A 51,300-nucleotide genomic window follows, 5' to 3' on the forward strand; every position below is an offset into this window, starting at 1 on the left:
CCGTCGCCAGCGCGACGAAACAGCCGTAGCAAATCCCGTTGAGGACCGGCGCGACGACCCTCGGGGCCTTGTCCGCGATCCGGTGATAGCGCTCCCGAACGCCAGGCGCGAGGCGCCCTTCCAACTCCTCGACCTTCTCATCGAGCGACCGGATGGCGTCCTCGATCTTGATGTCGAAGACATCGGCCTCGAGGTCCGTCATCGTGCCGTCCGACAGACCTCGGCGCTGCATCCTCAGATCCTGGATTTCGAGAAGTAGCTCGAGTTGCGGGTGCATGGTCATCTCAGACCTTCCGCCGCAGGCTCCCGGGCGCTCCCGGGCCGGCCTCAGACATCCTTCGCTTCGAGCAGCTCGATGAATGCCTCGGGCGTCGCGAGTTCGGCGAGCGCGTCCGGCACGTCGGGTTCCTTCCCGAACTGCGCGATCTTCCCCAGGACGGGCAGATACTGATTGGAGACCTCGAGCGGAGGGGCCACGATGAGGAAAACGTACCGTACCGGCTTCTCGTCGATGGCCTTGAAGTCCAGCCCCGACAGCTTTCTCCCGAACGCGACCCGCAACCGCGTGACAACGAGCGAGCGGCAATGCGGAATGGCGATGCCGCGTCCGATGCCGGTGGACCCGAGGTTTTCCCGGCGCTTCAGCATCTTGAACAGGATTCCTTCGGACTTTTCATCGAGACCCAGACACGACACCAACTCCTTCAGGGCCTCGTCCTTGGTCTCGGCCGCCAGTTCAAGCTTGATGGCGGACGGCGCGAACAACTCTCGAAGCTGCACTGGGATCTATGGTCTCCTCCCCGCGGGCGCGTGGGGCGCGCATCGGGATGATGATCAACGGATTACGCCGGACCCGGCGAGCTTCGAGTATACCGGCGCCGGTTTCCGGCTGTCAAAGAAAACCCGGGCCGGCTCCCCCGGAACTTGCGCGCCGTGGCAAAAGAAACGACCGTATATCCATAGCAGGGGGCGACACGGCTTCGACGCGTGAACTGGAAGCCGCGGAAGCGTGCCGAGGTGCCCGGGGCCTCGTTAAACACCGGGAAACCTTTAGGTGCCAACGATGGTTTGGCTCTGGCTGCGTAAGTCTACGTAGTCCGTCCCCGGGAGGGCTGGGCCCGAGGAACTCCCGACGGACGTCGATAAATCGGGCTGGTTACCCAGACGTGCCGCGCGGCGGGGTGACGAGAATGCGGCGAGAGCCGTAAGCGTGGCTGGTCCCGGGAGGGGTGGTTCGTGAACCCGACCGGGACGAGATCCGATCGCGAACTACGCACGTAGATGCCGTGGCGGATGGGCTCGCGGACGCGGGTTCGATTCCCGCCGCCTCCACTTCGGCCCGGGGCGTCTCCTCTCGTGGGAGCGCCTCGGCTTTTTTTTGGCGGTTGGCCCGGCGACGGGTCGAGGAGGGTCGGATGATCGAAGAACTGCAGCAGAAGATCGGGGAAGAGGCGGAGACGCTGCTCCACGAACTGAACGTGATCCTTCCGAGGGAAATCGAGACGGCCGTAGCCCAGGGCGACCTGAGAGAGAACTCGGAATACACAGCGGCTCTCGAGCGTCAGGGATTCATCCGTGCCCGGCTCGACCATCTGGCCCGCCGCATGTCGCAACTGGGCGAGATCGACATCGAGCACGTCCCGACGGATCGCGTCGGCTTCGGATCGAAGATCGAGGTGAGGGATGTGGCGGACGGCGAGATCGAGTGTTTCACTCTCACGCTCGGCGACGACATCGATTTCGATAACAACCAGATTTCGATGGAGTCTCCCATCGGCAAGGCGCTGCTCGGAAAGAGAAAAGGCGAGTCCGTGAACGTGATTCTGCCGGCCGGTGCGCGTGAGTTGGAGGTCCTGGGCTTCGAGACGCTGCACGACCTCTAGAAGACTTTCACCGCCGGGATGTACTTGCCGGGGTTCGCCCGGACTTCCGCGAGAAACGCGCGCAGGTCCACGATGACCCTGAGCGTTTCTTCGTACAACCTCTCGTCCGCTACCAGACGCCCGAGCGCTCCCTCGCCGCTTTCGATCAGGGCGAGCATGGAATCGGCTCGCGCCGCGGAGGAGGCCACGGCCAGATAGAGAGAGTCCGAGGCGAGGAGACGGCCGAAGGTCCCCTCTCCCGCGGCCATCGCGGCGGTCATCGTGTCGAAGCGCGTCGCGGCCGAGGCCAGTCGGTCGTACATCTCCCCGTCGTCCAGCAGGCGGCCGAGGGTGCCCTCGCCGGCCGCGATCGGACCGAGCACCGCCCCCATGTGCTCGTTGAACTCCACCAATCCCTCGTACAACGATTCGTCGACGAGCAGACGACCGAGGGAACCCTCGCCGGCCGACACGCGGGCCAGCGTCGCCGAGAGGTCGTTCGACAGATCCGTGAGGCTCCGGACGGCGTCGGCAGCCTCCCCCAGAAGCTCCTCATAGCTGAGGGCGGGTGCGGTGCCCACCGTATCTCCCGGGGCGCTCCTCATAGCTGAGGGCGGGTGCGGTGCCCACCGTATCTCCCGGGGCGAGCATGGCCGAGTCGGGAGAGCCCGGCTCGATGTCGATGAGACGGTCACCGAGCAGCCCCTCCGTACGCACCTGGGCCCTCGAGCCGCGCCGGATCTGTTCCCGCACGGACACGTTGACTCCGAACCAGACCGCGACCGCCGCATCCGAGGCCCCGCGTTCGTCCGGCGGAACGAACTCGACCCGTTGAACCTGGCCGACGGGTCGTCCGGCCACCCGGACGGACGCGCCCGGCTGCAGCCCGGAGGCCGACTCCATCAGCGCGACCAGTCGGTACCGCTCCCCGAACACGTCCCCGACCTGGCCGATCAGGAATACCGCGAGTGCGAGTACGATGAGCCCGAACATCAGGACGATTCCCACCCTGACCTGGTCCCATGTGATCGGTTTGGATCGTCGCATCGTCTGGCTCCGTTCCTTCCCGCTAGTCCCGAAACGACCGCACGTACCGGTCCTCGGAGGCGTGCATCTCCTCAGGCGTTCCGCTGAAGATAATCTCTCCGTCCCTGAGTAGCGCGGTCTCGGTGGCGATGCGCGCCGCGGATCGCACATCGTGCGTCACGACGACCGCGCACACATCGAGTTCCCGGCGCAACTTCAGGATCAACTCGTCGATGGTCCGCGTCGTGATCGGGTCGAGGCCGCTCGTGGGTTCGTCGAACAGCAGGATCGGAGGCTTGTGTACGATGGCTCGGGCGACCGCGACGCGTTTGCGCATTCCCCCCGACAGCTCCGAGGGAAGGAGAGAGAGGACCTCCCTCGGCTCGAGATCCACGAAGGAAAGCACCTCTTCCACGCGCTCCCGGATCTCCTCATCTCCCAGTTCGGTGTGCTCGTACATGGGGAAGGCCACGTTGTCGAACACACTGAGCGAATCGAACAACGCGGAACCCTGAAAGACCATCCCCATCCGCTCCCGCAGTTCGAGGGCTTCTTCGCGGGACACCGCACTGATGTCGCGTCCCTCGATCAGGACCTCGCCGCGCTGCGGAAGCAGCAGCCGGAGCATGAGCCGCAGGATGGTCGACTTCCCGACCCCGGATCCGCCCAGGATGCAGAGCGTCCCGCCGCGGGCGACGCCGAGCGATACTCCGCGGAGGACCTGGTGATGGCCGAACGAGAGCCACACGTCCTGCAGACGGACAATTTCCGGCTCGCCGTGGTCGGGCGGGTGCGTCCGCAGCTCGCGGCGGATCTCGTCGCGCAGTTCGGCGTCGAAGGCCTCGGTTCCCGGTCTCGCCCCGCGGGCGCCCCCGTGCTCGGTCATTGCGGAAAGATGACGATGATGATCTGAGTGATGAAGTAGTCCACCGCCAGGATCAGCAGCGACGTAGCCACGACCGCCTGGGTTGTGGCCCGGCCGACGCCCTCCGTACCGCCTCGCGTCCGCAGGCCGTGGAAGCAGCTCGTGAGAGCCATCAACCCTCCGAACGCGAAGGGCTTCACGAGGCCCTGGATCAGGTCGATGGGGACCACCGTCAGCACGAAGCCGGTCTGGGCCAGCGTGTCGAAGACCGATGACAGGTAGAGTTGCACCGTCATGTCCAGCTTGAGGACGGCGATGAGAAGTCCCCCGAACACCGCGACGCAGTCGGCGATGATCGTGAGCACCGGGAGCATCACGAGCGCCGCAATGAACCGTGGCACGACGAGTTTCCGAACCGGGTCGATCCCCATCGTGCGCAGCGCGTCCACCTGCTCGGTCACGCGCATCGCCCCGAGGGCCGCCGCCATCCCGGCTCCCGCCCGCCCCGTCACGATGAGTGCCGTGAGGACCGGGCCAAGTTCCCGGATCGTGCTCGCGCCGACGAGTCGCCCGATATAGAGCGACCCGCCGAAGCGCTCCAGCTCCACGGCGGACTGAAGCGCAAGCACCATCCCCGTGAAGAGTCCCGTAAGCATCACGATCAGGATCGATCCGACCCCGATCGTGTCCATCTGCTGGATCAGGTCGGCTCGGTAGAATGGCCGGCTCGCGCAGGCCCGCAGCACCCTCACGAGGAGACTGAAGTAGGCCTGTACCGCGAGGGCCATGCGGAACACGGCGTCGCGGCCGAGTCTTGCGGCAACGCGGGCGGCGGAAGCCTCGGGCACGTTCTTTGGCGCTCTCCCGGGGATCGACGTATCTTCGCCCGACCGCCAGGACGCGCTCGAACGCAGGATCTCGCCTCGGGCAACGAGGCGCATGGGCGAGGTTACCGGCTCCCACCGATGCGATGCAAGCGGATTCCCGCCCTCCTTCCGGTGGAACAAGCCATGTGCCAGCCGCGGAAAGGAGCCATCGATGCAAACCGGACCGGTCCATACGGACCATGCCCCCGCCGCCCTGGGCCCGTACTCGCAGGGGTACTGGGCCGGCGATCTGTTCTTTTCCGCCGGACAGGTCGGGCTGGATCCCTCCACCGGCGCAATGGTAGGAGCTGATGTCGTCTCGCAAGCCGAACGGGCGATGGCGAATCTGCGGGCGGTTCTCGACGAGGCCGGCCTCGCGTTCGCCGATGTGGTGAAGACCACGATCTTCCTGGCGGACATGGGGGATTTCGCCGCAGTGAACGAGATCTACGCGAAACACGTCGATCCGCCGTACCCGGCCCGGTCAACGGTGGCCGTGGGCAAGCTTCCGCTGGGGGCCCGGGTCGAAATCGAGATGATCGCGCGCTCGAGCGGCGGGGCCTGAAGCCGGATGAACGGGAGCGGATGGTGACTGGTGTCGCCTGCGGTCTTCAAAACCGTTACGGGGCGTTCGCGCGTCCCGGGTGGGTTCGATTCCCACACGTTCCCGCCATCATGGCCCTCCTGTCCGCGAGCGCAGTCGGCCCGTCGTCGCTGAGGGCGCAGGATCCTCCCGCCCCCGCGGCGGTGACCGAACCCACGGTCATCGCCGACACCGCGGCCGCGGTCCGCCGTCCGCCGGTCTCCCCCCTCGGCGCCTTCGGACGTTCCCTGATCCTCCCCGGCTGGGGCCAGCTCGAGGTCGGGCAGCCCACGCGGGGCGCCTTCTACTTCGCCGCCGAGTCGGTGTTTCTGTTCATGGTCCTCAAATCCGACGCGCGGCTCTCGGCGGCCAGGGAGGAGATGCCCCCGAACGAGGAGCGCCTCGAGGCCCGCACCGGACAGCGCGAGAACTGGATGGTGCTCGCCGGTTTCATCGCGTTCCTCAGCGGTCTCGACGCCTGGGTCTCCGCCCAGTTCTGGGACTTCGAGCCCACGATCGGCCCTCCGGCCGACGGGTCGGTGGGGATCGCCCTCGGCCTGAAGCTCAATTTCCCCTGATCAGCTTCCGCCCCGCCTCCCGTAGGACTCTAGGCGGATCTCTTCGGGCGTGACCACCGCGAAGCTGTTGTGGTGGAGCCAGTCCCCCGAATTGAGGTAGAATCGCCCGGGCGCGAGCTCCGACACTTCCGGCCGATGGGCGTGGCCGAACACAACGAGTTCGACATCGACGTTCTCGGCCAGCACCTCTCTCGCGTAGGAGGCGAGCCGGGCGGCCCGGGGCGATTCGCCTTCGGCATCGCGCGCCTGGGCCCGACGCGTGCCGCTCGCGAGGCGCGCCAGAGGCACGCCCAGGTCGGGGTGGATCCAGCGGAAGAGGCTGCGTCCCGCTCGGCTGCGCGCCGCGCAGCGGAGCGCCCGGTAGCCCCAGTCGGCACCTCCGAGCCCATCCCCGTGGGCGATGTACGCGCGCCGTCCCCCGACGGGACGCCGCGCCGGCTCCTCCAGCACCTCGATCCCGACCTCGTCCCGGAGAAAGCTCCCGCCCCACGCGTCGTGATTGCCGCCCATGAAGCTGACCCGGATGCCGCCTTCGACCAACGCGCGAAGTCGGGCGAGTGCATCGAGCTGTCCGCGCGGAATCACCTCTCGGTACTCGAACCAGAAGTCGAACAGATCGCCGTTGATGAGCAGTTCATCGCCCCACCGGGGCACCTCGGTGAGGAACGCGAGAAAGGCGCGCTCATTCTCCGCCGCCACGGCGCCGAGATGAACGTCGGACACGACCACGGTGCGCTCGGACATGCGCCGAAGCTCGGCCGGTGGGGTTCGGCGCGTCAAACCACGCGTGTGCGGAGTTCGACACCCGCCGCCGAAAGGGGGCATATTGTCCCGATGCGACCGGACAACGAGGCAGGGGTCACGGAGGTGCGGGTACGGTACGCGGAGACCGACCAGATGGGCTGCGTGCACCACCGCCACTACCTCGTGTGGTGCGAACTCGGCCGCACCTCGCTGATGCGGCGGCACGGCGTCTCGTACGCGGAGCTGGAACGGGGTGGGCTGATGCTCCCCGTCTCCCGCGCCGAGGTCGAATACCGCGTCCCCGCCGGCTATGACGACAGAATCCGGATTCACACCTGGCTGGAGCGCGTACGAAGCCGCCAGCTCGTGTTCTCCTACCGGATCGCGAGCGGGGACGACGACACGACACACGCCTATGCCCGCACTGCCCTTGTGTGCACGGACTCTCACGGGCGCCCGCGGCGACTCCCGGAAGCAGTGAGGCGGGAACTGGCCGCCCTCGTCAGGGCCACGCCGAGCGGCGCCGCGCCGTGAGACCCGGTCCGCCGGCCCGTCCCGTGCTTTGGCCGCTGATCCTCGCCCTCGGCGCGGCGGCCTGCGGCGGAGGGTCCCGGCTCGATACCCCGATCCCTGATGCGGAAGATGTCGCCCGACGGGTCCGGGAGGCATCTGCCGTCGAGCACCCGACCCACGTCATCTTCGAGTGGGAATACGCCGACGAAAGCGGGAGTTTCCGCGGCGACGGCGTGGCGCGCGTGAACCCGCCCGACCGGTTCCGGCTCGATCTCTTCTCGACGGGGGAGGGCAGCCTGCAGGCGACCCTCGTCGACGGCGTGCTCACCACGTCCGGAGATCTCGAGGGGGTCGACCTGCCACCGATCGTTTTCCTGTACGCCATGGCCGGCGTGTTCAGACCGGGAGAGGACGCTCCGCGGGCCGGGTTCGCGGCGCCCGGCCGGCAGGCTCCCGCGGCCGGATCCGAGATCCCGGGCCTGCAACTCGAGTTCGAAGCCGAGGGTGGAACGAGACGCTACTTTGATTTTGTGGACGGGCGCCTGACGCGCGTCGAAGAGCGGAGCGGCCGGCGCCGGGAGCGCTGGATCGAACTCGCCTGGGGGAGCGACTCCGTGTGGCCCCGGGAGGCCCGCTACACGGACGAGGTGACGGAGAGCGGGGTCCGCTGGGAATTGTTGAGCACAAGGGTCGAGCCACAGCTTTTTGATGAGGGGTTCTATGTCTTGCCGAATCAGCCCCGGCGATAAAGCCAGGACCGCAGCCGGGACCGTAGTCGGGATCGCACTCCTCGCCGTGCCGGCGGGGTGCTACAGCTTCTCCGGCGGCGGAGGGCTGCCCAGCCACATGCGCACCGTGTACGTGGCCCCGATCGAGAACGAGAGCACTCAATTCGGGATCGCGGAGTCCCTGATGGAAGAACTCCTCGGCGCGTCTCGGCAGCGGCTGGGGTTGAGGCTGGCATCGGAGGAGGAGGCCGACGCGGTCATCACCGCGCAGATCCGCCGGTACTCCGATGAGGCGGTGAACTTCAACGCCGTGGGCGGGGTGGGCGCGGACGTCTTCCAGCGCCGGGTCACGGTCAGCGTGTCGGTGGAGATCCTGGATGTAGCGGAGAACCTCATCATCTGGGGCAACCAGAGTTTGACCGGCACCGGGGAGTACGAACCCGGCAACGAAACGGAGGAACAGGCTCTGATCGTCGCTCTCGAGAACCTTGTGCAGCAGATCGTCGACGGGGCGCAATCGCAGTGGTAGACTGACCGGCTGGCGGCGACCCCTCGCGCCTACGCGAGGGGTTCGCCATTCTGTCGGGCGACCGACGCCGGGCAGTCCGAACGTTCACCCAACTAACGACCGCCAATGCCGCGAGCCGCTCGACCTGCCGGGCCGACCGCCCGCTTCCACGAACCGCCGCAGATGGCCGGCCTGTGAGGAACCTCGTCGGGCTCGTCGTCGTCATGGCTGCCGTCTGGCTCCTCTGGTCCGGGCACTTCAGGGACCCGCTTCTCCTGGGGTTCGGCGCCGTCTCGCTCGCTCTGGTCGTCGTCATCTCCGTCCGGATGCGGATCGTCGACGATGAGGGCGCGCCGGTCCACCTTCCGCCCCGCCTGATCTTCTACCTCCCGTGGCTCGTGTTCGAGATCGTGAAGGCGAACGTCGATGTCGCCCTGCGGATCCTCAGGCCCCGCATGCCGATCAGTCCGCGCGTGATTCGGGTGCGGGCCGGGCAGCGCACCGACCTGGGGCGGGTCATCTACGCCAACTCCATCACGCTCACGCCCGGCACCGTGACAATCGACACGGAAGGCGACGAGATCACGGTCCACGCTCTCACGCGCAAAGCCGCGGAGGGCGTCCTCACCGGCGAGATGGACCGGCGCGTGGCGCGGGCCGAGGGACGCGGATGATTCTCGCCGCCGCCGTTGGGGCGATCATCGTCACCATGGGCCTCGCTCTGGTTCGCGCGGGGCGGGGCCCGACGGTCTTCGACCGCATCCTGGCCCTCAATATGTTCGGGACGAAGACGGTCCTCCTCATCGCGGTGATCGGCTTCCTGAGCGGTCGCCCCGACTTTCTCGATCTCGGACTCGTGTACGCCCTCATCAACTTCATCGGCGTGATCGCCGTCCTCCGGTTCTCCAAGTACGGGCATTTCGCCGACCCGGACCGCGAGGAGGCCGGCTGATGCTCGAGACGGTGAGCACCGTACTCGTGCTGGCGGGCGCCGCCTTCGCCGTCATCGGCGGGATCGGGATTGTCCGCCTGCCCGATTTCTACAGCCGCATCCACGGCGCGGGGATCACCGACACGCTGGGTGCCGGACTGATTCTCACGGGGCTCATGTTCCTGTCGCCCCACTGGATCGTAACGGTGAAACTGGTCGCGATCCTGGTCTTCCTGTGGATCACCAGCCCGACATCCACACACGCGCTCGCCAACGCGGCGCTGGAGAGCGGGCTCCAGCCGCGCGTCGACACGCCTGCAGAGGGAGCAGAGGAGGCGTCATCGAGACTCTAGCTCTCGAGATCCAGGTGGTCACGGCCCTGCTGCTCACGCTGCTCTGCCTGACGGCGATCGCGGTCGTGCGCATGCGCGGGCTGTTCGCGGCCGTCATGCTCATGGGCATCTACAGCTTCCTCGGCGCCTGCTGGATGCTCCTGCTCGACGCCCCCGACGTCGCCTTCACCGAGGCTGCGGTCGGCGCCGGCATCTCGACCATCCTCGCGTTGGCCACGCTCGCGCTGACCACGCGGAAGGCGAAGCGGCCCGTGCGCCCGGCGGCGCTCCCGCTCGTGGTCGTAACGGTGACGGGAGCCGCGCTCGTGTACGGGACGCTGGACATGCCGCGGTTCGGCGATCCCGAGGCGCCGGCGAGCAACTACCCGCACCCCTCGTATGTCGAGCGCACCGAGGAGGACATCCACGTACCGAACGTGGTCACGGCCATCCTGGCCAGCTATCGCGGATACGACACCCTCGGCGAGACCGTCGTCATCTTCACGGCCGGGATCGCAGTGCTGGTTCTCCTCCGCGGCAGCCGCAAACGTCGCCCCGTCGCCACGGGTGAGGAGGACGCGTCATGACCGATCACACGATCCTCCGCGTCGTCAGCAAGCTCCTCCTGCCGTACGTCCTTCTGTTCGCCCTCTACGTGCAGTTCCACGGTGACTACGGGCCCGGGGGCGGCTTCCAGGCGGGGGTGATCTTCGCGGCCGGCTTCGTGCTCTACGGGCTGATTTACGGGCTCTCAGCGGTACGTCGCGTCGCGCCGGCCCGCATGATCGAGCTGCTCATCGCGACCGGAGTTCTCGTCTATGCGGGCACCGGAATCGTGACGATGCTTCTGGGCGGGAACTTCCTCGAGTACGGAGCCCTGAATCCCGCGCACCCGTCGACGGGGCAGCATTACGGCATCCTGGTCGTTGAACTGGGGGTCGGCATGACGGTGGCCGCCGTCATGATCGCGATCTATTCGACCTTCGCGGGACGAGGGCGCGCATGATGGAGTCCGCCCTCGATTCCGCCCTCGGCCTCTACAACTACTGGGTCGTCATCTTCCTGATGATGACGGGGTTCTACATCGTCATCTCGCGGGGCAACCTCATCAAGAAGGTGATCGGCCTCAACATCTTCCAGGCCTCCGTCTTCCTCCTGTACATCACGATCGGGAAAGTATCGGGGGGCACTGCGCCCATCCTCGCCGAGGGGATCGAGGTCTACAGCAACCCGCTCCCCAGCGTCCTCATCCTGACCGCGATCGTCGTCGGCGTGGCCACGACCTCCGTGGCGCTCGCGCTCGTCGTCCGCATCCGCGAGGCGTACGAGACGATCGAGGAGGATGAGATCTACGAGCAGGACGAGGTGCGATGATCCGCGCGCAGCTGCCGGTCCTGCAGGTCGTCATCCCGCTCGTCGCGGCGCCGCTGTGCATCATCCTGCGCCGGCGTGCGCTCGTGTTGCCGTTCGCGATCGGCGTGTGCTGGGTGACCTTCGCGGCAGCCGTGGCACTGCTGGGCGAGGTGCTCACGACGGGCGTCATCACCTACGAACTCGGGGGATGGGCGGCGCCCTGGGGCATCGAATACCGCGTGGACGCCCTGAGTGCGTTCCTGTTGCTCTTCGTGTCGGGCATCGGCGCCCTGGTCCTTACCTACGCCCCGCGCAGCCTGGCGGACGAAATCCCGGCCTCGCGGCACTACCTGTTCTGCACGCTCTACCTGCTCTGCCTCACGGGCCTGCTCGGCATCGCGATCACCGGGGACCTGTTCAACGTCTTCGTCTTCCTCGAGATCTCGGCGCTTTCATCCTACGCGCTCATCGCCCAGGGCGGCCGCCGCCAGGCGCTGCCCGCCGCCTTCCAGTACCTGGTGATGGGGACGATCGGGGCTACGTTCATCCTCATCGGCATCGGTCTCATGTACCAGATGACCGGGACGCTGAACATGGCGGACATGGCCGCCCGGCTTCCGGACGTCGAGGGCAGCCGCACGGCGCTCGTGGCGTTCGGCTTCCTCACGGTGGGGATCGCCCTCAAGATGGCGCTCTTCCCGCTGCACGTATGGCTGCCGAACGCCTACGCGCACGCGCCATCCGTAGTGAGTGCCTTCATCGCGGCGACGGCGACCAAGGTCTCCGTCTACATCCTGCTCCGTTTCATGTTCAGCGTGTTCGGCCTCGAGTTCTCGTTCGTGGATCTGGGACTCGGGCGCGCGCTCATGCCGCTCGCGCTGGCCGGCATCCTCGTCGCCTCCACGGTGGCGATCTTCCAGCGCAACATGAAGCGCATGCTCGCCTATTCGTCGGTGGCGCAGATCGGCTACATGGTGCTGGGGATCAGTTTTGCGACCGCGACCGGGCTCACGGGGGGCATCGTCCACCTGTTCAACCACGCGCTCATCAAGGGCGGCCTGTTCATGGCGATGGGGTGCGTCATGCTGCGGCTGCACTCCGTCGACCTCGAGGACATGGCCGGGATCGGGCGCGTGATGCCGTGGACGATGGCCGCGTGGGCGCTGGGCGGTCTGGGGCTCATCGGCGTGCCCGCCACGGCCGGCTTCATCAGCAAGTGGTATCTGATCCAGGCGGCGCTTGAGGAGGAGGCGCTGATCGTCGCCGTCCTCGTGCTGCTCAGTTCGCTCCTCGCGCTCGTCTACGTGTGGCGGGTCGTGGAGACGGCGTTCTTCCGGGAGCCGGGTGAGCGGGCGCGCGAGGCGCGCGAGGCGCCGCTCTCGATGCTCGTTCCGACCTGGGTGCTGCTCGGGGCCACGGTGTTCTTCGGGATCTACACGAAGTACTCGGCGGGCGTCGCGCGGCAGGCGGCCGAGGCCGTGCTGGGAGGTCTCCCGTGAGCGGAATCGTTCCGCTGCACCTGGCACTGGTGATTCCCCTCGCCGGTGCCGTGCTCATCGCTGCACTCGGCCGCTGGCCCAACGCGCGGGAAGCCGCCACACTCGTCACCGGCGTGGTCCTGTTCGGGTTCGTCGCGTCGCTCATACCGCAGATCCTTGGTACTGCGCGCCCAGGGATCGTGCTGGTGTGGCTGCTCCCCGGCCTCCCCCTGGCACTGAGGCTGGAGCCGCTCGGCATGCTCTTCGCCCTGGTGGCATCCGGGCTCTGGATCGTGACCTCGCTGTACTCGATCGGCTACATGCGAGGCCACAAAGAGGCGCACCAGACGCGCTTCTACGTCTGCTTCGCGATCTCCATTTGCGCGGCCATGGGCGTGGCGCTCGCCGGCAACATGCTCACGCTCTTCCTCTTCTACGAAGTCCTCACGCTGTCGACGTACCCGCTCGTGTCGCACCACGGGACCCCGACCGCGATGAAGGGTGCGCGCACCTACCTGGGGATCCTCGTGACGACGTCCGTCGGGTTCCTCCTCCTGGCGGTGGCGTGGACGTGGGCCATCGCGGGCACACTCGATTTCCGCGACGGGGGGATCCTCGCCGGCCGGGCGGACGATGGGGTGTTGGTGATCCTGCTCGCGCTGTACGCGTTCGGGACGGGGAAGGCCGCGCTCATGCCGTTCCACCGCTGGCTGCCCGCCGCCATGGTGGCGCCCACGCCGGTGAGCGCCCTGCTGCACGCCGTGGCCGTCGTGAAGGCCGGTGTGTTCACGATCATGAAGGTCGTCGTCTACATCTTCGGCCTCGACCTGCTGACCACGACCGGCGCCAGCGTGTGGCTGATGTACGCGGCCGGCATCACGGTCATCGCGGGCTCGCTCGTGGCCATGGCGCAGGACAACCTCAAGCGGCGGCTCGCCTATTCCACGGTGAGCCAGCTCTCCTACATCGTGCTCGGGGCCGCGCTCGCGAACGCGTGGGGCGTCGTGGGCGGCAGCATGCACATCGTCATGCACGCCTTCGGCAAGATCACGCTCTTCTTCTGCGCCGGCGCGATCTACGTCGCGGCCCACAAGACCGAGATCAGCGACATGCGCGGGCTCGGACGCGCCATGCCGATCACGATGACGGCGTTCCTCATCGGAGCCCTCAGCGTAATCGGCGTGCCCCCGCTCGGGGGCAGCTGGAGCAAGTGGTATCTCGCACTCGGCGCGCTGGACGCGGGCCAGATCCTTTTCGTCGCGGTGCTGATGATCAGCTCGCTGCTCAACATCGCGTACCTGATCCCGATCCCCATCCGCGCCTTCTTCTCGAAACCCGCGGACGGATCGGAGCCGCCGCGCTTCCATGAGGCGCCGGCCTTCTGCCTTGCGGCGCTCTCGTTCACGGCGCTCGGCTGCATCGTGCTCTTCTTCCTCGCGGACGATGTGTATCGTCTGCTCCTGCCCATGGCCGGAGGGTAACAGTTGGCCGCGAACAGACAGGACACGGGGGGACGCAGGCACTACTTCGACGACCCGAAGCGCTGGAAGAGGCTGGTCGGGATCCTGTTCGTCGTGTGCGCCGTCGTCGTCGCGCTCGACCTCGTGAGCCTCCTCCAGAAGGGGATGGGGTGGCACGAGTTGCGCCACCAGGAGCGCGACTGGGAGGGCTGGCCGGGCTTCTACGCGGTGTACGGATTCCTCGCCTATACGGCGATCGTCTACACGGCGAAGGCGCTCCGGAAGGGCGTGATGCGGGACGAGGACTACTATGACCGGTAGTCTGCCGGGCGGACTTCCGCCCGCCGCCGTGATGATCCTGGGGGCACTTCTCGTGCCGGCGCTCCGGGGCCGCATCCGCTCGGCGTGGGTGCTTCTCCTGCCCGTCGTCAGCCTCCTCCTGCTCGTGTCGCTCGGGGAAGGGGAGTTCGGGCGCGTCTCCATCTTCTCCTACGAGTTGACCCTCGTCCGGATCGACGGCCTCAGCCGGCTGTTCGGCTGGCTGTTTCACATCGCCGCGCTCATCGGATTGATCTTCGCCCGCCGGGCGAAAAGCAGGCTCGAGGACGCCTCGGCACTGGTATACGCGGGCGCTGCGATCGGGGCGGTCCAGGCCGGGGACCTGATCACGCTCTTCGTGTTCTGGGAACTCCTTGCGCTGAGTTCCGTCTTTCTCGTGTGGGCGCGGGGCGCGGAGCGCTCATACCGGGCGGGGATGCGATACCTCATCGTCCAGGTCGGGTCGGGCGTCATCCTCCTGGCCGGGATCATCGCCCATGCGCGGGTAACGGGGTCCGTCGCCTTCGATCTGATGGAGACGGGGACGCTGGGGACGAACCTCATCCTCCTCGGGTTCGGCATCAAGGCGGCCTTCCCGCTCCTCCACAACTGGCTCACCGACGCCTATCCCGAAGCCACGTACAGCGGGGCCGTCTTCCTGAGCGCGTTCACGACCAAGGTGGCCGTGTACGCGCTGGCGCGCGGTTTTCAGGGCGAGGAACTCCTGATCTACGTCGGCGTTCTCATGACGCTGTTCCCGATCTTCTACGCCGTGATCGAGAACGATCTGCGCCGGGTCCTGGGCTACAGCATGATCAACCAGATCGGGTTCATGGTGTGCGGGATCGGGATCGGTACGGAACTGGCCGTGAACGGAGCGGTGGCCCACGCCTTCAACGACGTGCTCTTCAAGGGACTCCTGTTCATGTCGACGGGGGCGCTCCTCTATCGCACGGGCACGACGAAGTGCAGTGAGCTGGGCGGACTCTACAAGAGCATGCCGAAGACCGCGGCACTCTGTGTGGTCGGGGCCGCGTCGATCGCGGCTTTTCCGCTGTTCAGCGGCTTCGTGAGCAAGTCGATGGTGATGGCGGCGGCCCTCGAGCAGAACCTCGACATCGTCTGGGTGTTCCTCCTCTTCGCCTCCGCCGGCGTCCTCCATCACGCCGGGATCAAGATCCCCTTCTACGGCTTCTTCGGGCCGGATTCCGGGATTCGTACGAAAGAAGCCCCCACGAGCATGCTCATCGCCATGGGTACGGCGGCCTTCCTGTGCGTGTTCAACGGGACGTTCCCGTACGCCTTCCTGTACCCGAACCTGCCGTATGAAGTCACCTACGTGCCGTTCACCTCCGCGCACGTGATCAGTCAGCTGCAGCTACTCTTCTTCGCCGTGCTGGCCTTTGTATGGCTCCGATTGTCGGACCGCGAACCGCACGAGTTGCCGTCGACGAATCTCGATGCCGACTGGCTCTATCGACACGTCGGCAGGGGCGCGGCACTGGCGGTGGGGCGTGTCGCCTGGGCGCTGCGGGGGAGCGTGGCGACACGGGCCGTCGCGACCACCGGAAACGTGGTCGGCGCCGCGCGGCGGCACATGGGCCCGCAGGGCGTGCTCGCGCGCACATGGCCCACTGGTACCTCGGTCATATGGGTCGCCGTGCTGCTCGGAGTTCTCCTCCTTCTCTACTACGCCAGGTAGGCGACGACCGGCGTGGAAGGACCTGACAGCCGCGACCACATGATCCCATGCCAGACCGAAACTCTCCTTCCTGGACCTTGATCGAGTCCATCCTCGCCGAATCCGAGGCGATCGTCGCACTCGGAATCACCCTCGAAGAGATGGGCGAGGACACCGTGGTCCTCAGGATGACCATGCGGCCCGATCTCACCCGCGACGGCACGATCTATCACGGGGGTCCGGTCGCGTCGCTGATCGACATCGCGGGGGACATGGCCGTCGCGGTGCGGGCCGGGGGCGGAGTGCCCACCATCTCGTTGCGGGTCGACTACCTGCGTCCCTGTACCGGTCCGTGGCCGCGGGCCACGGCCCGCCTGCCGCGCCACGGCCGCACCATCTCGGTGTCGGACGTGGACGTGCACGATGCCCAGGGCCGCCTCTGCGCGGTGGGACGCGGGACGTACTCTTCCATCGTGGGGTGATATTTGCGAAGCCGGGATATCGTGCGAAATTGAGTCACATGCCTGGAAAGTGTCGTCGACCTGAGTTGGCAGTGCTGCTCGCGCCGCTGCTGGCTTCCGCCGGATTCCCGTTGGAAGCGCAGGGACGGGAAGGCCGGGCGCCGAGAGACACGGTCACCACGACGTTTGCGACCTTCGGACGCTTACGGGTTCGACGGGTCGTTTCGCTATCGGCTGGAAGTTCCTCTCGGGTTCGTTGCAACCGGCGCTCGAGACGGACGCTTCTACGGGTATGAGATCGACGCGCTCGGCCTCAGGCATGTGGTGGTCCTGTCCGTCCCCTAACGTCCCGCGTCGCGCCGATTAGTGTCTGAGGCACAGCTGGTCGTCGGAGCCCGGCGGTCTCCGCTCTCCCGGGCCCAGGCGGAATGGGTGGGAGAGCGGTTGAGCGAGTGCTGGCCCGGCCTCGCCGTCGAATACCGCTTCATCGCCACGGCGGGGGACCGCGACCGGGTCACGCCCCTTCCGGCGATCGGAGGCAAGGGGCTGTTCACGGAGGAACTCGAGCAGGCGCTCCGGGAGGGGCGCATCGATGTCGCCGTGCATTCACTCAAGGACCTGCCGGTGGATCCGCCGGACGGACTCACGCTGGCGGCGGTGCCCGTCCGGGAGGATCCCCGCGACATACTCGTGGTCCGCGACGCCCCTATCGTCGCCCAGGGAAGTGGCGAGGGGTTGGACGTGCTGCGGCGGCTCCCCACTGCGGCGCGCGTGGGTACGTCTTCACTGCGACGCGCCGCGCAACTGCGGGCCTGCCGCGCCGACCTCCGCCCGCTGCCCGTGCGCGGGAACGTGGACACGCGGCTGCGGAAGCTGCAGGAGGGCGGGTTCGAGGCGCTGGTGCTGGCCGCCGCGGGGTTGCGACGCCTCGGTCTCCGGCCCCGGGGCGCGAGGGTTCTGGGAGAGGAGTGGCTGCCCGCGCCGGGGCAGGGCGCGCTCGGCCTCCAGTGCCGCGCGGATGGAGATGTCGGCGCCGACCGGGTCCACGCGCTGGATGACCCTGTCGCGCGGGCGGAAGTGACGGCGGAGCGGGCCTTGCTGGCGGTGCTGGAAGGTGGCTGTCGGGTGCCCATCGCGGCGCGAGCGTCGCTACAGGGGGGAGACCTCCGCCTGCGCGCGGCCGTCTACGACGTGGCCGGGGGACCGTCAGTGCAGGACGCCGAGGCGGGACGCGCGGACGGCGCGGACGAACTGGGTCGCCGCCTGGCCAGCCGCATGTTGGAGTCCGGAGCGGCCGCCCTCGTCGAGCGCGCCCGCCGGCTCAGCCCGTGAGGCGGCGGGTCCCGTCCCCCTGGTAGCCGTAGACGAGGGTCACGCAGCCGGGGGTCGCCTGGGGACAGTAGTAGCTGAGGATCCTGAGCTTGGCGTAGCGGCCCTCCGCCGTGCGGATGACGTACGTCTCATCCTTGGGTTCCAGAAGGTGGGAGAAGAAGCCGTAGGTGTACCAGCGCTCGAGCCCGGGCGTCGCCGGCCCATCGTTCAGCGCCCCCTCCGTGGTCTCGTAGCCCGCCGCGGGCGCCTCGGTCACGGCCGCCCACGACGCGGTGGTGGCGATGGCCCCGCCCGCTCCGGGATATCCCGTCCCTCCGTTCACGACGATGTGGTAGCGATTCACGGCGAGATCCCAGCCTGCGAGCGGCCCCTCGACCGCACTCCCCTTGTCGAAGTCGAAATAGACCCAGCCGGAACCGTCCCGCGCATCGACCGTCACCGTGTCCAGCACGAAATGGTCCACCGGCGGCCGCGGGGCGACGGGCGTGGGGACGAAGCTCAGTGGATCGGGCCTGGAGAGTGAGCCCGCCACGACGGCGCCGATGACGAGGGCGAACGCTCCACCCGCAAGGTACAGGCCGATCGGCCGGCGTCCCTCCGGCTGCTCCCGATTGTCCCCGCTCACGTCCCTACCGAGGCGACTCGGACTTCAGGAACCTGGCCAGATTCGCCAGATAGTAAGCCAGAGCGGCCGCTGCGAACGCGAACCCGACACCGAGGGCAAGGGCCCCGAGGCTGCCGCTGGTGGCGAAGATCCGGAACTCCCACGCGGCGAACACGGCGCAGAAAACGATGGCCGTGGTGATGAGGAAGCGGTGAAAGCTGATGATCGACATTGGACGTCCGTTTGCGATAGCTGCGGTCGACCCCATCATCGTACGATAACAGGGCGCGCCCCGAAACTTCGCGTCCTCCGTTGACCCCTCGCCGGCCCCGTGGGAGCTTGCACGCCCGATGACTCCCGGAATCCGCACATACCACGAAGTGGACGAACTCCGCTCCGACCTGCCCGACCAGATCGCGGCGCAGGAGGAGTGCGTCCGGGCGCGACTCGCGTCGGTCGGACGCGTGATCGGCGTCATGAGCGGCAAGGGTGGGGTGGGGAAGAGCCTGATTTCGGCGCTCCTCGCGACGGCGCTCGTCCGGCGGGGCGACCGGGTGGGTCTCATCGACGCGGACCTGAACGGTCCCAGTGCCGCGCGACTGCTCGGCGTCGAACCGGGAAGCCTTGTCGAAGGGCCGGCCGGACTCGAGCCCCCCGTCTCCCCGGCAGGGGTCCGCCTGATGTCGATGGCCCTCCTCCTCGAACCTGACCGTGCCCTCGACTGGCGAGAGCCGGTGGACGCGGGCTTCGTATGGCGCGGCGCCCAGGAGAGAGGGGCGCTGCGCGAGTTTCTGTCCGATGTGGCCTGGGGGCGGCTGGACGTGCTCCTCGTCGACCTGCCGCCGGGCACACAGCGCCTCGCCCAGCTTCACGGGCTCGTTCCGGATCTCGCGGGCGCCGTCGCCATCACCATTCCCAGCGCAGCATCGCGGGACTCCGTCGCCCGTTCGCTCGATCTGGCGCGGGCGCGCGGCCTGCGGCTCCTGGGCGTAGTCGAGAACATGTCCGGCGTGCACTGCGACGCCTGCGGCGCCCTTTCTCCCTTGCACGCCGGAGGGGCGGGTGAGGACCTGGCTCGCCGTTTCGAAACGCCGCTGCTCGCCCGGATCCCGTTCGACCGGCGGCTGGGGGCCGCAGCCGACACGGGGAGGCTCGACGCGTGGTGGGCCGAGGCCGGCCCGGCGGCGGTCACCCTGGCGGAGGTCGCCGACGTGCTCCGCGCCATCCCGGCGGGAGAGAACACATGAAATTCCTCTGCGTCGACTGTGATCGTCAGATGGCCTTCGAGGAACGGGCGGTGCCCGGAGATGGCACCCTGGCCGCGGTCTTCACCTGCCCCTCCTGTGGCCGGAAGACGGCCATGCTGGCGAACCCCATGGAGACGCAACTGGTGAGCTCGCTGGGAGTCAAGATCGGCGGCCGCACCGTACCGGACGCGAACTTCGAAGGGATCCGGACCGGCGTAACGGCGGGGCGGGAGGAAGCCTTCGCGCCGGCGTCCACGACGAAACCCGGGCCGGTTCGCTGGAACGTGGACGCGGTCGAGCGTCTCGGCCACGTACCTTCGTTCGTCCGTGGGATGGTGAAGAAGATCTACAACGAGTACGCCCGGGAGCGGGGGATCGAGGAGATGACGCCGGACGTCATGGACCGCGCGCGCTCGGATCTGGGCCTGGAAGGAATGTAGCGGGTGGGAAACAACGGAGGGGAACCGGCGGGCGCTCCGGATCCGCTGGTCGAGCGGGACGTGCACGGCCTCCGCGCCGTCATCGATCGCGACCTGTGCGTGGGATTCGGGGACTGCATCGAGGAGGCTCCCGAGGCGTTCGACCTCGATGAGGATGGCGTCGCCGTGTTCACCACGCCCGAGCACACGTCGAAAAACCGCTTCGTTGAGGCGTGCGCCTCCTGCCCCGTCGACGCGATCACCGTCTTGGAGGACGGAGTCGAGATCGTTCCGTGACCCGCGTCGCCGGCGGGGTTCATCCCCTCGTGACCGCGCATGCCCTCGGGTACGCCTATCCGGATGGCCGCCGGGCCCTCCGTGATCTGTCGCTCGACGTGTCCGCCGGGGAGGTGCTCGGACTCCTGGGGCCCAACGGATCCGGCAAGTCCACCTTTCTCCGGCTCCTCGCCGGGGACGCCGCTCCCGGGATCCGCCGGGCGCCCGAGGTCGACAACCCGCGGGCGCGCTGGCTCGCAACCGATCAGCCGGTCTTCCGCCGGTGGCTGAGCGGCCGGGAGAACGCGGCTGCTCTTCTCGAGTTGCGCGGCGCGTCCGTTTCCGAAGCCCGCGCCACCGCGGCCGCCTGGCTCGCCCGTTTCGGGCTGGCCGACGACGCCGACCGACCGGCCGGCACGTATTCGAGCGGGATGCGGCGCCGTCTGGCCCTCGCCATCGCCTTCGGGGCGGCGCCGAGCCTGCTGCTCCTCGACGAGCCGCTGGCCGGACTCGACCCTGATGGCGCGGCGGTGCTCGCCACGGCGCTTTCCGGCCACCGGGCCGATGGGGGCACCTCCGTGCTTTCCGCGCATGATCCCGGCTTCGCGGCAGCCCATTGCGACCGTGTCGCGTTCATCGTCGACGGACGGTGCGAGGCGGCGGACACTCCCGCCCGGCTGCTTGCCCGCGTCGGGGTTCGGCCGCGCGTCGAAATCCACTTCGCCGAAGCCGGGCCAGAGGACCCCTCGGCACTCGAGGGGGTGCCGGACGGCGTACACTCGGCGATGTGGAGCGAACGCACCGTAACGCTTGAAGTCGAGGATCCGCGCCACGCACTTCCCGACACGCTGTCCTGGGTTCTGCGCGCCGGTCTCTCCGTGAATTCGGTCGACGTGCGAACCCCGACCCTCGCCGACGCCTTCCTCGTGCTCACGGGCCGGCGACTCGAGGAGGACGACCGGTGACCGTCTGGCGTCTCGCGTGGCGGTCGGCCCTCCGGCGGCGACGACTGTTTGTGTGGAACGTCGCCGTGCCACTCCTGCTCCTCACCCCGGTGGCCCTGAGCGAGGCGGCGGCCCCGCACCGGGTCGCCGTGTTCGGCGTGTTCCTCGTCTTCTTCGGGGCCTTCGGTTCCGCCATCCCGGCCGTCCGCGACGCACGCGACGGGTGGCTCGACGAAGTGCTCCGGACTGGATATCCGGCTCCCCGCTGGCTGCTCGAGCGTACGCTGGCCGGCACCGCGGTCGACGCGATACAGCTCGTCCCGGTGCTCCTGCTCCTGCTCGGGTCCGCCGGGGGTCTGCGAGCCACCCCTGTCGTCCTCCTCGGGGCCCTCGCCGCCCTCTGGTTCGCAAACCTGATCGGCCCCCTCGTCGCCGCCCTCGTGCGGTCGCTTGCCGAGGCGGCCCTCGCCTCCGCCGCCCTCTCCCTCCTCCTGCTGCACTTCGCAGGCTTCTTCCGCCTCCCCGTTCCCGGATGGACCGAGATTGCGGCCGCATGGAATCCATACACTCCGCTCCGGGCCGCGCTGGGCGCCGGAGTCGGCGGGGCGTCGGCCGACCCCGCGGCGTGGTTTCCGAGCTTTCTCGTCCTCCTCGTGGGCACCCTCGGAGCGGCAGCTTTCGCGGCCGAATGGAGCCGCCGTCTCCGCTGGCCGCGGACAGCGTAGAGCGGCGATCCGAAACCTGTGGATCGGCGTTTCACCGCGCCGTTCGGGGCGCGTTTGACTTTCCCCGTAGGCTCCCGCAACTTCTTGGCGCACAAGCGGGGGCCCGGACCTCCGGGCGATCCCGAGAACCTTTGAGCAGCGTCGCCGAAGTCCCTGTCCGTGGCCGATCTTCCTGGGTCGCGCGCGCCGGGATCGTACGGCTTGGCGAGACTGGCTCGAGCATCTTGAACCGGCCGTAGCACGCCAGCCTGCGGAGCGCCATGTACCGAGAGCTATTCGTCCCGGTCGATAACTCGCGCGAGTCGGACTGGGCCGTGGACCGGTCCATTGAGATCTGCGCCCACTCGGGCGGCCGGATCACCGGTTCACACGTCTACGCGGCTCGCCTCCACGACATCCGCTTCCGGCAGCTCGAGATCGGCCTCCCGGCCCAGTTCCAGGAACCCGCCGAAATCCGCCGCCAGCGGAAGATCCACGACAAGCTGATCGAGAAGGGCCTCCAGCTCATCTCCGACAGCTTCCTGGATCAACTCCACCGCCGCTGCGCCGACGCCGGTGTGACGATCACCCGACAGCTCCTCGAGGGCATCAACTACGAGGAGATCATCAACGAGGCCAACCGGGGCGGCGGACGCCTCCCGAGTCTCATCGGATTCGACCCCAACATCGCCCACAATTACGACGGGAGTGAGAAACAGCGCACCGACGTTCAGCTGGGCGAGGACGGTCGGCTGGTGGCGGAGGACGAAGAGCAGGAGGACAAGCTCGCCGGGAGTTCCGGGCGCGACTACGACCTGGTCGCGATTGGGGCCCACGGCCTCGGCCGCCAGGAACGCAGCCGCCTCGGCGGCGTGGTGGCCCGTGCCCTGCGGGGGATCGAGAAAGACGCGCTCATAGTCCGCCACGATCGCCCCCTCGAGGGCGGGAACTGGCTGGTCGGAGTGGACGGTTCGGCCTATGCCTACAAGGGGCTCAGGATCGCGCTCGAGATGGCCCGGGAGTACGGGGCGAAGCTCCACATCGGGAGCGCCTTCGACGTCCAGTACCACCACGTCGTGTTCAACAACATCAAGGACGTGCTCTCGGTCCAGGCCTCGAAGGTGTTCAAGTTCGAGGAGCAGGAAGAGCTCCATAACAACATCATCGACAAGGGCCTGCTGCGTCTCTGCAAGGCGAACATCAAGCGGGCCGAGGTGATGGCGAGCGAGTATCCCGAGGTCGAGGTCGAGACCCAGGTGCTCATCGGAAAGCCCTTCGACGTGTTGTTGAAGTGGGCCGAGGAAATCGACCCGTCTCTCCTCATCGTCGCGCGCCACGGCTCACACCGCATCGAGGGCACCGACATCGGCTCTCAGGCCGACAATCTGGTCAGTCTCGCGGACACGAATGTGCTCCTGATCGGGACCGAACACGTGCGGCCGGAAGAGATCCCCTGGATCGAGGAGGATGGCGAGGCCGGACTCGAGTGGGCGCCCGAGGCGGAAGTGAGGATCCTGCGCGTGCCGCCCTTTGCGCTCGGAATCGCGCGCAAGGCCGTCGAGGAGTTCGTGCTCGAACACTACGGACCCGGCAGCCGTTACGCGGCCGCGTTCGTGCCGAACCCGAAGGATGAGAAGAAATACCGCGCGGAGTCGAACGGGAGTGCGCCGACGGCCAACGTGACGGCCGAGATGGCCCGCGAGGCCCTTGCGGTCGGCGCGGCGCCCTCGATCGAGGAGGTCGGACAGGCCTCGAACGAAAAGCGCGCCGACGGATCGGGGCCCGAGGTGTGGAATCGGGACCAGCTCCCCGTCGTGACCAACGAGCGTCTGGACGAGGCGATCAAGAAACTCCTGCCGACCCACATGCAGCTCGTCATGGGCATCGGCGACGCAGAGGAACTCGCCCTCGCCGAGGTAAAGGCCGCTGAGGCGATGAAGCGGACCGTCGTCCAGACGAGCGACGACGATGTCTTCGACGCGCCGCTGCCGGTGATGGCGAAGTGTCCGGTCACCGACAACGAGATCCCGCGCGACCGCACCGCCGCGGACCCCGTTGCCTGGACCCGCGAGGCGTTCGAGCGCCTGGGCCGGGTGCCGCTGATCGCACGCCCGCTCGCGCGAAACACGGTCGAGCGCTTCGCCCGTGAACAGGACATGTGGCGCGTCACGACTCTCGTCATGGACGAGAACAAGGACGCGATGATCGCGGCCGACGAGTTCGATCTCGACACCATGCTCGTGATGTTCAACGAACTGAAGGCGAAGCAGGCCCGGGCCGAAGCCGCCGGCGTGGACGGCATGAGCGAGGAGATGAGGCGCTTCATCGAAGAGGCGAAGGCCTCCGGCGTGACGCGCTGTCCGATCCGCGATATCGAGCAGCAGGCCGCGGACTGTCCCGTGGACTTCAAGACGGTCTCGCCCGAGGACGCGCGCGCCGCCGTGGAGCGGTTCGCGGAGAAGGAACTGGGCGATGAAGGGGGTCGGGCCGACTCCGGGTCGGAGCAAGGGCCCCGCCCCGCGTGACTGGAGCTCCGCTGGGCGCGGAAGCCGTGGCGCAACGTTCTCCAGCCGCGCCCGGGGCGCTGTGGGACGGCGTGCCCGCCGCCGCGTCTCCGCGCGCCGCGCCCGATGTCGCCCTCCCGCACGTCATCGCCTGGAACCTCACTCGCCGCTGCAACCTCGCCTGCGCCCACTGCTACATCTCCGCCGGCTCGTGGCACGGCAGCGAGAACGAACTCGACACGGCCGCCTGCCGCGACGTCATCGATCAGATCGTCGACGTCAACCCATCACCCCTCCTCATCCTGAGCGGGGGCGAGCCGCTCGTCCGCTCCGACCTCGAGGAGATCGCGGCGTACGCCGCCTCGCGCGGCGCGACCGTGACGGTGGGGACGAACGGAACCGGACTCACCGACGAGCGCATTCGCTCGCTCATGGAGGCCGGGGTCCAGGGAGTGGCGCTGAGCGTCGACTCGCTGAACCCGCGCTATCACGACCGCTTCCGGCATGGGGAGGGAGCGCTGGAGGATACGCTCGCCGCCGTCGACCGTCTCTCGGCGCAGGGGCTCGACTTCCTCATCCAGTTCACGGTCACGCGCGGGAACCGCGACGAACTCGACGCGGTCGCGGCATGGGCGGATGACCGCGGCGCGGTATGTCTTAACGTCTACTTCCTCGTCGAGACCGGCAGGGGCGAAGGCATGCGCGGTCTCGCTCCGGAGGAGAACGATGAGATCGTGGTCCGGCTCTCCGAGCTGCAGCGCGAATACCGCGGCCGGCTCATGATCCGCTCCAAGTGCCAGCCACAGCTCATGCGCCACGTGCACGAGCGGGACCCGGAATCGCCGCTGCTCAACTACCGCACGCGCTGCCCGTGCGGCGTGCAGTACTGCCGCATCACCCCCGAGGGGAAGGTGACCCCCTGCCCGTATATGCCGGAGGTGGCCGGGGATCTGGCGACCTCGTCGTTCGGGGAGATCTGGCGCGAGGCGACGGTCTTCCGCCTGCTGCGCGAGGGCGAGCTGGGCGGCAAGTGCGGACGCTGCGAGTACCGCGCGCTATGCGGCGGCTGCCGGGCGCGCGCCTACGCGGTGGACGGCGATCTGCTCGGACCCGATCCGGCCTGTGCCTATGAACCGGCGCCCGGGATCGCAGAGGCCATCCCGCCACGCCATGAGGTGACCTACGGGTCCCCCGCCGAACTCCGGCTTCCCTGGAGCGTGGAAGCCGACGCGCGGCTCAACGCCATCCCCAGCTTCGTGCGCGGGGTCGTGGCCGGGAGGGTGGAGAAGTTCGCTCGCGAGCGCGGGCACTCCGAAGTGACCCTCGACGTGATGACCGAAGTCCGCCGCGCCATGCCGGTGGACTTTTCGAAGCGGATGCCCTTCTTCGCCCGGAGCCGGCGGAGCGCGGGGCGGGGAGAGAAGCGATGAAGCTCGACCGGGCCCGAGAGCTCGCGCCCGACGGCGGGCGGTGGCGCTGGCTGAGCCGCGGGGCGGTACTGGCCGTCCTCGCGCTCGCGGTGGCGCTACCGCTCCTCGCGCAGGCGCCGGGGCCCGATTACGGCGAATTCAACTTCCTGGGTCTCGACCGGCGGGGCGCGGTATGGATCGCGGCCCAGCTCCACCTCCTGTTCGCCGCCTTCGTGCTCGGCGTGCCGATGTTCGCGGTCGTCATCGAGGCGATCGGCATCTTCGGCGGAGACAGGAAGTACGACAAACTCGCCAAGGAGTTCACGCGCCTTCTGCTCGTGGCCTACAGCGCGACCGCAATCTGGGGCGCGATCCTCGTCTTCTTCCTCTCCACCCTCTATCCGCGCTTCTGGGCCTACCTGACGGCCGTCTTCGCTCCGTCGATGTGGGTGTACGCGGGCATGTTCTTCCTCGAGTCCTTCACGCTCTACCTGTACTACTACGGGTGGGACGCGTGGAAGAAGGGCGCGGCGAAGAAGGCCCACTGGTGCCTGGGGATCATGCTGAACGTGTGGGGCACGATCGTCATGTTCATCGCGAACGGGTGGCTCACCTACATGATGAGCCCGCCGGCGGATCTCACCGTGGACACGGCCCCCCAGACCGTCCAGCTGTGGAGCGCGATCAACAACGCGACCTGGATGCCGATCAACGTCCACCGGCTCCTGGCCAACGTCGTCTTCGGCGGCGCGATCGTCGGCGCCTATGCGGCGTACCGGTTCCTCACGAGCAAGACTGACGAAGAGCGGGCCCACTACGACTGGATGGGCTACACCGGCAACCTGATCGCGATCGGCGCGCTCATCGTCCTCCCCTTCGCCGGATACTACCTCGGACGCGAGATCTACGAGTTCAGCCAGCAGATGGGGATCACCATGATGGGTGGGTTCATGAGCTGGCTCTGGATCATCCAGGCCTTCCTCATCGGCATCCTCTTCCTCGCGGGCAACTACTACCTGTGGATCGGGATGGGGAGGATCCCGGGCGCGGAGCGCTTCCAGCCCTACATCAAGTGGATGCTCCTCGTGCTCGTCCTCGGCGTGATCGTGTGGGCCACGCCGAACACGATGATCGCCGACCGCGACGAGATCGCGGCCATGGGCGGGATCCGGCACCCGTTCCTGCAGGTGCTGGGCGTGATGAGCGCCAAGAACACCGCCGTGAACCTGATGATCCTGACGACGTTCCTGTCGTTTCTGATGTATCGGCGGGCGAACAAGGATCCGGTGGTGCCATGGGTGCGCGCCGGAACCATGCTGCAGGGCGCGGCCTTCGCGGTCGCCGCGATCGTGGTCGTCTTCTACGGGGTGTATGGCTATTTCGTGACCGCGATCGTGCGCATCGGGTTCTCGGTCTACCAGGTCCTGGCGGTGCTGGCGACGATCCTGTTCGTGATCGGCCTCGACATGGTGATGCTCCGCGGCGCGAAGTCCCGGGGCGAGATCCGCTGGGGGCAGATGCCCGAACGGTCGCAGTACGCGCTGCTCATCCTCGCCGTGACGTTCACCTGGCTCATGGGGCTCATGGGCTTCGCCCGCAGCGGGATCCGGCAGCACTGGCACGTCTACGAGGTCATCCGCGACACGAGCGAGCAGGCATTCACGCCGGCGCTCGGCCCGGCGGCGACGATGATCAGCATCTGCGTGATCATCTTCTTCGTGCTCGTCGGGTTCATCTTCTGGCTCGGCGGTCTGGCCGAACGGTCCGTCTACCAGGACAGGCGAGGATAGATGACGAACCTGAAGATCCTGTTCACGGTCGTGGCGACGCTGGCGGTGTTCACCTTCGTGGCGAACGTGATCCCGCAGGTGCAGTCGGCGGTGCCCGAGGAGATCGTGCTGCGCGCGGATATGGCACCCGAGGAACTGGCGGCGATCGGCGAGGACATCTACGCCGGGGTCGGCGGCTGCACGGCGTGTCACGGGCTCGGCACCCGTGCCCCGGACGTTGTCGGCGTGGCCGGCAGCGTGTGCGCGACGCGTGTGGAAGGGCAGAGCTGCAAGGACTACCTGTGGGAGTCGCTGACGAACCCGCTCGCCTACATCGTGGAGGGCTTCGAGCCCATCATGCTCGACCAGAGCCGCATCCTGTCGCAGGCGGAACTGTGGACGCTCGTCGCCTTCCTTGAGGCGCAGGGCGGCGAGATCACCGTGAACGCGGACGATTTCGCGGCGGCGCTGGCCGACGACGACGCGGCCGCGGCCGCGCCCGCGGCGCCGGTCGTGACGGACCCGAGTCAGGTGGACGTGATGGCGGTGATCACCCTGACGGGTTGCCTCGCCTGCCACGCCCTGGGCGGGCAGGGCGGGATGGTCGCGCCGCCGTTCGAGGAGCTTCAGGGCCAGGATCCCGCGTTCATCCGGGAGAGCATTGTCGACCCGAACGCGAGCATCAACGAGGACTACCGGGACTTTGCCGGTACCATGTCGCCGACGCTGGCTCAGATGATGGCACCCGCGGAACTCGACGCTCTGGTGGACTTCCTGGCGACGGGAGAGGGCGCCGGCCCCGCGGAGGGTGCGGGTGAGACCCCGGACGCCGCTCCGGACAGCACCGCGGCACCGGCCGACAGCACGGGAGGGAGCCGATGAGACGATTTCTGGCCCATCCGTTCTGGCAGGGCGCCATCGTCGTGGTGGGGTCCTATGTCGTGCTCAAGTACGTGATCGGGTACGTCCTCCCCGTGATCGGCGTCGCGAGCGCCCCGGTGCCGAGTTCCGTGATCCTCGAGTACATGCTCATCGTGCTCGTGGGCACCCTTCTCTACATGAGCGCGGACGAGGAGCGCTGGAGGAACTTCCGCGCGCCGATACGCGCCGCGATGGTGGACCGGCACCGGAAGACGCTGCGCGGGATCCTCATGGTGGCCTTCCCGGCGATGGCCGGCTGGCTCGCCTACCAGAACGTCAAGCCGAGCTACGCGGCGCCGGCCACGCTGCGCTCGATCCACCCCGCGCCCCCGAACCAGATCACCTTCCGCGGCGTGTCCATGGAGCTGACGGGCCTGGAGAATCCCCTCCGCGCGGAGGGTTCCATGGAAGAGCACCTGCAGGTCGGAAAGGAGGTGTACGTCCGCAACTGCGTGCCCTGCCACGGAGACCTGCTCGACGGCCAGGGCCACTACGCCCACGCCTTCAACCCGGTGCCCGCCGACTTCACCAGTTCGGGCGCCCTGCCGCAGCTGACGGAGAGCTTCGTCTTCTGGCGTATCGCCAAGGGCGGCCCCGGCCTGCCGCGCGAGGGGACGCCGTGGGATTCCGCCATGCCGGCCTGGGAACCGATCCTCGAGGAGAATGAGATCTGGGCGGCCATCCTCTATCTCTACGAGCAGTCGGGCTACACGCCGCGGACGTGGGAGGAAGAAGGGGAAGGGGGCCACGAATGAGGGCCCTGCGCCGTACGTCCATCGTTCTGCTGGCGTTCGTCGCCAGCGGGGTGGTGGCGCTCGCGGGGCAGGAAGATGCGGCCGCCGCGGGCAAGGTCGTCTACGAGCGCTGGTGTGTGGAGTGCCACGGGGCGACGGGACAAGGGGACGGCTCGGCGGCCACGTCCATGCTGCCGCGACCCCGCGACTTTATCCAGGCCCTCTACCAGGTCCGGACGACCGGGAGCGGGCAACTCCCGACGGACGCGGACATGCGGGCCGCGATCGAAAACGGGCTCCCCGGTACGACGATGCCCGGCTGGCCCAACCTTGGCGATTCGGAGATCGACGACCTCGTTGTCTATCTCAAGAGCTTCTCGCGGTTCTTCAGCCAGGGCCCTGCGCCCCAGCCGCTGGACTTCGGATCGGACCCCGGCGGCGGTCCCGCGGCGCTCGAGGCGGGCGCGGCGGCGTACCTCACCATGCTGTGCGAGGAATGCCACGGCCTGTCGGGACGCGGCGACGGCACGTCGGCGCCCACGCTGGAGGACTGGCGCGGTCTCCCCATTCGCGCGGCCGACCTCACCGAGGCATGGGTCTTGAACGGCGGCAGCAGCGTCGAGGACCTGCACACCAGGATGCTGACCGGGCTGGACGGAACCCCGATGCCATCGGCGATCGACGCCATGAACTCGGGCGTCGTGTCCCCGGACGAGGTCTGGCAGCTGGCGCACTACCTCGCCTCGATGGGCCCGCGCGAGATGCCCACGCTGCGCGACGTGATCCGAGTCGGACGCGCCGAGGGCGGGCTCCCCGCGGATGGCGCCGAGGAGGCATGGGCCGGCGTGGAAGCCTTCTACTTCCCCCTCTCGGGCCAGATCATCCAGGTGCCGCGCAACTTCGCGCCGACGGTGGACGGCCTCTGGGTGCAGGGTCTCCATGACGGCAACGACGTCGCGCTGCGCGTCCAGTGGAACGACCCGTCCCGGAGCCCGGATCCGAGCTGGGACGAGTGGCAGAACAAGATCACGGCTTCGCTCGACCTCGACGGCGCCGACCCGATCGTGCCGGACAGCGCCGACGGGTCCCTGGTGCGGCCGCCCGACGCCGTGCTCCTCCAGTTCCCGTTCGAACCGCCGGAGGGCACGGACCGCCCCTACTTCCTGATGGGGGACACGCGGAACCCGGTCTACCTGTGGACGTGGAGTTCGGAGGCCGGGGCGGGCGCCGGGCGGGGCAGGGGGCTCGATTCGGTCGAACCGCTCGCCGAAGATCCGGTGCGCGGTGAAGCGACCTGGGAGGAGGGGCGGTGGACGCTCTATATCCGTCGTTCGATCGAGGTCGAGAGCGAGGGCCTGGACTTCACGGAGGGGGTGCCCATGCCCATCGCTTTCCAGGCGTGGGACGGCTCGAGCGCCGAGGTCGGAAAGCGGAGTTCGGTGAGCACATGGTACTACGTTCTCCTCGAACCACCGGCGTCCAGCACCGTAGTCGTTACGCCGTTGCTGGCCATGCTCTTGACGGGGGCCTTCGGTCTGGTTCTCGTGCGCCGGGCGCAGGATCGAGGGAGGGAGTGACGACGGCGCCTTCGATAGCAACTTCGATGGCAATCACGCAGAGTTTCTCATACGGAGGTAAGTCTATGCGATCGCATTTCTTGACCCGTTCGGCGGCCTTCATGGCCATCGCGGCGATGGCCGCGTGCGGCGGCGGAGGCGGCGGTTCGTCGGAAGGCGCGGCGGACGATGCGGGCGAAGCGGCCCCGGCCGGCGCGGCGGTGGATCCGTCGACCGTCGGCACCATTACAGGCATGGCGAACTTCGCGGGCATGGTCCCGGCGATGGAAGCCATCGACATGTCGGCCGAAGAGGACTGTGCCGCCGGCTATGGCGCGGATGGCCCCATGAACCAGATGGTGATGGTGTCCGCGGGCGGCGGCCTCGCCAACGTGTTCGTGTACCTGAGCGAGGGCGTCTCAGGGGCGCCGGCCGCCTCCGGTCCCGCGATGCTCGACCAGTCCAACTGCCGCTACTCGCCGCACGTCCTCGGCGTGCAGAGCGGCCAGGACATCGAGATCACGAACAGCGACAACCTGCTGCACAACATCAACGCCACCCCGACCGAGAACCGCGGCTTCAACATCAGCCAGCCTCGCGCGGGGATCACGAGCACCCAGCGCTTCCAGATGGCCGAGGTGATGGTGCCCGTGCGCTGCGACGTGCACGGCTGGATGCAGGCGTACATCGGCGTCGTCGACCACCCGTACTTCGGAGTCTCCGGTTCCGATGGCGGCTACACGATCTCCAACGTTCCCGCCGGCGACTACACCCTGACGGCGTGGCACGAGGAGTTCGGCACGATGACGGCGAGCGTGACCGTGACGGCCGGCGGCATGAGCGAAGTCTCGTTCGACTACAACTCCGACATGATGGGTGCCAACGTCCCGATGGGTGAGACGCTCGTCATCGGACACGGCACGAATCGTATCCGGGTCGAGCGCACACAGTAGCGCGAAGGGCGGACCCCGGCGGCCGAAGCGCCGCCGGGGCCCCCCTCGCTCACCCGAAGCTGACCTGGAAGGAGAGAACTCGTGGATTGGGCTTTGCCCCCGAACTACTCGACACAGGGCATCGTGATCGACCAGCTGTTCTGGATCATCCTCGTCATCACCGGGATCGCGTTCATCCTGGTGGAGGGCGGCATCCTCTGGTTCTGTCTCAAGTACCGGGGACGCGAGGGCGCCAGGGCACATTACACGCACGGCTCGAACCGTCTGGAGGTGATCTGGACGGTCGTACCGGCGATCATCATCGCGATCCTCGGCGTCTACTCCGCCGCGGTCTGGCAGGACATCAAGTCGCAGTCCAACCGCCCGCAGGACGCGCTCCAGTTTCTGGTCGTCGGCAAGCAGTACGAATGGAACATCACGTACCCCGGCCCCGACAGGAAAGTCCGTTGCCCCCCCGACCCTGAAGATCCCGACCGCGACCCCTGCCGAGCCGACAACTTCATCGTACGCAACCAGTTCCATTTCCCTGCGAACGAGATGGTCACCGTCCTCCTGGAATCGGAGGATGTGATCCACTCCTTCTTCATCCCGGAACTCCGCGTGAAACAGGACGCGGTACCGGGCATGACGATCCCGATCTGGTTCGATTCGACCCAGCCGGGGGACTTCGAGATCGCGTGCGCCGAGCTGTGTGGCCTGGGCCACTACTACATGCAGGCGAGCGTGACCGTGCACAGCGCGGCGGACTTCGATGCCTGGTTGGCCGGCCAGGCGACCGCCCAGTGATCGAGAAAGGCTGATATGGCGACGATCATCGCGGAGGCGACCGGGCAGGCGATCCTGCACGAAGAGCACGAGCAGTCGTTCCTGCGCAAGTACCTGTTCTCGACCGACCACAAGGTCATCGCGATCCAGTTCCTGTTCTACACGCTGTTCTTCCTCATGATCGGCGGACTGCTCGCGATGCTGATGCGATACCAGATCGCGTGGCCGGCGCGGGGCCAGCTGCCGCTGGGCGGGATTTTCCCCGAGAGCATGGTGACGAGCGGGTACATTCTGCCGGAGTTCTACAACTCGCTTGTCACGATGCACGGCTCGGTGATGGTGTTCCTCGCCATCATGCCGATGCTGGTGGGCGTGTGGGCGAACTACCTGATCCCGCTGCAACTGGGGACGCACGACATGGCGTTCCCGCGGCTCAATATGCTCTCCTTCTGGGCGATGGTGCCGGCGGGCATCCTGACATTGGCCAGCTTCTTCGTGGTGGGAGGCGCGGCGGGAGCCGGCTGGACGCTGTACGCGCCGCTGAGCGCGCGTCCCGACCTCTCGGGCGTCGCGCTGGGCCAGATCATGTGGCTGGCGGCCCTCGTCTTCGTCGGCCTGTCGTCGATTCTGGGGTCGGTCAACTACATCACGACGGTGATCAACCTGCGCGCCCCCGGGATGACCTGGATGCGCATGCCGCTCACCATTTGGGCCCTCTTCATCACGGCGATCCTGGCCCTGCTCGCCATGCCGGTGCTGTCGGCCGCCGGGATCATGCTCATCTTCGACCAGACGATCGGCACGAGCTTCTTCCTCCCCGAGGGGGGCGGACAGCCGCTGCTCTGGCAGCACCTATTCTGGTTCTTCGGTCACCCGGAAGTCTACATCCTCATCCTCCCGGCCATGGGCTTCACCTCGGAGATCCTCTCGGTGGGCTCGCGGAAACCGGTGTTCGGCTACAAGGCGATGGTGCTGGCGCTCGCATCGATCGCCTTCCTCGGCTTCATCGTGTGGGGTCACCACATGTTCCAGAGCGGGATGAACCCGACGCTGGGACTGACCTTCACGGTCTCGACGCTCTTGATCGCCGTGCCCTCGGCGATCAAGACGTTCAACTGGATGGGCACGATGTGGCGCGGGAACCTCCAGCTCCACTCGGCCATGCTGTTCGCGATCGGATTCGTCGCGATGTTCGCGATCGGGGGACTGTCGGGCGTGTTCATGGCCTCGACGCCGGTCGATATCTACATCCACGACACCTACTTCATCGTGGCCCACATTCACTATGTGCTCTTCGGCGGGAGTCTGTTCGCCCTCTTCGGCGCGATCTACTTCTGGTATCCGAAGATGTTCGGCCGGATGATGAACGAGACGATGGGCAAGATCCACTTCTGGCTCACGTTCATCTTCTTCAACCTCGTCTTCTTCCCCATGCACGGCGTGGGGATGGTCGGAATGATGCGGCGCATTTACGACTCCACGGGCTACGCACACCTGCAGGGGATCGAGGACACGAACGCGCTCATCTCGTGGTCGGCGTTCATACTCTTCGCCTCCGGCTTCCTGTTCGCGTTCAACTTCTTCTGGAGCCTGAAGAAGGGCAAAGAGGCCGGGGCGAACCCCTGGAACGCGACCACGCTGGAGTGGCAGACGCCGTCGCCGCCCAAGCACGGCAACTGGGAGGAAATCCCGGTCGTCTATCACGGGCCGCACGAGTACAGTCATCCCGATATCGAGGACAAGGACTGGCTGGCGCAGAATGAACGGCCGGACGTGATGAGTCCCGCCGAGGGCAGCCACTAAGAGCTACGGATAGCCCACAACAGAGAAGGGAACTGACGATATGGCGCACGCCGCGACCGCAGGCCGGGTCCCCGAGCCGGGAATCGAGGTCTACACCCAGAAAGTCGGGATGTGGGTGTTTCTGTGCTCGGAGGTGATGTTCTTCGCGGGCCTCATCGGCTCGTACGTCGTCCTGCGCTTCGGAGCCGCCGACACATGGGGGGAGCCCGGAACCGTACTCAACGTCCCCGTGACCGCGGTGAATACCTTCATCCTCGTCTGCAGTTCGGTGACGATGGTGAAGGCGTTCGCGCACGCCCAGGCGGGGAACCAGCGGGGGATCAGAATCTTCCTCCTCGCGACGACCCTGCTGGGGGCGCTGTTCCTGGGCGTCCAGGTCTATGAATACACCGAACTGGTGCTGCACAGCTCATGGGAAGGAAGCCATGGGTTCACCCCGTCGGCGGGACTCTATGGGGCCACGTTCTTCACGATGACGGGCTTCCACGGATTCCACGTCCTGCTCGGCGTGATCTGTCTTGCGTGGGCCACGATCCGGGCCTTCAGGGGCCACTGGGGCGCGGACAATACGCACGGGATCGAAGTGCTCGGCCTGTACTGGCACTTCGTGGACCTCGTCTGGATCATCCTGTTCACGATCGTATATCTGATCTAGCGGCTTGCGACCGAGAACCTACGGAGCGAACGAATGAGTGAAGCTGGAGCGCACGCGGCCGACGCCGCGGACGATCACGGGCACGCACACCCGAAGTACATGCTCATCTGGCTGTATCTGTTCATCCTCACGGTTCTCGAGGTGTTCGTGGCCTTCCTCGGAATCCCCAAGTGGATGATTGTCGTATCGCTGCTCATCATGGCGGTGTGGAAGGCGCTGCTCGTGGCCCTTTACTACATGCATCTGAAGTTCGAACCCAACCGACTGCGGCTGGTGGCGCTGGCGCCCCTGCCGGCGGTGGCCATCATGATCGTCACGATCATGATGGAGTACGTCTAGCAGTCCGTGGTGAAACCCCGCGACGCTCGAATGCAGCGGGGTTCTTGCCACGGGCTGCTGGCCCGCTCGAACTCCGCGTTGGAAGCCAAGAGCATCCCGGGGGCCCGCGGGATACCGCTCGGCGAAGTCGCGGAGCGAGCCGCTCCGTTGCGCGCGCCCTTCCGGTGCTATCTCGAACTGACCAAACCCCGGATCACGGCGCTCGTGCTCGTCAGCGCGGCGGCCGGTTTCCTTCTGGGCGCCGCGAGCTTCGACGTCGCCGTCTTCGCGCATACGATGTTCGGGATCGCGCTCGTCGCGGCCGGCACGAGCGCGATGAACCAGGTGCTGGAACGGGATGTGGACGCGCTCATGCGGCGAACGCGCTCGCGGCCGCTGCCGGCGGGCCGCATCGGGACGCTGCCCGCGGCCGTTTTCTCGGGTGTCCTGGCGGCGGCGGGTATCGCGTGGCTTGGGGTGACGGTCAATCTCATCACGGCCGTGCTCGCCGCTCTCACCTTCATCTCCTACGACTTCGTCTACACGCCTCTGAAGCGGGTGCACTCGCTGTCGACCGTGATCGGCGCGGTGCCCGGGGCGCTGCCGATTCTCGGCGGCTGGACGGCCGCCACCGGCGCACTGGGGCCCGGGGGCTGGGCTCTGTTCGGGATCCTCTTTGTCTGGCAACTGCCTCATTTTCTCGCGCTGGCGTGGCTGCTGCGCGATGACTACGAGGCGGCGGGCCTCCGCATGCTCTCCGTCGGCGACCCGCGCGGGCGTCAGACGCGGCGCCAGACGCTGCTCTATACGCTCACCCTGATCCCGGTGAGCCTGATGCCCAGCGTGCTCGGTCTCGCCGGTCCCGTCTATTTCGTGGGCGCGCTCGGGCTCGGAGGCGCTTTCCTGTGGGCGGCGCTCCAGTTCGGGCGCGAGGCCTCGGGCCCCCGGGCCCGACGTTTGTTCCGGGCCTCGATCCTGTATCTTCCCTTACTCATGGCCATCCTCGTGATGGACAAGGTTTGAGGATCCGTCGAACGGCGTAGGCGCTGATCTCGTGCTGAACACCATATCCGCCATCGTGGCGACGCTTCAGATGCAGCACACACCGGACCAGCAGATGGGGTACGTGTGGATGTTCGTGCTCATGGCCGCGACGCCGTATCTCCTCCTCGTCGTAATCGGCGGCGGGATCTTCCGGGCTCGCCGGCGGCAGCGGGAGCGGGAGGTAGAGATGGCGCTGGAAGAGCAGCGCGAATGGGAGGCGGCACGCGCGGCCGACCCGGATTCGGCATGCTGACGCTGTCCCGCCGCGTCCGGCACGGACTCGTCGGCGGACTGCTGGGCGGCTTCGTCCTCGCCGTCCTCTTCTATTTCTACGACCTGGGGCAGGGAAGGCCGCTACAGACGCCCGCGTTTCTGTGGGGGGCCATCGTGAGTCGTTCCGAGGTCGAACCCACCGCCGGCATCATAGCGGGCTTCACGGTCATCCACTTCGCCGTGTGGGGTGGTCTCGGGATGCTGGCGGCCGCGCTGGTGCGCTGGGCCGGGCTGCCGCGCAACGTGCTGATCGGCGCCCTGTACGGACTGTTCGTCTGCTCGCTCGCGTTCTACATCGGGTTGATCCGGACACCGTCGGAACTCGTGCTGTCGGCGCCGGGCTGGCCCGCCGTCTTCTTCGGAAACGCCCTCGCGGGGGTCGTCATGTTCACGCACATGCACTGGGTGAGCTCCGAGCCCGGCGTGGTGGGCGTGATGAACTTCCTCAAGACGCACGAGGTCACCCGGCACGGAATCCATGCAGGGTTGCTCGGGGCGATCGTGGTCGCGGTGTGGTTTCTGATCATCGACTCGATCCTGCGCGAGCCCTTCTACACGCCCGCGGCTCTCGCCACCGTCCTCTTTCGCGGCGCCCCCGCCACCGGCCGAGTGGACATCGCCCTGGCGCCGATCCTCGGGTACACGCTTGCGCACTTCGCCTTTTTCGTACTGTTCGGGGTCACCGTCTCCGGGCTGGCGAAGCAGGCGACCCGATTCCCGCCGCTCGCGTTCGGCATCCTCATTCTCTTCGTCGTGTTCGAAGTCTTCTTCATCGCCATGGTGGCCATGCTGGGCGGCTGGATCCTCGAGGAACTCGCCTGGTGGTCCATCCTCGTCGGCAACGTCTTGGCGGCCCTCATCATGGGCGGCTATCTGTGGAGGGCGCACCCGAAGCTCGCGGAACGCCTCACCTCGGAGCGCATTTGGGCGGACTGAACCCGCCTCCGGTTCTGGTCGCCACGCGCAGCGCTCACAAGCTCCGGGAAATCCGGGATCTCCTCACCGATGTGCCGGTCCGCCTGCTGGGGCCGGAAGATCTCGGCCTCCCCGCGAGGGAGGAGGAAGAGGGGCTGGAACCGTTCGACACCTTCGCACTCAATGCGCTCTCCAAGGCGAAGTACTTCCACCGTCGGTCGGGCCTTCCCGTGCTCGCGGACGACTCGGGCCTGTGCGTGGACGCCCTCGGCGGCGGGCCCGGCGTCAGGACGCGCCGTTTCGCTCCGGCGGAATGGGTCGATCGATGGGGGCGTGACGAAGCGAACAACCGTTGGCTACTCGACCGGCTGGGCGGCGTGGCGGACGGCGAGCGGGCGGCGCACTATCGCTGTGCGGTGGCGCTGACCGACGATCTCCGGCACGAAGTCGTGGAGGGGGTAGTACGGGGGCTCATCGTGCGCGAGCCTCGGGGGACGGGCGGCTTCGGCTACGATCCGCTGTTCGTGCCGGAAGGCTACGAGGGCAGCTACGCCGAGTTGCCGGAGGCGGTCAAGGCGGAAACGAGCCACCGGTCAGTCGCGGTTCGACGGGCCCGGGGATGGATCGAAACACATGTCGTGCGGAATCGGGGCGGCCGGATTTGAACCGGCGACCCCCTGCTCCCAAAGCAGGTGCGCTACCGGGCTGCGCCACGCCCCGAAGTGCGGAAAGATGAACTCTCGCCAGGATCGAAGCCACCCTGGGCTGCGAGGCGCCCTGGCGCGGCGGCCGGGTGCGGGGAAGCTGCTGGCGATGATGGGCCTGGGCGCCCTCGTCCTCTTCGTCATCGGGATCCTTCGTCCGCTGCGAAGCGCGTTCGCCCTCTCGGGGCTCGCGGTCGGCGACTTCTATCAGGTGTACTTCGTGAGCGCCGCCGTGGTCGTCGTGGCGCCCATCTACAACTACCTGTCCGACCGCATCTCCTGGCGCCGCCTGATTCCGGCGACCGCGGCCTTCTTCGCGGTGAGCATGCTGGCGTTCCGGTTGCTGTACCAGGAGGACGCGGCGTGGTTCGGGCTTGTCTTCTACGGGTGGTACGACCTGCTGGCCGCGTCGCTCGTCACGCAGTTCTACATGGCGACGCAGATCTTCTACAACGCGCGCGACGCGAAGCGCGCGTATCCCGTCGTCATCGCCGCGGGCTCGGCCGGCGCGACGCTCGGCGCCCTCACGCACGTCCTCGTACCCGAGGGCGGCGGGTCCGAGAACCTTCTGCTGGTGGCGGGCGCCGCCCTCGTGGTACTGGCCGCCGGCATCGCGGCCGTATGGGCCCGCGAGGCGCCGGAGCCGCCGGTCGAGGCGCGCCCGGGAGACCCGGAACTCGAGGGCAGCGAACTGCGGCGGATGGCCGCCCATCCGCAGGTTCGGCTCATCGCGGCGACCGTGCTCCTGACGATCGTGGTCAAGCAGTTCATCGACTACCAGTACAACACGCTCACGCGCGAAGTCTTCACCGACCTGGGCGCGATCGCCGGCTTCCTGGCTCTCGTCGACGTACTGACCCAGTGGATGCCGATCCTGGTCCTGCTTGCCCTGCGCCCGATCCTGCGGCGCTGGGGCGCGGGCGTCGCGGTGATCATCTTCCCGACCGCCATGATTCTGGCAACGGGCGCGCTCGCCGCCGCCGTGTGGCTGTCGACCGCAGCGCTCGCCGTGGCCGTCGGGGCGCGCACCATGGAGAAGATGTTCCGCTATTCCGCCGAGCGGACGGGGCGCGAGATCCTCTATGTCCCCGTCCCCGAGGATATCAAGCTCAAGGCCAAGTCCTACATCGACGTGGCGATCGAGAAGGGGCTCGGGAAGACGCTGTCGGGCGCCCTCATCGCCATTCCGTCGCTCGCGCTCGCCTCGATCTCCCTCACGGGGCGCCTGGTGATCCTCGGGGTGCTCGGCCTCGGGTTCGCGGCTCTCCTTCTCGTTGCGTTTCTCAAGGTCCGGCGGGAATACGTGACGAGCCTCGCCCAGTCGTTCGAGGGTCGCTTCGCCAGCCTGCGCGGCACGTTCGTGTCGATGGCGGACGCGGGCGCGATGGACCTCGCGCGCGACGCGTTGAAGGACGAGCGGCCCCTCAAGGTGACCTTCGCCTTCGACCTGCTGAGGGGTGCCACCCCGGACGACATCGCCACTCTCTCGCCCGAGCTGTACCGCCTCCTCGAGCACGAAAACCACGACCTGCGGGCTGAAGCGCTCGACGCGTTGCTCCGTGCCCCCTCCCTGATGGATGAGGACGCGGTACGCGCCCGCCTCGAGGACGAAGACCCGCGGGTACGTCAGGCTGCGGTCCGGCTGCTCGCCCGGAAGGCCGGGCGCGCGCCCCGCGACATTCTCCTCCCCCTCCTCGACTCGAAGTCCACGCAGGTGCGGGCCGCCACGCTGGCCTGCCTGCTGAACGACTTCGGGCCCGCGCGGGCCGCGCGCATCACGACGCCGAGGTTCGAGCGACTCCTCTCCCGGCGCACGAGCGGCAGTCTCGACGACGCCGGGGCCTTCGAACTCGCGGTGGCAGCCGGGCTCGTGCCGGGCCATCCCGCAGTGGAAGACATCGTCCTCGAACTGGTGGCCCACCCGGACGACGAGGTGGCCGCCGCGGCCGTGCGGAGCGCGGCCCGCCTGCCCCATGAGGCCCTCGTCCAGACCGGCATTGCGGCCCTCGCGAGTCCCCGAACCCGCGCCGCGGCCCGCGACGGTCTGGCCCGGCGGGGTCAGGAGATCGTGACCCCGCTGCTCGAGGCCCTCTCCGACCCCGCCTCCGACCCCTGGGTCCGCCGGGGGGTGGCGAGCGTGCTGGGCGACATCGCGACGCCCGCCACCGTCGACGCCCTGATCACGGCCTACCTCCTGCCGGAAACCGAGCAGGCGCTCGACGACCAGGCACTTGTATCGCTCCACCGGCTGCGCACGAGTCACGATCATTTGACCTTCCCGGACCACCGGGTTCTCCAGGCCGTGGAGCGGGAGGTGCGAGCTTCCGAGCGCTACGCACGCGCGGAGGCGGCGCTCCGCGACAGGGGAGACTCAGTGCCCGGGACGCTCCTGCTGCGGGCGCTGCACGAGGCCCGGCGCGACCGCCGGGCGAGTGTTTTTCGCTGGCTCGGGCTCGTGTATCCTGAACAATCGATGCGGCGCAGCTACCTTGCGCTCGAGAGTGGCCAGCCGCGGCGTCGGGCCAACGCGTTGGAATGGATCGAAAGCACCGTCGGCCATCGTATCTTCTCTCAGCTCGAACCGGTGCTGGCGGCAGAACTCGCGGACGAAGTTCGGCGGGAGCCCGGCGACGTGCTCCGAGAGCTGTGGGACGACGAAGACATCTGGATCGGGCGGTGCGCCCTCTGGACTTCGTTCGAGTCGGAGAGGGAATCGCTGGCGGCGCGACTCGACGGGTTCGTTTCGTCCGACGCGGAGCTGGAAGATCTGTCCCGGCGCCTGGCGCACGACTCGGCGGCAGGACGCTCCGCGACCGAAGAAGGGACCGAAGAAGGGGAAGAGATGGAACTGATCGAAAAGGTCTTTCGGCTCCAGACCGTGGATCTGCTGTCAGGGGTCGATAGCCGGCAGCTGGCCCTCCTCGCCTCCATTGCGCGCGAGGTCGATGCGCGCGAGGACGCGGTCTTCATCCGCAAGGGAGAGCCCACGGACGCCCTCTACCTGGTGATCCGCGGCGAGGTGTCGCTGGAGGGAGTCGGGGATGGATCGGTCTCGCTCACCGACGGTCAGGCGTTCGGCACCTGGGCGCTGATCGACGAACAGCCGAGCCTGGTCGAAGCGCGCGCCGTGCGTCCGACCCGTGTGCTCCGCATCACCCGGGAGGATTTCCGCGATCTCCTCATCGACCACCCGGAGCTGGGGCTGGACCTGCTGCGCGGGTTCGCGAGTCGCGTCCGCGGTCTGGCGATGACATGATCCGACATGAGGACGGATGATGAGCAGGGATAGGAACTCGGACGCGGGCACGGTGATGATCGTGGACGACGAAGCCATGGTCGTCGGCGCCATCCAGGGGTTCCTCGAGCTTGAGACCGACCACCGGGTCATCCCGTTCACCTCTCCACAGGCCGCCCTCGAGCGTCTCGCGGAGGAATCGGTGCATACGATCGTGGCCGACCTCATGATGCCCGAACTGGATGGAGTCGAGTTCCTGACCCGGGCCCGCGAGCTGAGGCCCGAGGCCACGCGGATCCTCCTCACCGGGTACGCCGACAAGGAGAACGCGATCCGAGCCATCAACGAGGCCGGCCTCTACCAGTATCTCGAGAAGCCGTGGGACAACGACGCGCTGGCCTTCGCCATCCGCAACGGCGTCGAGCGCTCCCAGCTGTTCCGGGCGCTGACCGAGAGGATGGGGGAACTGGAAGCCGCGCACGAAGAGCTGGCCGGACTCCGGGAACGCTGGATCCACGCCTTCCTGTGAACGCGCCGAGGCTGGGGGCTACGGCCACGGAGATCACGCAGGCGAGGCTCGCCACGCTCGGCACTCTCGTCGCCGGGATCGCGCACGAACTCAATACGCCGCTGGGGGCGCTCCACAGCAACCACGACGTGATCGAGCGCGCGCTGCTCAAGCTGGGTGACATCCTCGAGGATGAAGTCGTGACACCCGATGAACTCGACGAGGTGCGGCGGGTCGTGCGGGCCACGGAAGCGGTGCTGAAAACGAACGGCATTGCGGTGGAGCGCATGGTGAAGCTCGTGCAGAGCCTGAAGAATTTCGGGCGGCCCAAGGCGTCCGAAGCCCGCCCGGTGGACTTGCACGAGGGCATTGAGGGTACCCTCGCCCTCCTCGGGTACGAGCTCCGAGAGGTCGACATCGTGCGTGACTTCGGCGATCTCCCCGCCGTCGTCTGCCATCCGAACCGAATCAACCAGGTGTTCATGAACATCGTGCACAACGCATCACAGGCGATGCCGGATGGCGGTTCGCTGACGATCAGGACGCGTGCGGAGGGAGGCCGGGTTCACATCAGCGTGGCCGACACGGGCCGGGGGATTCCGCCCGAACTCGTCAAGGAGATCTTCGAGCCGGGGTTCACGACCAAGGGCGACCGCATCGGCATGGGGCTGGGGCTGGCCATCACGCTGCAGATCGTCAACCAGCACGGCGGCGATATCTCGGTCCGCAGCGAAGTCGGGGAGGGCACGACCTTCGACGTTTCGCTTCCGATTCGACCGGCGAGGGATGCAAAGCGAGAGGAGAGCTGGAATGCGCTGGTGTAAACTCCTGGTGGCCGGCGTCACCCTGGCCGTGCCGGCGGTGCTCGCCGGCCAGGACCCGAACTTCCTGCTCCCCGTCGCGGAGATCGGCCGGATCCTCCGCGAGGGAGAGTTCGAGGTCCTCGACATCCGGCCGTCCCGCGGCCTTCCGGGTGAACGTACCTACCGCGCGACCATCCAGTCCGGGGACCACCTCCTGCAGGTCAAGTACGCCCCCGCGCCCGAGGGTGGAGATGAATTCAACAACCGGCCCCGCTACGAACTCGCCGCCTGGGCTGTCCAGAAGCTCTTCCTGGACGAGCGGGATTGGGTCGTACCCCCGACCGCGATCCGCGCCTTGCCGCTCGATGTGGTCCAGGCCACGCTCGCTGCCGCCCCGGGGGACGCGAACCTGCCTCCCGAACAGACATTCCGTGAGTGGCCGATGACGTTGGTCGCGCTCCAGTACTGGCTGTTCAACGTCGAAGTGCCCGAGGAGCTGCCGGACGGAGACAGGTTGGAGGAAGACGAGGTCTACGAGCGCCTGCTGGGGAACTTCAACCTCCTTACGTACATCATCCGCCACAGTGACTCGAACCAGGGGAACTTCGTTCAGTCGACGGACCCCTCCCGGCCGCGCGTGTTCGCCGTGGATAACGGGGTCGCGTTCTCGAGCGAGGAGAGCGACCGTGGCACCCGGTGGCGCGACCTGCAGCTCGATCGCTATGCGGCGAGCGCCATCGACCGGCTGCGGACGATCACCGGCGAGGAGCTGCAGGCGAACCTCGGGGTCCTGGTGCAGTTCGAGATCCGGAACGGCAACTTCGTGGAGGTGGAGCCGACGGAGAATCTCGATCCCGGCCGGGGTGTCCGCCACGACGCGCAGCGGATCCAGCTGGGCCTCACGGATTCGGAGATCCGGGCGCTCCATCGCCGCATCGTTCGCCTCCTCCAGTGGGTGGACGACGGCCGCTACGAGTTGCTCCCCTGAAGCCTCGGCGTCGCATGACCGGCACGTATTCGGACCCCGGGGCGAGTCGCCCGGCGCTGATCGGATGCGCCGTCGCGGCGGCGGGACTGGGATGGCTGGGAGGTCCGGCGCCGTCCGCAGGGCCGGGCGTGCCGCCCGCCGCGCCCGCGCCTCGCGCGGGGCAGGGCTCGTGGCGTTTCGAGGGGGAATACGGGCTCTACGTCGGCCTCACCCGGCGCGGGCTGGAAGTCCGTTGGTTGACGAACGAACGCCTTCCCGGGCTGATTCGAGCCATCGTAAACGGCCGGGTCGTGGACGAGAGGAGAACGGATTCCGGCCACGCGCACATGGCCGAGCTGCGGGTCGAGGCCCCCGTGGTCACCATCGAATACGGAGCGGATCAACCGGGTCGCCTGCAGCGCACCGAAATCCGCCCGGAGGGGCCACCGTCCCCGGAGATCGATCTCCCGGCCCCCGATTCGGTGTTCGTGTTCGGAGATGTGCACGGCGAGTTCGACCGCGTCGTCGCGTTGCTCCGGCGTGCCGGTCTCATCGACGCCGGGCTGCGCTGGACCGGCGGAAGCGCCACGGTGGCACTGCTCGGGGATCTGTTCGACCGCGGCGACGACGTGACGCGGCTGCTCTGGTTCGTGTATGAACTCGAGCGGGAGGCGGCGGCCGCCGGGGGCCGTGTCGTCACCCTCCTGGGCAACCACGAAGCCATGGTCATGTCCGGAGATCTCCGCTACGTGTCACCCAAGGAGATGGCGATCGCGGACCGGCACGACATGTCCTACGCGAAGCTCTTCGATCCGGCGAACTCGATCCTCGGTCGCTGGCTCGCCGCCAAGCCCGGACTCGTCCGCCTCGGCGACCTCCTGCTCGCGCACGGGGGCGTCAGCCCGACGTACCGGGACGTATCGCTGCACCGGTACCAGGACACCCTGCGGGCGTTCATCTCCGAACCTCTGTTCACCGGGTGGCACGACTCGGCCTTCCTGGAACAATTCACGCTCCAGACCCGACTCGACTCCGCGGGCATCTACCGGCGCTACGATTTCTTCTTCGCTTCGGAGAGTGTGCTCTGGTACCGGGATCTCGTGCTGACCGACACGCTGGGCGCGCACCTCGACGCCGTCCTCGATCACTTCGGGGCAGACGTTCATGTGGTCGGCCACACACCCGTAACGACCATCCGCGAGAGCTACGACGGCAAGCTCATCGCCGTCGACCTGCTGGATGCGGCGGCGGAGATGCTCATGCTCGAACCTCAGCCGGAGGGCGGCTGGGACCGCGTGACGATCCCGCTCGAGGGCGATGCCCGCCCCCTCGGCCGCGCGCCGGAATCGGGAGGCTCACAAGCTCCCTGAGCCTCCCCCCGCCGCCCTGAGGGCTCCGTGGCGACTGTCGCCCCCGATCACCGTGGCGGTGCATGCGTTCGGCCGCAGGTGGTAGAGCCAGTGCTCCACGTCCGGCGCGTCGATGACGGCGAAATCCGCGGCGCCTCCCGGCTCCAGCGATCCTGCCGTGCCCTCCCGCCCGATGGCCCGGGCGGCAAACCGCGTCGCCCCCTTGAGCGCCTCCGCCGGAGTCATGCGCTGTCGCGTGCAGGCCAGGGCCATCGCCAGGGGGAGGTGATACGACGGCGCCGTGCCCGGATTGAAATCCGTCGCTACGGCCACCGCGACGCCGGCGTCTATGAGTGCCCGGGCGGGGGGCGGCGTCTGACCCAGGTACAGGGTCGCGATCGGTAGTGTGACCGCGACCACCCCGGCGTCCGCGAGCGCCGTGATCCCGGCGTCCGAAACGCACTCGAGGTGATCGGCCGACGTGGCCCCCACCGAGGCCGCCAATTCGGCGCCGGTGCCTCCCGTCAGCTGATCCACGTGCAGCTTCGGCTCGAGTCCCAGGTCGCGCGCCCGCGCGCAGATCCGCCTCGCCTCGTCCGCCGAGAAAGCCGAATCCTCGACAAAGACATCGCAGAAGTCGGCCAATCCCTGGCTGGCGACCTCGGGTAGAATCTCCGCCACGATCAGGTCCACGTATCCCGAGCGGTCGGTCTTCCATTCCGGAGGGATCACATGAGCGGCGAGACAGGTCGCCACCACCCGCGCCGGGCCCATCTCGTCGAGTCGTCGGTAGACCCGCAGGAGGCGCAGTTCGGTCTCGAGGTCCAGTCCGTAGCCGCTCTTGGCCTCGACCGTCGTGACGCCGAGCGACACCATCTCGGACAGAAATCGCCGCGACCGCTCGAGGAGTGTCTCCTCGTCGAGCGCGCGGGTGGCGCGAACCGTGGAGGCGATCCCGCCCCCGGCGGCTGCGATCTCCAGATAGCTCCGGCCCCGAATGCGATCCGCAAACTCGCCCGCCCGCCAGCCGCCGAAGGCGAGGTGCGTGTGGGCGTCCACGAGACCGGGGATGACCAGTCGACCGCCGGCGTCCCACACAGCCTCCTCGGCGTACTCGGTCGGGAGCGCGGACGCGGGCCCGGTCCACCGAACGACGCCGTCCTGCCACACGAGCGCGGCGCCGTGAATCAGACCGATGTCGTTCTGCCCCGACGGATTCGCGCAGGTTGCGAGACAACCGATGTTCTCGAGCCGGGGCATGGGCGGGCGTCCGGGGCTACTCGAGCATGGGGAGGTCGACGCCGCGCTCCCGGGCCGTCCGGATCGCTTCCGGATAGCCGGCGTCCGCGTGCCGCATCACTCCGGTGCCCGGGTCGGCCGTCAGCACGCGCTCGAGCCGCCGGGCGCCCGATGTCGTGCCGTCGGCGACACAGACCATGCCCGCGTGGGTCGAGTAGCCGACGCCCACGCCGCCCCCGTTGTGGATCGAGACCCAGCTCGCCCCACAGGCGGTGTTGAGCATTGCGTTGAGCAGCGGCCAGTCCGCGATCGCGTCGGAGCCGTCCCGCATGCCCTCGGTTTCGCGATTCGGCGAGGCCACGGAGCCCGTGTCGAGATGGTCACGTCCGATCACGATCGGCGCCTGAACGCGACCCGTCTCCACGAGCCAGTTGAAGCGCGCCCCCATCTCCGCGCGCTCGCCGTACTCGAGCCAGCAGATGCGTGAGGGCAGTCCCTGAAAGTGCACCCGTTCGCGCGCCTGCCGGATCCAGCGCCCCAGCGATTCGTTTTCCGGAAAAGTCTCGAGGACGGCCTTGTCCGTCGCCGCGATATCCCCCGGCTCCCCGGAGAGCGCGGCCCAGCGAAAGGGGCCGGCACCGCGGCAGAACAGCGGCCGGATGAAGGCGGGGACGAAGCCCGGGATTTCGAACGCCTCCGACATCCCGCGCCGGTCCGCGACCTGGCCGCGCAGGTTGTTCCCGTAGTCGAATGCAATCGCGCCGGCCGCCTTGAGCGCCAGCATCGCCGACACATGCACGACCATCGAATCGAGCACGCGCTCGCCGTAACCGTCCGGGTCCGACGCGCTCATCGCCACGGCTTCCTCCACGGACAGCCCCGCGGGGATGTATCCCGACTGGAGGTCGTGGGCCGAGGTCTGGTCCGTGAGCACATCGGGCACCACTCCGCGGCTCACGAGTTCGGGGAGCACCTCCGCGATGTTCCCGAGCAGCGCGACGGACAGCGCCTCCCCCCGGCCCGCCGCAGCGGACAGCAGGTCCAGGGCCGCGTCGAGGTCGGTGGCCATCCGGTCGCAGTACCCCGTGTCCAGCCGCCGGCGGATCCGGTCCTCCCGCACCTCCACTCCGAGGAACGCACCGCCGTTCATCGTTGCCGCCAAGGGCTGCGCGCCTCCCATTCCGCCGAGACCGGCGCTGACCACGAGCCGCCCCGCGAGCGTGCCGCCGAAGTGTTGCCGGGCCAGCTCGGCGAACGTCTCGTACGTCCCCTGCAGGATTCCCTGCGTGCCGATGTAGATCCACGACCCGGCCGTCATCTGCCCGTACATCGTGAGTCCCAGCGCCTCCAGGCGGCGGAACTCGTCCACTCCCCCCCAGCGGGGCACGAGATGAGCGTTTGCAATGAGGACGCGCGGAGCCTCGTCGTGGGTGCGGAACACGCCGACCGGCTTCCCGCTCTGAACGAGGAGCGTCTCATCGTTCTCGAGCCGCCGGAGCGTCTCGACGATCTTTGCATATGAGGCCCAGTCCCGCGCCGCCTTGCCTCCCCCTCCATACACGACGAGGTCGTCCGGGCGCTCGGCCACCGCGGGGTCGAGATTGTTCATCAGCATCCGGAGGGCCGCCTCCTGATGCCAGCCTTTGCACGAGAGGGACGTCCCCCGCGGCGCGTGGATCGGTCCGGATGGTTTCATTCGCGTCTGTCTCCGGTCATGGCAGATCCAATATCTGGTCGGCATCAAGCTCTGCGTCCAGACGCTCGAGGTCGACGCCCCTCAGGGCTCCGGCCGGTACCGGACCGATGAACTCCGATCCGGCGAGCATCACCCCTTCAGCCCGCGCCCCCTCGGCCACCCGATCGTAGACCGTGTCCACAGAGGTCACGGCATAGCGGGTCAGGTTGAGGGAGATCTGCGTCAGGCCCCGGCGTTTCAGTGAGATCCCGAGCGCCCGGACGTGCGGCAGCCCGCCCCCCGACTCCCGGATCGCCCCCGCAAGGCGCCGGGCCGGGCCGGGATCCCGCGTGCCGAGGTTCACGTTGAAGCGGACCAGTGGAGCGCGAAGGCCGACCACTACCGCTCCAGCGGAAGGATGGGGCGCTGGAGGGCCGAGATCCGGCCTCCATTCGGGCCGGGCCAGCTTTGAGGCGAGCCCCTCGAACTGTCCGGACCGAATCCGGGGCAGGGAATCTCGCTCGCATGAGGCCGCGGCCCGTTCGTAGAAGAAGACCGGGACGCCCCGAGCCGCTGTCCACGCACCGAAGGACCGGCAAGCGGCGAGGGCCTCCGCCTCCCCGCAGCCGGGGCCGCGCACGAAGGGGACGACGTCCAGCGCCCCGATCCTGGGGTGGGCACCCCGGTGACGCCTCAGGTCCACCGATCCGTAGACCGCGGCGGCAAGTGCCATGGTGGCCTGGACGACGGCCTCCGGGCCGCCGAGATAGGCCAGAACCATGCGATGATGATCGGGATCCGACGACCGATGGATGAGTTCGACACCCGCAGTCTCCGCCACCGCCTCCGCGAAACCCGTCATGCGCGCCTCGTCCCGGCCCTCGCTGACGTTCGGCTCGCAGAGGAGCCAGCCCCGGTTCAGAGGCGTGACGGAGGCCAGAGATCGCCCAGCGCGGCCATCGCCGCCCGCTCGAGCGTGCCGTCCTCGATCGCCGCCTCCAGCCGCTCGACATCGGCTGCGAGCGAACGATCCCCGGTCACGGGCGGTACTCGCTCGCGGATGGCCTCGTATACCGGGCGCGTCCCGGCCCCGAGGCGTTCAGCGCCCTGTGGACGGAGATAGACGGCCTGCGCCGCGCTCAGGAGTTCGATCGCGAGCACCGTGCGCGTATTCTCGAGGATCTCTCGTGTGTGGCGGGCCGCGTTGGCCCCCATACTCACGTGGTCCTCCTGGTTCGCGCTCGTCGGGATCGAGTCGACGGAGTCCGGGTGCGCGAGCGTCTTGTTGTCCGACACGAGGGCCGCCCCCGTGTACTCGAGCGACATCAGTCCGCCGTGCAGCCCCGGTTCCGACACGAGCATGGCGGGCAAACCACCCGACAGCTCGGGTGTGAGCATGCGGAACACGCGACGGTCCGAGAGGCTCGCGACATCGGTCATCGCGATGCCCAGCGTGTCCAGCCACAGCGCAGGTCCCGCCCCGTGGAAGTTCCCTCCCGACCGGACGATCCCCGGCGCGCCCCCGGTGGCGGGGAAGACCAGCGGGTTGTCGGACACCGCGTTGAGAGAGGCCTCCACCCGGTTCCAGAGGAAGCCGACCATGTCCACGACCGGGCCCACGACCTGGGGCGTGCAGCGGAGGCTGTACGCATCCTGCACGCGATCATCATCGGAATCGACCAGCCGGCTCCCCGCCAGCAGGGCCCGCAGACGCGCCGCGGTCCCCACCTGGCCGGGCTGATTGTTCGCCTCGTGCAGCGCCGGATCCAGCGCCGCCGACCGCGCGAGCAGCCCCTCGAAGCTCAGGGCCGCCGCCAGTTCGGCGTGCAGCAGCAGTCGCCTCGCGTCGTGGAGCTGCAGCGCCGCTCCGGCGACCATCATCGTGGTCCCGTTCGTGAGTGCGAGCCCTTCCTTGGCCTCGATCCCCGGGCGCACGATTCCGGCCGCGTCCATCGCCGTGGCCCCGTCCGTCCGGCGACCCTCGAACCACGCCTCGCCGCTGAAACTGTCCGCGTCCGTGTCTCCGTGGGCGGCCGAAGTGGCGACCGCCGCCATGTGCGCGAGCGGCGCAAGGTCGCCGCTCGCCCCCAGCGACCCCTTCCCGGGCACGACCGGCGTGACCCCGCGGTTGAGCATCTCGATCAGCGTGTCGATGATGACGGGGCGCACCCCCGAGGCCCCGAGGGCGAGTGAGTTCGCCCGCACCAGGAGCATGGCGCGGACCCAGTCTTCGGGCAGAGGCGGTCCTGTCCCCGCCGCGCATTTGAGGATCAGGTTGCGGGACAGCCTCGCCGAGTCTTCGGCCGAGATCCGGATCCCCGCCAGCGACCCGTAGCCGGTCGTGATCCCGTAGATTCTCGCGCCGGGCCGGGCCAGCGCCTCCTCCACCGTGGCGCGGCTCGCTTCCACCCGGGCCCGCGTCGACCCGCGCAGCCTGTCCACGCCCGCTCCCCGGCGGGCCACGGCGGCGACCTCCGGTATCGTGAGCTGCCGCGAGAGCCCGATGGGCTCCGAACTCGCGCCGCCGTGCCCGATCGCCCCGCCGCTCACCGGTCGCCGTCCACGGCGAGCAGGTCGAGCATCTCTTCCCCGGAGAGCCGTTTGCCGACAGTGAACGGCCCGAATTCCCCATAATGGGCGCTCGCCTCGTCGTAGCGCATTTCGCTGATGATGGCCTTGAACTCCAGTGGATCCGCCGACCACAGGGTCACCGCCCACTCCCAGTCGTCCAGACCCATCGACCCGCTGATGACCTGTACGAGCCGGCCCGCGAAGCGCCGGCCCACCGTTCCGTGCGCCGCCATCAGCGCGGCCCGGTCCTCCAGCGAAAGCGCATACCAGTTCTGTCCGGGGTTCCGCCGCTTGTCCATCGGGTAGGTGCAGACGTAGGGCATGTGCCCGGGCTGGCGAGGCTGAAGCCGGCGGCGGACGAACCCTTTCTCGCGCTCGGCAGCCAGCGTCTCCGTGAGCGCAAGGTCCCACGCCTCGCGGTCCTCCGGGTCGACCCGGCCGGCGAGCTCACTGGTCAGGGTGTAGAGTCCCAACTCCACCACGGACAGGTACTCCTCACGGACGATGACGTAGTCGCCCCACACCGAGAGCTGGAGCTGGTGCCCCGCCTCGATCAGCCGGTCCAGCGTATCCCGGAAATGGAGGATGAGAAAGTCGATCCCCGCACCCGCCACGCGATACACTCCCGACCAGCCCGGTTCGGATGCCGTCGCCCACGCCTCCGCGAGCGCGGCGAAGCTCGCCAGCGCCTCGCGTGCGTCCCCCGGGTCCGCGGCCTTGAGCGCCGCCCAGTCCACGCTCAGCGACTGGTGAAGGACGTACCAGCCCTCGAGGGAGGCCGGGGGAAGCGGGGGAACCGGCAGGTCCGCAGCGCTAT

The 51,300-nt window shown here is 68.0% G+C and carries 57 protein-coding genes, 2 tRNA genes and 1 other RNA gene (2 of these 60 running past the window's edge); 45 read left to right on the forward strand and 15 right to left on the reverse strand.

Annotated elements, in window-relative coordinates:
* Nucleotides 1-283 carry the 5' portion of a C4-type zinc ribbon domain-containing protein gene (locus tag ACN9M6_RS05560; RefSeq protein WP_419161925.1) on the reverse strand. Its footprint begins 80 nt before the window's first position, so 283 of the gene's 363 nt are visible here — the first part of the coding sequence; the start codon lies at nt 281-283; its stop codon lies off the left edge, out of view.
* Nucleotides 284-327: 44 nt separating this feature from the next.
* Nucleotides 328-780, reverse strand: coding sequence for a PTS sugar transporter subunit IIA (locus tag ACN9M6_RS05565; protein WP_419161926.1), 453 nt, complete (start codon nt 778-780; stop codon nt 328-330).
* A 185-nt stretch (nt 781-965) separates the two neighbouring features.
* Here ACN9M6_RS05565 and ssrA point away from each other — a divergent pair.
* Together ssrA and ACN9M6_RS05575 are read left to right on the forward strand one after the other, a co-directional pair.
* Nucleotides 966-1,335: a transfer-messenger RNA gene (ssrA, locus tag ACN9M6_RS05570) on the forward strand.
* 80 nt (nt 1,336-1,415) lie between these two features.
* On the forward strand, nt 1,416-1,883 hold the full coding sequence (locus ACN9M6_RS05575) for a GreA/GreB family elongation factor (RefSeq protein ID WP_419161927.1): 468 nt from the start codon (nt 1,416-1,418) through the stop codon (nt 1,881-1,883).
* Here the strand turns inward: ACN9M6_RS05575 and ACN9M6_RS05580 are convergent.
* The 4 genes from ACN9M6_RS05580 to ACN9M6_RS05595 are packed head-to-tail and all read right to left on the reverse strand — an operon-like array spanning nt 1,880 to nt 4,601.
* Nucleotides 1,880-2,443: a hypothetical protein gene (locus tag ACN9M6_RS05580; protein WP_419161928.1), complete on the reverse strand. Its 564-nt coding sequence runs from the start codon at nt 2,441-2,443 to the stop codon at nt 1,880-1,882. The two genes, ACN9M6_RS05575 and ACN9M6_RS05580, sit on opposite strands and share 4 nt — an antisense overlap.
* Entirely contained in the window at nt 2,415-2,909 is a 495-nt protein-coding gene (locus ACN9M6_RS05585) for an MlaD family protein (protein WP_419161929.1), read from the reverse strand. Before ACN9M6_RS05585 ends, ACN9M6_RS05580 begins: the two co-directional genes overlap by 29 nt.
* A 22-nt stretch (nt 2,910-2,931) precedes the next feature.
* Entirely contained in the window at nt 2,932-3,774 is an 843-nt protein-coding gene (locus ACN9M6_RS05590; RefSeq protein WP_419161930.1) for an ABC transporter ATP-binding protein, read from the reverse strand.
* Nucleotides 3,771-4,601, reverse strand: a complete 831-nt coding sequence (locus tag ACN9M6_RS05595) for an MlaE family ABC transporter permease (protein ID WP_419161931.1) — start codon at nt 4,599-4,601, stop codon at nt 3,771-3,773. The genes ACN9M6_RS05590 and ACN9M6_RS05595 overlap by 4 nt, the downstream gene beginning before the upstream one ends.
* Before the next feature lie 190 nt (nt 4,602-4,791).
* Between ACN9M6_RS05595 and ACN9M6_RS05600 the strand changes: the two genes are divergently transcribed.
* The 3 genes from ACN9M6_RS05600 (at nt 4,792) to ACN9M6_RS05610 (ending at nt 5,780) form a co-directional block, all read left to right on the forward strand.
* Complete coding sequence (locus ACN9M6_RS05600) at nt 4,792-5,184, forward strand: RidA family protein (RefSeq protein WP_419161932.1); 393 nt, start codon at nt 4,792-4,794, stop codon at nt 5,182-5,184.
* Between the two features lie 12 nt (nt 5,185-5,196).
* Nucleotides 5,197-5,292, forward strand: a tRNA-Sec gene (locus ACN9M6_RS05605).
* Nucleotides 5,293-5,294: 2 nt separating this feature from the next.
* The gene (locus tag ACN9M6_RS05610) at nt 5,295-5,780 is read left to right on the forward strand and encodes a hypothetical protein (RefSeq protein WP_419161933.1); all 486 of its coding nucleotides are present in this window, start codon (nt 5,295-5,297) and stop codon (nt 5,778-5,780) included.
* On the opposite strand, the gene ACN9M6_RS05615 is transcribed toward ACN9M6_RS05610, so the two are convergent.
* Entirely contained in the window at nt 5,781-6,524 is a 744-nt protein-coding gene (locus ACN9M6_RS05615) for a UDP-2,3-diacylglucosamine diphosphatase (protein WP_419161934.1), read from the reverse strand.
* Between the two features lie 90 nt (nt 6,525-6,614).
* Between ACN9M6_RS05615 and ACN9M6_RS05620 the strand changes: the two genes are divergently transcribed.
* The 15 genes from ACN9M6_RS05620 to hemC all read left to right on the forward strand — a co-directional run bounded on the left by ACN9M6_RS05620 (nt 6,615) and on the right by hemC (nt 17,619).
* Nucleotides 6,615-7,058 (forward strand): acyl-CoA thioesterase, encoded by a 444-nt coding sequence (locus ACN9M6_RS05620; protein ID WP_419161935.1) that lies wholly within the window; start codon nt 6,615-6,617, stop codon nt 7,056-7,058.
* The gene (locus ACN9M6_RS05625) at nt 7,055-7,786 is read left to right on the forward strand and encodes a hypothetical protein (protein WP_419161936.1); all 732 of its coding nucleotides are present in this window, start codon (nt 7,055-7,057) and stop codon (nt 7,784-7,786) included. The genes ACN9M6_RS05620 and ACN9M6_RS05625 overlap by 4 nt, the downstream gene beginning before the upstream one ends.
* Entirely contained in the window at nt 7,758-8,294 is a 537-nt protein-coding gene (lptE, locus tag ACN9M6_RS05630; RefSeq protein WP_419161937.1) for an LPS assembly lipoprotein LptE, read from the forward strand. The genes ACN9M6_RS05625 and lptE overlap by 29 nt, the downstream gene beginning before the upstream one ends.
* A gap of 173 nt (nt 8,295-8,467) precedes the next feature.
* Nucleotides 8,468-8,947 (forward strand): Na+/H+ antiporter subunit E, encoded by a 480-nt coding sequence (locus tag ACN9M6_RS05635; protein WP_419161938.1) that lies wholly within the window; start codon nt 8,468-8,470, stop codon nt 8,945-8,947.
* Nucleotides 8,944-9,225, forward strand: coding sequence for a monovalent cation/H+ antiporter complex subunit F (locus tag ACN9M6_RS05640; protein WP_419161939.1), 282 nt, complete (start codon nt 8,944-8,946; stop codon nt 9,223-9,225). Before ACN9M6_RS05635 ends, ACN9M6_RS05640 begins: the two co-directional genes overlap by 4 nt.
* Nucleotides 9,225-9,557, forward strand: coding sequence for a monovalent cation/H(+) antiporter subunit G (gene mnhG / locus ACN9M6_RS05645; RefSeq protein WP_419161940.1), 333 nt, complete (start codon nt 9,225-9,227; stop codon nt 9,555-9,557). Before ACN9M6_RS05640 ends, mnhG begins: the two co-directional genes overlap by 1 nt.
* 8 nt (nt 9,558-9,565) lie before the next feature.
* On the forward strand, nt 9,566-10,123 hold the full coding sequence (locus ACN9M6_RS05650) for a DUF4040 domain-containing protein (protein WP_419162260.1): 558 nt from the start codon (nt 9,566-9,568) through the stop codon (nt 10,121-10,123).
* A complete protein-coding gene (locus ACN9M6_RS05655) occupies nt 10,120-10,542 on the forward strand; it encodes a Na(+)/H(+) antiporter subunit B (RefSeq protein ID WP_419161941.1) in 423 nt (140 codons plus the stop codon). Before ACN9M6_RS05650 ends, ACN9M6_RS05655 begins: the two co-directional genes overlap by 4 nt.
* Nucleotides 10,539-10,910 (forward strand): cation:proton antiporter subunit C, encoded by a 372-nt coding sequence (locus ACN9M6_RS05660; protein WP_419161942.1) that lies wholly within the window; start codon nt 10,539-10,541, stop codon nt 10,908-10,910. The genes ACN9M6_RS05655 and ACN9M6_RS05660 overlap by 4 nt, the downstream gene beginning before the upstream one ends.
* Nucleotides 10,910-12,388: a monovalent cation/H+ antiporter subunit D family protein gene (locus ACN9M6_RS05665; protein WP_419162261.1), complete on the forward strand. Its 1,479-nt coding sequence runs from the start codon at nt 10,910-10,912 to the stop codon at nt 12,386-12,388. The genes ACN9M6_RS05660 and ACN9M6_RS05665 overlap by 1 nt, the downstream gene beginning before the upstream one ends.
* Nucleotides 12,385-13,848 carry a monovalent cation/H+ antiporter subunit D family protein gene (locus tag ACN9M6_RS05670; protein ID WP_419161943.1) on the forward strand — a complete coding sequence of 488 codons (1,464 nt, stop codon included), beginning with the start codon at nt 12,385-12,387 and terminating at the stop codon, nt 13,846-13,848. Before ACN9M6_RS05665 ends, ACN9M6_RS05670 begins: the two co-directional genes overlap by 4 nt.
* A gap of 3 nt (nt 13,849-13,851) precedes the next feature.
* Nucleotides 13,852-14,148: a hypothetical protein gene (locus ACN9M6_RS05675; RefSeq protein WP_419161944.1), complete on the forward strand. Its 297-nt coding sequence runs from the start codon at nt 13,852-13,854 to the stop codon at nt 14,146-14,148.
* Nucleotides 14,138-15,847: a Na(+)/H(+) antiporter subunit D gene (locus ACN9M6_RS05680; RefSeq protein WP_419161945.1), complete on the forward strand. Its 1,710-nt coding sequence runs from the start codon at nt 14,138-14,140 to the stop codon at nt 15,845-15,847. The genes ACN9M6_RS05675 and ACN9M6_RS05680 overlap by 11 nt, the downstream gene beginning before the upstream one ends.
* Before the next feature lie 47 nt (nt 15,848-15,894).
* Nucleotides 15,895-16,308, forward strand: coding sequence for a PaaI family thioesterase (locus tag ACN9M6_RS05685; RefSeq protein WP_419161946.1), 414 nt, complete (start codon nt 15,895-15,897; stop codon nt 16,306-16,308).
* 345 nt (nt 16,309-16,653) lie between these two features.
* Complete coding sequence (gene hemC / locus ACN9M6_RS05690; protein WP_419161947.1) at nt 16,654-17,619, forward strand: hydroxymethylbilane synthase; 966 nt, start codon at nt 16,654-16,656, stop codon at nt 17,617-17,619.
* On the opposite strand, the gene ACN9M6_RS05695 is transcribed toward hemC, so the two are convergent.
* Both ACN9M6_RS05695 and ACN9M6_RS05700 read right to left on the reverse strand, forming a co-directional pair.
* Complete coding sequence (locus ACN9M6_RS05695) at nt 17,609-18,244, reverse strand: HmuY family protein (RefSeq protein ID WP_419161948.1); 636 nt, start codon at nt 18,242-18,244, stop codon at nt 17,609-17,611. The genes hemC and ACN9M6_RS05695 overlap by 11 nt on opposite strands.
* 4 nt (nt 18,245-18,248) lie before the next feature.
* Nucleotides 18,249-18,455, reverse strand: coding sequence for a hypothetical protein (locus ACN9M6_RS05700; protein ID WP_419161949.1), 207 nt, complete (start codon nt 18,453-18,455; stop codon nt 18,249-18,251).
* A 118-nt stretch (nt 18,456-18,573) separates the two neighbouring features.
* Here ACN9M6_RS05700 and ACN9M6_RS05705 point away from each other — a divergent pair, with 118 nt between their 5' ends.
* From ACN9M6_RS05705 to ACN9M6_RS05800, 20 genes are all read left to right on the forward strand, one after another.
* Nucleotides 18,574-19,470, forward strand: coding sequence for a P-loop NTPase (locus ACN9M6_RS05705; protein WP_419161950.1), 897 nt, complete (start codon nt 18,574-18,576; stop codon nt 19,468-19,470).
* A complete protein-coding gene (locus ACN9M6_RS05710) occupies nt 19,467-19,910 on the forward strand; it encodes a PCP reductase family protein (RefSeq protein ID WP_419161951.1) in 444 nt (147 codons plus the stop codon). Before ACN9M6_RS05705 ends, ACN9M6_RS05710 begins: the two co-directional genes overlap by 4 nt.
* Nucleotides 19,911-19,913: 3 nt before the next feature.
* Nucleotides 19,914-20,186 (forward strand): ferredoxin, encoded by a 273-nt coding sequence (locus ACN9M6_RS05715; RefSeq protein ID WP_419161952.1) that lies wholly within the window; start codon nt 19,914-19,916, stop codon nt 20,184-20,186.
* Nucleotides 20,183-21,130, forward strand: coding sequence for an ATP-binding cassette domain-containing protein (locus ACN9M6_RS05720; protein ID WP_419161953.1), 948 nt, complete (start codon nt 20,183-20,185; stop codon nt 21,128-21,130). The genes ACN9M6_RS05715 and ACN9M6_RS05720 overlap by 4 nt, the downstream gene beginning before the upstream one ends.
* Nucleotides 21,127-21,834: an ABC transporter permease gene (locus ACN9M6_RS05725; protein ID WP_419161954.1), complete on the forward strand. Its 708-nt coding sequence runs from the start codon at nt 21,127-21,129 to the stop codon at nt 21,832-21,834. The genes ACN9M6_RS05720 and ACN9M6_RS05725 overlap by 4 nt, the downstream gene beginning before the upstream one ends.
* A gap of 260 nt (nt 21,835-22,094) precedes the next feature.
* On the forward strand, nt 22,095-24,338 hold the full coding sequence (locus ACN9M6_RS05730) for a universal stress protein (protein WP_419161955.1): 2,244 nt from the start codon (nt 22,095-22,097) through the stop codon (nt 24,336-24,338).
* Nucleotides 24,339-24,364: 26 nt separating this feature from the next.
* Nucleotides 24,365-25,747, forward strand: coding sequence for a radical SAM protein (locus ACN9M6_RS05735; protein WP_419161956.1), 1,383 nt, complete (start codon nt 24,365-24,367; stop codon nt 25,745-25,747).
* Nucleotides 25,744-27,516, forward strand: coding sequence for a cytochrome ubiquinol oxidase subunit I (locus ACN9M6_RS05740; RefSeq protein WP_419161957.1), 1,773 nt, complete (start codon nt 25,744-25,746; stop codon nt 27,514-27,516). Before ACN9M6_RS05735 ends, ACN9M6_RS05740 begins: the two co-directional genes overlap by 4 nt.
* Nucleotides 27,517-28,377 carry a c-type cytochrome gene (locus ACN9M6_RS05745; RefSeq protein ID WP_419161958.1) on the forward strand — a complete coding sequence of 287 codons (861 nt, stop codon included), beginning with the start codon at nt 27,517-27,519 and terminating at the stop codon, nt 28,375-28,377.
* Nucleotides 28,374-29,171 carry a c-type cytochrome gene (locus tag ACN9M6_RS05750; protein ID WP_419161959.1) on the forward strand — a complete coding sequence of 266 codons (798 nt, stop codon included), beginning with the start codon at nt 28,374-28,376 and terminating at the stop codon, nt 29,169-29,171. Before ACN9M6_RS05745 ends, ACN9M6_RS05750 begins: the two co-directional genes overlap by 4 nt.
* Nucleotides 29,168-30,727: a c-type cytochrome gene (locus ACN9M6_RS05755; RefSeq protein WP_419161960.1), complete on the forward strand. Its 1,560-nt coding sequence runs from the start codon at nt 29,168-29,170 to the stop codon at nt 30,725-30,727. Before ACN9M6_RS05750 ends, ACN9M6_RS05755 begins: the two co-directional genes overlap by 4 nt.
* Nucleotides 30,728-30,792: 65 nt before the next feature.
* On the forward strand, nt 30,793-31,659 hold the full coding sequence (locus tag ACN9M6_RS05760; RefSeq protein ID WP_419161961.1) for a carboxypeptidase regulatory-like domain-containing protein: 867 nt from the start codon (nt 30,793-30,795) through the stop codon (nt 31,657-31,659).
* Nucleotides 31,660-31,740: 81 nt separating this feature from the next.
* Nucleotides 31,741-32,445, forward strand: a complete 705-nt coding sequence (gene coxB / locus ACN9M6_RS05765) for a cytochrome c oxidase subunit II (RefSeq protein ID WP_419161962.1) — start codon at nt 31,741-31,743, stop codon at nt 32,443-32,445.
* A gap of 15 nt (nt 32,446-32,460) precedes the next feature.
* Nucleotides 32,461-34,227: a cytochrome c oxidase subunit I gene (locus ACN9M6_RS05770; RefSeq protein WP_419161963.1), complete on the forward strand. Its 1,767-nt coding sequence runs from the start codon at nt 32,461-32,463 to the stop codon at nt 34,225-34,227.
* Nucleotides 34,228-34,267: 40 nt separating this feature from the next.
* Nucleotides 34,268-34,882 carry a cytochrome c oxidase subunit 3 gene (locus tag ACN9M6_RS05775; RefSeq protein ID WP_419161964.1) on the forward strand — a complete coding sequence of 205 codons (615 nt, stop codon included), beginning with the start codon at nt 34,268-34,270 and terminating at the stop codon, nt 34,880-34,882.
* Nucleotides 34,883-34,915: 33 nt separating this feature from the next.
* Nucleotides 34,916-35,221, forward strand: a complete 306-nt coding sequence (locus ACN9M6_RS05780; RefSeq protein WP_419161965.1) for a cytochrome C oxidase subunit IV family protein — start codon at nt 34,916-34,918, stop codon at nt 35,219-35,221.
* Nucleotides 35,222-35,227: 6 nt separating this feature from the next.
* A complete protein-coding gene (cyoE, locus tag ACN9M6_RS05785; RefSeq protein ID WP_419161966.1) occupies nt 35,228-36,223 on the forward strand; it encodes a heme o synthase in 996 nt (331 codons plus the stop codon).
* 31 nt (nt 36,224-36,254) lie between these two features.
* Nucleotides 36,255-36,497: a hypothetical protein gene (locus ACN9M6_RS05790; protein ID WP_419161967.1), complete on the forward strand. Its 243-nt coding sequence runs from the start codon at nt 36,255-36,257 to the stop codon at nt 36,495-36,497.
* A complete protein-coding gene (locus ACN9M6_RS05795) occupies nt 36,491-37,453 on the forward strand; it encodes a hypothetical protein (RefSeq protein WP_419161968.1) in 963 nt (320 codons plus the stop codon). The genes ACN9M6_RS05790 and ACN9M6_RS05795 overlap by 7 nt, the downstream gene beginning before the upstream one ends.
* On the forward strand, nt 37,441-38,097 hold the full coding sequence (locus ACN9M6_RS05800; RefSeq protein ID WP_419161969.1) for a non-canonical purine NTP pyrophosphatase: 657 nt from the start codon (nt 37,441-37,443) through the stop codon (nt 38,095-38,097). Before ACN9M6_RS05795 ends, ACN9M6_RS05800 begins: the two co-directional genes overlap by 13 nt.
* Here ACN9M6_RS05800 and ACN9M6_RS05805 read toward each other — a convergent pair.
* A tRNA-Pro gene (locus ACN9M6_RS05805) sits at nt 38,079-38,152 on the reverse strand. The two genes, ACN9M6_RS05800 and ACN9M6_RS05805, sit on opposite strands and share 19 nt — an antisense overlap.
* A 12-nt stretch (nt 38,153-38,164) precedes the next feature.
* On the opposite strand from ACN9M6_RS05805, the gene ACN9M6_RS05810 reads away from it, so the two are divergent.
* From ACN9M6_RS05810 to ACN9M6_RS05830, 5 genes are read left to right on the forward strand one after another with little or no spacing between them, the layout of a single operon-like run.
* A complete protein-coding gene (locus ACN9M6_RS05810) occupies nt 38,165-41,392 on the forward strand; it encodes an Npt1/Npt2 family nucleotide transporter (RefSeq protein ID WP_419161970.1) in 3,228 nt (1,075 codons plus the stop codon).
* A 16-nt stretch (nt 41,393-41,408) separates the two neighbouring features.
* On the forward strand, nt 41,409-41,900 hold the full coding sequence (locus ACN9M6_RS05815) for a response regulator (RefSeq protein WP_419161971.1): 492 nt from the start codon (nt 41,409-41,411) through the stop codon (nt 41,898-41,900).
* Nucleotides 41,897-42,703, forward strand: coding sequence for a sensor histidine kinase (locus ACN9M6_RS05820; protein ID WP_419161972.1), 807 nt, complete (start codon nt 41,897-41,899; stop codon nt 42,701-42,703). Before ACN9M6_RS05815 ends, ACN9M6_RS05820 begins: the two co-directional genes overlap by 4 nt.
* A complete protein-coding gene (locus tag ACN9M6_RS05825) occupies nt 42,690-43,670 on the forward strand; it encodes a hypothetical protein (protein WP_419161973.1) in 981 nt (326 codons plus the stop codon). Before ACN9M6_RS05820 ends, ACN9M6_RS05825 begins: the two co-directional genes overlap by 14 nt.
* 14 nt (nt 43,671-43,684) lie before the next feature.
* Entirely contained in the window at nt 43,685-45,019 is a 1,335-nt protein-coding gene (locus tag ACN9M6_RS05830) for a metallophosphoesterase (protein WP_419161974.1), read from the forward strand.
* On the opposite strand, the gene hutI is transcribed toward ACN9M6_RS05830, so the two are convergent.
* The 5 genes in view from hutI to ACN9M6_RS05855 are tightly spaced (at most 16 nt apart) and all read right to left on the reverse strand, a layout consistent with a single transcriptional unit that may run on beyond the window.
* Nucleotides 45,005-46,258 carry an imidazolonepropionase gene (hutI, locus tag ACN9M6_RS05835; RefSeq protein ID WP_419161975.1) on the reverse strand — a complete coding sequence of 418 codons (1,254 nt, stop codon included), beginning with the start codon at nt 46,256-46,258 and terminating at the stop codon, nt 45,005-45,007. The genes ACN9M6_RS05830 and hutI overlap by 15 nt on opposite strands.
* A gap of 16 nt (nt 46,259-46,274) precedes the next feature.
* Nucleotides 46,275-47,933 (reverse strand): urocanate hydratase, encoded by a 1,659-nt coding sequence (gene hutU, locus ACN9M6_RS05840; protein ID WP_419161976.1) that lies wholly within the window; start codon nt 47,931-47,933, stop codon nt 46,275-46,277.
* A 16-nt stretch (nt 47,934-47,949) separates the two neighbouring features.
* Nucleotides 47,950-48,852: a glutamate formimidoyltransferase gene (ftcD, locus tag ACN9M6_RS05845; protein ID WP_419162262.1), complete on the reverse strand. Its 903-nt coding sequence runs from the start codon at nt 48,850-48,852 to the stop codon at nt 47,950-47,952.
* Nucleotides 48,831-50,462, reverse strand: a complete 1,632-nt coding sequence (gene hutH, locus ACN9M6_RS05850) for a histidine ammonia-lyase (protein WP_419161977.1) — start codon at nt 50,460-50,462, stop codon at nt 48,831-48,833. Before hutH ends, ftcD begins: the two co-directional genes overlap by 22 nt.
* Nucleotides 50,459-51,300, reverse strand: partial view of a chlorite dismutase family protein gene (locus ACN9M6_RS05855; protein WP_419162263.1) — the 3' portion only. 25 nt of this gene lie beyond the right edge of the window; only the last 842 of its 867 coding nucleotides appear in the window; the start codon falls outside the window, past its right edge; its stop codon occupies nt 50,459-50,461. Before ACN9M6_RS05855 ends, hutH begins: the two co-directional genes overlap by 4 nt.

Source organism: Candidatus Palauibacter sp., from assembly GCF_965197445.1.
GTDB lineage: Bacteria > Gemmatimonadota > Gemmatimonadetes > Palauibacterales > Palauibacteraceae > Palauibacter.

Coding starts and splice junctions, on each gene's coding strand:
- ACN9M6_RS05575 (WP_419161927.1), top strand. CDS start 1,416: ATGATCGAAGAACTGCAGCAGAAGATCGGGGAAGAGGCGGAGACGCTG.
- ACN9M6_RS05585 (WP_419161929.1), bottom strand. CDS start 2,909: ATGCGACGATCCAAACCGATCACATGGGACCAGGTCAGGGTGGGAATC.
- ACN9M6_RS05590 (WP_419161930.1), bottom strand. CDS start 3,774: ATGACCGAGCACGGGGGCGCCCGCGGGGCGAGACCGGGAACCGAGGCC.
- ACN9M6_RS05600 (WP_419161932.1), top strand. CDS start 4,792: ATGCAAACCGGACCGGTCCATACGGACCATGCCCCCGCCGCCCTGGGC.
- ACN9M6_RS05610 (WP_419161933.1), top strand. CDS start 5,295: ATGGCCCTCCTGTCCGCGAGCGCAGTCGGCCCGTCGTCGCTGAGGGCG.
- ACN9M6_RS05615 (WP_419161934.1), bottom strand. CDS start 6,524: ATGTCCGAGCGCACCGTGGTCGTGTCCGACGTTCATCTCGGCGCCGTG.
- ACN9M6_RS05620 (WP_419161935.1), top strand. CDS start 6,615: ATGCGACCGGACAACGAGGCAGGGGTCACGGAGGTGCGGGTACGGTAC.
- lptE (WP_419161937.1), top strand. CDS start 7,758: ATGTCTTGCCGAATCAGCCCCGGCGATAAAGCCAGGACCGCAGCCGGG.
- ACN9M6_RS05640 (WP_419161939.1), top strand. CDS start 8,944: ATGATTCTCGCCGCCGCCGTTGGGGCGATCATCGTCACCATGGGCCTC.
- mnhG (WP_419161940.1), top strand. CDS start 9,225: ATGCTCGAGACGGTGAGCACCGTACTCGTGCTGGCGGGCGCCGCCTTC.
- ACN9M6_RS05655 (WP_419161941.1), top strand. CDS start 10,120: ATGACCGATCACACGATCCTCCGCGTCGTCAGCAAGCTCCTCCTGCCG.
- ACN9M6_RS05660 (WP_419161942.1), top strand. CDS start 10,539: ATGATGGAGTCCGCCCTCGATTCCGCCCTCGGCCTCTACAACTACTGG.
- ACN9M6_RS05680 (WP_419161945.1), top strand. CDS start 14,138: ATGACCGGTAGTCTGCCGGGCGGACTTCCGCCCGCCGCCGTGATGATC.
- ACN9M6_RS05685 (WP_419161946.1), top strand. CDS start 15,895: ATGCCAGACCGAAACTCTCCTTCCTGGACCTTGATCGAGTCCATCCTC.
- ACN9M6_RS05700 (WP_419161949.1), bottom strand. CDS start 18,455: ATGTCGATCATCAGCTTTCACCGCTTCCTCATCACCACGGCCATCGTT.
- ACN9M6_RS05705 (WP_419161950.1), top strand. CDS start 18,574: ATGACTCCCGGAATCCGCACATACCACGAAGTGGACGAACTCCGCTCC.
- ACN9M6_RS05710 (WP_419161951.1), top strand. CDS start 19,467: ATGAAATTCCTCTGCGTCGACTGTGATCGTCAGATGGCCTTCGAGGAA.
- ACN9M6_RS05730 (WP_419161955.1), top strand. CDS start 22,095: ATGTACCGAGAGCTATTCGTCCCGGTCGATAACTCGCGCGAGTCGGAC.
- ACN9M6_RS05740 (WP_419161957.1), top strand. CDS start 25,744: ATGAAGCTCGACCGGGCCCGAGAGCTCGCGCCCGACGGCGGGCGGTGG.
- ACN9M6_RS05745 (WP_419161958.1), top strand. CDS start 27,517: ATGACGAACCTGAAGATCCTGTTCACGGTCGTGGCGACGCTGGCGGTG.
- ACN9M6_RS05750 (WP_419161959.1), top strand. CDS start 28,374: ATGAGACGATTTCTGGCCCATCCGTTCTGGCAGGGCGCCATCGTCGTG.
- ACN9M6_RS05755 (WP_419161960.1), top strand. CDS start 29,168: ATGAGGGCCCTGCGCCGTACGTCCATCGTTCTGCTGGCGTTCGTCGCC.
- ACN9M6_RS05760 (WP_419161961.1), top strand. CDS start 30,793: ATGCGATCGCATTTCTTGACCCGTTCGGCGGCCTTCATGGCCATCGCG.
- ACN9M6_RS05770 (WP_419161963.1), top strand. CDS start 32,461: ATGGCGACGATCATCGCGGAGGCGACCGGGCAGGCGATCCTGCACGAA.
- ACN9M6_RS05775 (WP_419161964.1), top strand. CDS start 34,268: ATGGCGCACGCCGCGACCGCAGGCCGGGTCCCCGAGCCGGGAATCGAG.
- ACN9M6_RS05780 (WP_419161965.1), top strand. CDS start 34,916: ATGAGTGAAGCTGGAGCGCACGCGGCCGACGCCGCGGACGATCACGGG.
- ACN9M6_RS05795 (WP_419161968.1), top strand. CDS start 36,491: ATGCTGACGCTGTCCCGCCGCGTCCGGCACGGACTCGTCGGCGGACTG.
- ACN9M6_RS05810 (WP_419161970.1), top strand. CDS start 38,165: ATGAACTCTCGCCAGGATCGAAGCCACCCTGGGCTGCGAGGCGCCCTG.
- ACN9M6_RS05815 (WP_419161971.1), top strand. CDS start 41,409: ATGATGAGCAGGGATAGGAACTCGGACGCGGGCACGGTGATGATCGTG.
- ACN9M6_RS05825 (WP_419161973.1), top strand. CDS start 42,690: ATGCGCTGGTGTAAACTCCTGGTGGCCGGCGTCACCCTGGCCGTGCCG.
- ACN9M6_RS05830 (WP_419161974.1), top strand. CDS start 43,685: ATGACCGGCACGTATTCGGACCCCGGGGCGAGTCGCCCGGCGCTGATC.
- hutI (WP_419161975.1), bottom strand. CDS start 46,258: ATGCCCCGGCTCGAGAACATCGGTTGTCTCGCAACCTGCGCGAATCCG.
- hutU (WP_419161976.1), bottom strand. CDS start 47,933: ATGAAACCATCCGGACCGATCCACGCGCCGCGGGGGACGTCCCTCTCG.